This is a genomic window from Priestia sp. P1_B12_1 (assembly GCF_056406695.1).
The window spans coordinates 972,397-1,030,067 of the sequence record NZ_JBFTZR010000001.1 but is presented as its reverse complement, the minus strand read 5'-3'; the positions used below and the strand labels follow the sequence as shown (position 1 = coordinate 1,030,067).

The following is a 57,671-nucleotide window of genomic DNA, read 5'->3' as shown; positions in this document are numbered from 1 at the left end:
GAGATGTGATCACAGCTCAGCACTGGCTAGATGGTCGAGAATTAAAACCAAAAGATATGAATTCGAGTCGAGTGACAGAATTGCTTAGTAAAATTCATCATTCAAACGAGTTATTAGATATGTTGAAAAGGTTGGGGAAAACACCGCTTCTTCCCGAAGACGTGCTAGCCGATATTGTAGAGAATGTGGACGAGCGACTTCAAAAAGAAAGTATTGTAGAGCAGGGAATCAGTTATTTACAAGCAGAGCTTCCGTCCGTTCAGACAGATAAATATGTTGTGTGTCACTGTGATGTGAACCACAATAACTGGATGCTTGGAGAGAATACGCAGCTATATTTAATCGACTGGGACGGAGCGATGATTGCAGATCCTGCTATTGATTTAGGTTTACTGCTTTATTGGTACATCAATCCATCTCAGTGGGAAGAATGGCTTGAGCATTATGGGGTTGAACTAACCGAGAACTTGAAAAAGAGAATGAAGTGGTATGTGATAAGTCAAACCATTTTATTCATTGAATGGCATCGTTCGAAAAATGAACATTCTGAAATGAATTACTGGCTTGAATATCTTCGGATGTTGCTCGTCAACGACATTCAAGCACAGTAGCAAAGATTATGACAAGGTAGATAGTTCTTGGACCCATTGTGATAAATTTTGTTGATTGGTTTGAATATGTTCGTCTAAATGAGCAGCACTTTTTGCATCTTGCGTGTATTTATACACGTTTTGTAGTGTTGCTTGTACGTCTGTGCTAGCGTATCCTTTTGCTAACATTGATTGAATTAAACGTTCAACCTGTTCACATTCCGCAACCGTTCCGCAGCAATCACTTTGATGATTAGATAAAATATCTTTTAATATATTCATTTGGTGTTCGGCATTTAAAGGCATTAAGCATCATCCTTTCTCGTATGATGCTCTTATTTTTTTCTATCTAAACACAATTATGCATGAGAATGTCGGTTGTTTCGAATAACCGACATTTTCAATGCGTCAAAATACATTAAAGAGGTGCAACATGAGATTACGAAACAAACCTTGGGCAAAAGATAAAATTGCTGAAAATCCCCAATACGTGGTCCCAAACCCAGCAGAGCATAAAGGGAACTGGAAAGAGGTTTTTGGAAACGGAAATCCTCTTCATATTGAAGTAGGAACAGGAAAAGGCCAATTTTTAGTAGGGATGGCTAAACAAAATCCGCATATCAACTATATTGGAATTGAAATGTATGAAAGTGTCATCTTAAGTGCTCTAGAACGATTGATTGAAGAAGAGCTTCCAAATTTAAAACTGTTGAATGTAGATGCTAACCATCTTAGTGAGTTTTTTGCAAAAAATGACGTGGATCGCGTTTATCTCAATTTCTCTGATCCATGGCCAAAAAAGAGACATGCCAAACGCCGTTTAACATACAAAACGTTCTTAAACATGTATGAAAACCTGCTGGTTGATGGTGGAGAAATTCACTTTAAAACAGATAATCAAGGGCTATTTGAATATTCATTGACAAGCTTTTCAGAATATGGGCTTCTTCTCAAATATATTAGCTTAGATTTGCATAAAAGCGATTTTGAAGGCAATGTTATGACGGAATATGAAGAGAAATTTTCACAAAAAGGCAGCCGCATTTACCGCTGTGAAGTAAAATACCTGAACGAAAAAGACTGAGTTCCTCAGTCTTTTTTTGTTCAAAAAGAGAAAGAGATAGTGATAAAATAAAAAGGAATATAATGGAGGTGTAAAATGGAAACGTTAACAATAGGCGAATTAAAAGTGACATGGCTTCGTGGAGGGAATAATCATTTAGACGGAGGAGCAATGTTTGGTGTTGTTCCAAAAGAGCTTTGGACAAAAAAGTATCCTATCTCAGAAGGAAATCGAATCCCAATGAGGACTGATCCTTTGCTCGTTCAAACTGAAAAACACCTCATGTTAATCGATGCAGGCATAGGGAATGGTATGTTGGATGAGAAAAAAAAGCGTCATTTTGGTGTAACAGAAGAATCATTTATTGCTGAAGATTTACAAAAGTTAGGGTTCACGTGCGAAGATATTACTCATGTCATTATGACGCATCTTCACTTTGATCATGTGTCAGGCTTAACAAAATGCAGCAACGGACATTTTTCCTCTGCTTTTCCAAATGCAAGAATTTTTGTTAGTGAAATCGAGTGGAATGAAATGAGAAATCCTAATATACGTTCTAAAAATACGTATTGGAAACAAAATTGGGAATTTATTCAGCATCAAGTAATCACATTTAGCGACAAAGATGAAATTGTGCCTGGAGTAACGATTCATCATACCGGCGGTCACAGCGATGGTCATGCTGTAGTTGTATTAAAAGGAAACAATGACATCTTAGTGCATATGGGCGATCTTTTGCCAACACATGCACATCAAAATGTCTTATGGGTAATGGCCTATGATGATTATCCAATGACTTCGATTGAACAAAAGCAGCAGTGGCTAGCTTATGCCTATGAGAATCAAGCTTGGCTAAGTTTTTATCATGATGCTTTTTATCGAGCTGTAAAATGGGATAATAAAGGAGAAATAGTTGACGAAATTAAACGGATGGATTCAGCGTCAATTCAATAATAGAACCGCTTTTTTTATCAATGAAAAACTCGTAATGTTCCTGTTTTGCATCACGTGTTCTGATAATTCCACCCGTATAACCATAAAAAGAGAGACCATGTTTTTGAATGACTTTAGTCGTTGTTTCAATCCATGAGCCGTCAATTGCCCCATTTTGTTTAAAAGCGCTTTTAACAATCGTAAGGGCTTCCGATGAGGAAATTGACGACTTTCTTTTTTGAATAATATAAGCGCTTGCAAATCCGACTGCAGCTCCTGCTATTAGTTGAGTCCATTTCACGTTATTCACCTGCTTTTTAAGGATATGTTTTCATCATTATATCAAATTGTCGAATGCTTTGTTAAGTTGAGTCATAGAAGAGAAGGACTTAACTAGCAACTATTTCCGGTTTTCGATACAATAAAGAAAATGATACATAAAGGAGAGTATATATGAACAATGAAACGCTATCTCTATTTAAAACATTAACGGAGTTACCAGGTGCCGCTGGAAACGAACATCAAGTACGTTCATTTATGCGCTCGCAAATTGAACCCCTTGTAGATGAAGTCATTCAAGATGGGTTAGGAAGTTTATTTGGCGTTCGCTATAATGAAGAAAAAGGTCCTAAAGTAATGGTAGCAGGACATATGGACGAAGTAGGACTTATGGTTACGTCTGTAACAGATAAAGGAATGCTTCGTTTTCAAACTTTAGGAGGATGGTGGAGTCAAGTACTGCTAGCTCAACGCGTCCATGTTGTTACAAAAAAAGGTCCTATCACCGGCGTAATTGCTTCTATTCCTCCCCATTTATTAGACGAATCACAGCGCAACAAGCCAATGGCTATTAAAAATATGATGATTGATGTGGGCGCAGATAGCAAGCAGGAAGTAGCAGAAATGGGCATTCGTCCTGGCGATCAAATTGTACCGATTTGTCCGTTTACGCCAATGGCAAATGAAAAGAAAATACTGGCGAAAGCATGGGATAATCGCTATGGGTGCGGACTTGCGATTGAATTATTAAAAGAAGTAAAAAATGAAAAATTGCCAAATATTTTATATTCTGGAGCTACTGTTCAAGAAGAAGTAGGACTTCGCGGTGCTCAATCAGCTGCGAATATGATTAAACCGGATTTGTTTTATGCACTAGATGCTAGTCCTGCTAACGATACATCAGGCGATAAAAATGCATTTGGACAATTAGGAAAAGGCGTATTACTTCGTATCTTTGACCGTACGATGGTCACACATAGGGGAATGAGAGAATTTATTTTAGATACAGCTGAGACAAACAGCATCCCTTATCAATACTTTGTTTCTCCGGGAGGTACGGATGCAGGGCGCGTTCATACTTCTAATAATGGAGTTCCTTCTGCGGTCATCGGCGTATGTTCACGTTATATTCATACTCATGCGTCTATGATTCATGTAGATGACTATGCAGCCGCAAAAGAATTACTGATCAAACTTGTACGTTCTACAGACCAAACAACGCTCGATACGATTAAGCAAAACGGATAAAAAAGAACAAAGCAGCTGCTTTTGCGGTTGCTTTGTTTCATAATGACAGGAGAAAAAAATGAAAATTGCGATCGGAACGAAAAATCCAACGAAAGTAAATGCAGTAAAAAAAGTATTTGGAGATACTTTTACATATGTAGAGGTAGCCGTGCAGTCCGGCGTGTCGCCACAGCCTTTTTCTGATGAAGAAACCATTCAAGGAGCGATTAACCGCGCGCGTGCTGCTGTCAAAGAGACAGGTGCTGATATTGGCATTGGGCTTGAAGGAGGGGTGCAGGAAATGCCTCATGGCTTATTCCTTTGCAATTGGGGAAGTCTTGTTACCTCTAAGGACCTTGAACCGATTTTAGGTGGAGGGGCTCGTATTCGGCTTCCTGAAGCGGTAGCCGGTATACTTCGTCATGATAAAAAAGAATTAGCCGAAGCTATGGAAGTGTATACAAACCAAAAGAATATTCGAAAAAAAGAAGGAGCAATCGGTATTTTCACCAACGGAAATTTAGATCGGACCGCTATGTTTTATCAGGTTGTTTTAATGCTAAAAGGACAGCTGGATTTTAGGACAAATCAAGCTGTTCAATAGGAATTTTCTTTGTAACCCTTTATAATAGAAAAGCATCAGTGTATGATAGTTGCAACAACTCATATACTATGTTTTGATGTAGAAGGATTAAATAATGTATAGGGCTTTAGCCGTTTAAATACGAAAGTAAAAGAAAAAGTGGAGGAAAGAAAAATGGAAAAAATGCAAACAATTGAACAATACAAAGAAATCATTAAAGAAGGAAAACATATCATGATGTTTTCAGCAGACTGGTGCCCGGATTGCCGAGTAATCGAGCCAGTGCTTCCAGAAATTGAGGCCAATCATAGCGAGTATACATTTCACTATGTCGACCGCGACGACTTTATCGACCTTTGTGCAGAATTAAGCATCTTTGGAATTCCAAGCTTTGTTGGTTACAGCAACGGAGAAGAAACAGGGCGTTTTGTCAGCAAAGACCGTAAAACAAAAGAAGAAATTGAAGAGTTTATTAACGGCTTAAATGCATAAATCAAGTGAAGACTGATAGCGATCTACAGCTATCAGTCTTCATACATAAAAATGAGAAAAGGAGGCGTAAATATGGCGAAAATGAATAGTCAAAAGATGAGAAAACTACTAGAAGAGCGATTAACGGGTGCGGATTGGTCATTTTTATTTGATCGTGAAAAAGATACGCTGCGCGTTGAACATCAGGAAACGAAAAAAGGTGTAACCATTTCTTTACCTGGGCTAATTGCAAAATGGGAAGAAAAAAAGGAAGCGGCTCTAGATGAAATGGTATATTATATAAAAGAAGCTCTTCGTGTTATGAACGATGAACAGCAGGTAACGGGAAAAGAAAAGCGCATTTATCCAGTTATTCGCTCAACGTCTTTTCCAGATAAATCGAATGAAGACGTGCCGTTGATTTATGATGAACATACAGCTGAAACACGCATTTATTATGCGCTTGATTTAGGCAATACATATCGTCTATTAGATGAGAAACTAATTCGCAAGGAAAATTTAGATCTATCCGCAGTGCGGGAAATGGCTAAATTTAATCTTCGCTCTTTGCCGATTTCACATAAAAAAGATACGGTAGCAGGCAATGACTTTTATTTTGTCAATCAGAACGATGGATACGATGCAAGCCGAATTCTTAACGAGGCATTTTTGCAAGATTTTGCTTCTAGTGTTTCGGGCACAATGGCTGTAGCAGTACCTCATCAAGATGTGCTGATTCTAGCTGATATCCAAAACGAAACGGGTTATGATATTCTTGCGCAAATGACCATGAGCTTTTTTGCAAGTGGACGTGTACCCATCACAGCTCTTTCATTTTTATACGAAAACGGTGAGCTAGAACCTATTTTTATTCTAGGAAAAAATCGCAGTAAAGGACGGGACTAATTATGAATCTTTTTTATAATAAAGAAGGTATCGGCGATACGTTAATCGTCAAGCTAGAAGATATCGCAATTGAAAATCGCACGTTTGAAACAAAAGGTGACGTTGTGCGTATCTTTGATCAAAAATCAAATACAACAGCTGGCTATAACATCTTTCATGCTTCTTCTAAGTTAAAAGTAGAGGGAAATGGTTCTCTTGAATTAACAGAAGAAATGGTAGAAGAAGTAAATCGTGTACTTAGCGAAAGCGGTTTTGAAGGTAAACTCGAAGTGGATTTATCTCCTAAATTTGTAGTGGGATATGTTCAAGAAAAAGAAAAGCATCCAAATGCAGATAAGCTGAACATCTGTAAAGTAGATGTTGGCACAGAAACACTTCAAATTGTGTGTGGAGCACCAAATGTAGACGCAGGCCAAAAAGTCGTGGTAGCAAAAGTAGGAGCGGTTATGCCAAGCGGTATGATCATTAAAGATGCAGAGCTGCGCGGTGTACCTTCTTCAGGTATGATTTGCTCTGCTAAAGAGCTGGCGCTTCCGAACGCTCCTCAAGAAAAAGGGATTTTAGTACTTGAAGACAAATATGAAGTAGGTCAACCTTTTCAAGCATAAAAGCAGAGTGCCATACTGATTTATAGGGCAAAAGCAGGATGTTTTTTTACACGTATATTTCAAAGCGTTACAGTTGCTGAAAAGCAATTGTCAATTCTTAAAAAGGTTTGATAAAATTAAAAGCCACTAGTATATACTAGTGGCTTTTTTCGTGTTTAATTATGAGTGCTAACTAGACGCGAAAAAATATTTTTGTAAAGAGGAATTTTACTGTATAAATAAGGGAAGCAAAATAGTAGATTTTATAGTAAGAGTTCAAGCATACGTGATAGAATGATAAATGAAAAGATAGTATATATATCCATCTCAGAGAATACTTTGAGGCCAAAGGTAAATAAAGGATACATGGATAGCTTTTTGTAGATATCGCAGCACTGCGGTATAAGAGGCTAAACGAAGTAAGATAGTCTGATAGAAAGAGTGATAAAAATGGGTTTTGTACGAAAAGTAATGGATTATTTACTAGGATACGAAGTGAAAGAAATCGTTGTAGACGAACATGGAAATACAACGGAAGAATACCCTTTAAATAGAGAAAAAACAATTCCTAAAAAGAAGGCTCCTAAGCCGAAACAAATGCAGTCAGTTCATCAAAAGCCAGTGATGAAAGCAGCGCCAAAACCTTCTGTTCCACACTCAGCCAGAACGCAAAAGCGGAGTTACAGTGAAGAGCAGCAAGATGTTCATACAAAAGTAGCTTATCAATATCCAAAAGGGACATTTCGTTTTCCTTTAATTGATGATACGGGAGAAGCAAAAAAGGCAGCAGCTCCTAAAAATGAACCAAGGCCTGTAGCAAAAAAGGCACCGGCTCCGTTTTATCAAGAGCCTGTTCGCAAGTCGGCGCTAACGCAGCCTAAGTCAGTATCTCAGCCGTTAAAAACGGTATCTGAAAAGAAAGAAGCGGTTCCGCAAGTAAGAAAACGTCCGTTTCGTCCGACTGAAATTCCTTCACCTGTTTATGGGTTTAATAAGCGGCCTTCTAATGTTGTACAAAAAGGAAGTGAGGAAGTAGTAGAATATGAGCTTCCGAGTACACAGTTATCAAAAGCTGCGTTTGAAGATGAAATTTACCGACGAGCGATGAATACAGCTGTTGTAGAGCCGTTAAGAAAACCACTTTCTAAGCCTATAGCCGAAGAAGCACCGATTCAAGAAACAGAAGAAATGATGCAACTATCTTCTCAGCGTTTTGCTCAGTGGAAGCAATATGAGGAAAATCAAAAAGAAAAGCTATCATTTCCTGAAGAAAAGCCAAGTTCTTCAGCAGCTGTAAAAGAACAGGAAGAGGTGCCAGCTTTTGAAGAATCACACACGGTCGAACCGTTAGTGGGACAAGAGAGAACTCTTGACTGGGATTTAGCGAAAGGTATGACAGCGGCTGAAGAAGTTACAATTTCAGAGGAACCGCGCCCGTCTGAATCATCAGTTTCTCTCCAACAAGAGATAGGAAATGAGACTGAAGAAGTAGAAGCAGAAACGTTGATGGACGGAAGCGCAGTGTTTTTACAAGCAGCAGAAGAAGTAGAAGCACTAAAGCCTAGAAAGAAAGAAGAAACTCCAGCTGCTGAGAAAGAAAGTGACGTCATTCTAGAAGAGCCAGCAAACAATGTTCATATGGAAGCAGAACGTGAGCTGAATTCTGAAAGTTTAAATTCATCGCAGCCCGCAGCTGACGAATGGCAACCAGAAGCGGCATCAGCTGTTGTTTACCAAGATCTTGAAAATTTGGTGATAAAAGAGGAAGAGAGCAGTATGCAGGAAAGTCAAGAGTTACAAGAACAAGTACAGCAAGAGTCAGCTGTAGAACCTCTTGTACCTGCAGAACAGCCAGGAAATGCTGAACGAGCTCGCGGTAAGCGATTAGTGCCTTTTAACGTGATGATGCTGAAAAAAGACCGTACAAAGATGAATAACAGCGCTCGAGAAAAAAGTCAGCCGTCTCAAGGTTCATACCAAAGGCAGGAGGCAGAAGCTCTGCAAAAAAAAACGGAAGTAAGTAGGCAAGAAGAAGTTCACGGTGAAAAAACCAAAGAAGCGGTTCCCCAGGCTTCGTTAAAAGCTGAAGAACCTGTAAATGTAAAGGCTTCTTCTCCTTATGCATTTCCTGGAATGAACTTGCTTAACATTCCTCCAGCTGCTATTGAAGAAGATAATCAATGGGCGGATGAGCAGCGTGAGCTTTTGGATATGACATTAAAAAACTTTAACGTTCGAGCTAAGGTAGTAAACGTCACGCAAGGTCCTACCGTGACCAGATTTGAAGTACATCCTGAACCCGGTGTGAAAGTGAACAAAATTACGAATTTAACAGATGATATTAAACTGAGCCTAGCCGCGCGTGATATCCGAATTGAAGCACCAATTCCAGGGAAAAATACGATTGGAATTGAAGTGCCAAATCGTCAAAGTAAGCCGGTGTTAATTCGTGAAATTTTGAGGCATCCTTCTTTTAGAAAAGATAACTCTCCTTTAACGGTGGCGTTAGGGTTAGACATTTCAGGAACGCCGGTTGTGACTGACTTGAATAAAATGCCTCATGGTTTGATTGCCGGAGCGACAGGGTCTGGTAAAAGCGTGTGTATTAATACTATTATCGTCAGCTTGCTTTATAAAGCTGCGCCGCACGAAGTCAAGCTTATGTTAATTGACCCTAAAATGGTTGAGTTAGCTCCTTACAACGGGATTCCGCATTTAGTCAGCCCGGTTATCACGGATGCTAAAGCAGCTACTACAGCTTTAAAATGGGCAGTAGAGGAAATGGAGCGCCGTTATGAATTGTTTGCACATGCAGGCGTACGTGATATTACAAAATACAACGAACGTGTAAAAGAACATAATGAAAAAAGCGGGGAGCTCCCATATCTAGTTATTATTATTGATGAACTTGCCGACTTAATGATGGTATCTCCTGGGGAAGTAGAGGAAGCTATTTGCCGTATTGCACAAAAGGCAAGAGCATGTGGCATTCACTTATTGCTTGCAACGCAGCGTCCTTCCGTAGATGTGATTACAGGCTTAATTAAAGCGAATGTGCCAACGCGTATTGCATTTTCTGTTTCTTCGCAAGTTGATTCACGTACAATTATCGACACAGGGGGAGCAGAGAAGCTACTAGGTAAAGGTGATATGCTGCTTCTTGAAAACGGCTCTTCTAAAAGCGTTCGAATTCAAGGGAACTTTGTTTCAGATGAAGAAATTGACCGCGTTGTAGATCATGTCAAAAAACAAATGAAGCCAACATACCTATTTGATCAAGAAGATTTGTTGAAAAAGCAGCAAAGCTTTGCTTCAAATGAAGAAGATGAGCTTTTCTATGAAGCATGCGAGTTTGTGCTAGACCAAGGCGGCGCTTCTACTTCCAGTCTGCAAAGACGCTTCAGAATGGGATACAATCGCGCTGCGCGCCTCATTGACATGATGGAGCAGCAAGGCATTATTTCAGAAGCAAGAGGAAGCAAGCCAAGAGATGTGCTCATTACTGAAAATGAGCTTCAGGAAATGGAAAGTCAAACAGCCACTTCTACATTTTAAGCTGTTTTTCTACATGTAGGTTAAAAAAGAGGCTATGCAAAATCAGCAGAATACAGAATGGTGTGAGCTAACGCTCTGTCACTGTATCCGTCGCCTCTTTTTTCCTGCTTTAAGTTCGTTTATACAGAATTTGAGTAGAGATTTTGGGAGAAATCCATCAAGAAAAAAAGGAAAAGGTTTGTCAGAACTAGTAAAATGATTTACTATATGTAAGGATAATGTGTATGTTGCTTTTTTAGCATGTGATAGTTTGCTATCATTTCTCACCGGCAGAAACATATGAGCTGAAGGCGTATAAAGAGGACAAACTAAAATAATTAGAGTACGAGTGAAGAGTAATGACAGAAGAAAATCATGAACTGATTAACTTTAATGAAATTCGTGAACAAAAGCAGCTTCAGTCTGATAATGCTATTTGCGACTTTTACAATCAATATTTCTTTTTTGTGAACCGCTATACGAATATACGAGAAAAAGTGCGGGCTTCACATTTATTTAAAGAGTTAGCAAACTTGCCTCATGAGGCGCCTCTGTCTGATTCCCATGAACAATTATTTTTTCAGTGGTTTGCATTTGAATATGTAACCATTCAGGGGAAAACCCTGCTGCAGCTTTTTTTAGCTGATCAGGCGAAGCAGAAAACAGAGTCGTTTTTGATTCAAGGAGCCTTTTTTTTGACGAGTGTACTAGAGCCAATTATTGTGTCTAAAGTACCTAATTCGTTTTTCTTAAAAGGATATACCCCATTGACAAATGAGCAGGTTATCATCAAAGATGTAAGAGGAAGATTTGCAAATTTAGAGGAACAACAAGTAATTTGGATTCGAAAAATAAAATCAATCGGATATGACGTGTTAATTGACTCTTTCTTTTTAGGACATAAACAACGCATTGAACAGTTAGTAACGCAATATAATGACAAAAAAAATGCAATGACATGGCGCTCGTTTTTAAAACAGCAGGCTATATACTATGTGATGAAGCCAAAATAAAAGGCCGTTTCGCAAGGGAAGAGAGTAGAAATGGAGTCATGGAGTTATGTTATAAGAAGTGATATAATGTACGGATGTTATCGTGAAATCAGCAATCAAACGACATTTATATACGTTTGTAAGAGCAATTCTAGATAACCGTCATATACTGTCTTACAGATAGACGAATGTTGGAGGTTCTTTATATGACAGTTTACCATTTTGTAGGTATTAAAGGAACAGGAATGAGTGCGCTTGCGCAAATCCTAAACGATATGGGCTTTCAAGTTCAAGGATCGGATATTGAAAAAGAAATTTTTACGCAAAAAGCACTAGAGCAGCAGGGAATTCCTGTTTTACCATTTGATAAAAATAATATTAAAGACGGCATGACTGTAATCGCAGGAAATGCTTTTCCTGATACGCATGAAGAAATTGCAGAAGCAGCTTCAAAAGAAGGAGTCAAGCTTGTACGCTATCACCGTTTCTTAGGTGACTTTATGAAACAGTATACGAGTGTAGCCGTAACAGGAGCACACGGGAAAACATCCACAACGGGTATGTTAGCGCATGTGATTCAAGGAGCTGAACCTACTTCATATTTAATTGGAGACGGTACGGGTAAAGGTGTAAAAGACAGCAAGTATTTTGCGTTTGAGGCATGTGAGTATCGCCGCCATTTCTTATCTTATACGCCAGACTATGCAATTATGACGAATATTGATTTTGATCACCCTGATTATTTTGCCAATATCGATGATGTATTCAGCGCGTTCCAAGAGATGGCACTTCAAGTCAAAAAAGGAATTATTGCCTGTGGTGACGATGAACATCTGCAGCAAATTCAAGCGAAGGTACCTGTTCTTTATTACGGATTAGGCGAAGAAAATGATTTCCAAGCACGTAATATCGTAAAAAGCACAACAGGCACAACATTTGATGTGTTCGTTCGTAATACATTCCACGCATCATTTGAAATTCCAGGGTATGGCGACCATAACATCTTAAATGCACTTTCTGTTATTGCACTTTGTCATTATGAAGAAATTGATGTTGCTGTGCTGCAAGAGCGTTTTAAAACATATCAAGGTGTAAAGCGTCGTTTCAGTGAAAAGAACGTTGGCAAACAAGTGCTAATCGATGATTATGCACACCATCCAACGGAAATTAATGCAACGATTTCAGCTGCTCGTCAAAAATATCCAAACCGTGAAGTTGTGGCTGTTTTCCAACCGCATACTTTTACGCGTACACAAACGTTCTTAGAGGACTTTGCAGCAAGCTTACAGCACGCTGATAAAGTATATCTATGTGACATTTTTGGATCAGCTCGTGAGCATCAAGGTAAATTATCAATTGAAGATTTACGAAGCAAAATCAGCGGAGCTGAATTAATTAATGAAGAAACAATTGAATCGTTAAAAGACCATAATGAAGCTGTATTAGTATTTATGGGTGCTGGAGACATTCAAAAGTTTGAAAAACTATATCAGCAAACTGTATCATAAAAAAAGGCACTCAGGAGAGTGCCTTTTTTATTTCAAAGCTCATTTTAAATTTTCAGGATTTAACGCTTTTAATTCCTCAATGACAAATAGCCCGTCTTTACGAATTAACACGTCATCGAAATAAATCTCACCGCCGCCGTATTCTGGACGCTGAATCATCACCATATCCCAGTGAATATTTGACTTGTTTCCATTATACGCATCTTCGTAGCACTCGCCAGGAGTGAAGTGGAAGCTTCCGTCAATTTTTTCATCAAATAAAATGTCTTGCATTGGATGTTGAATATATGGATTTACGCCAATCGCAAATTCGCCAACAAAACGTGCGCCTTCATCCGTATCAAAAATGCCGTTGATGCGTTCTGTATCATTAGCGGTTGCTTCAACAATCTTACCGTTTTTAAATGTTAAAGATACATTTTCAAACGTAAAGCCTTGATAGTTAGAAGGAGTGTTGTAAGAAATTGTTCCGTTTACAGAATCACGTACAGGAGCGGTGTATACTTCACCGTCCGGAATGTTCATTTCCCCCGCACACTTCACTGCAGGAATATCTTTAATAGAGAACGTTAAGTCTGTATTCTCACCTGTTAAACGCACTTTGTCCGTACGGTTCATGAGCTCAACTAAAGCATCCATCGCTTTGCTCATTTTGCCATAGTCTAAGTTACATACATCAAAATAAAAATCTTCAAATGCTTCTGTACTCATTTTAGCAAGCTGCGCCATTGAATCGTTTGGATAGCGAAGAACAACCCATTTTGTTTTTGGAACGCGAATTTCTCTATGTACTTTTTTACCGATCGTATTCCCTTGGATTTTCATTTTATCTGCGGGAACATCTGATTGTTCAAAAATGTTTGAACCGGAACGCAAGCCAATATAAGCATTCATTTCTTTCATCACATTTGCTTCAAAGTCTGCCATCATATTGAACTGCTCTTCTTGTGCACCGTTTAAAAGAGCTCGGTCTACCGAATGATCTTTTAGCAGTACAAATGGATAACCACCCGCCTTGTACGCTTCATCTACAAGTGCTGTCACAAGTTCGCGCTGAAGTCCAAAGTTTTCGATTAATACTTTTTCTCCTTTTTGAAGGCGAACAGAATAATTAATTAAATTTTTAGCTAATGTCGCAATTCTAGGGTCTTTCATAAATAGTGCCTCCTTAAAATAACAATGATTGGTGATTCACTTTCTATTGTACCCCACTGAGCTTATTTTGTTTGTTTTTATGCTTTAAAATCCTTTTTTTCTTTGGGAAGGGAAATAACTCATATATCGCGAAATAATGTAGCAATCTTCCCTTTTTCTGAATAAAAGCAGAGAGAATATGGTAAAGTTAAAGAGTCTATAGGGAATAGAAGGTTTAATTGTTTATAAAATTGGGAAAGTAGTTATAACAAGAGAGAAGAAAATAGGAGGTGCCTTGCACAGATGGTTATTATTCTTTATTTAAGCGCTGCTATTGTTGCCATTGCGATTTTTTACCTGGTGGTTTCCGTGTCCAAAACATTGAAATCCGTTCAGCACACATTAAATTCAGTGGCAGGTACTTTAGACGGTGTAGAAAAGCAAATGACAGGAATCACAGCCGAAACAACTGCACTTTTACATAAGACTAATCTGTTAGCTGAAGATATTCAGCGTAAATCCGAAGCGCTGAACACAGTGGTGGATTCTGTTAAAGGCGTAGGTGACTCAATCCAAGACCTAAATAAGTCTATTAAAAGCGTATCATCAAGCGTTTCAGAGAAAGTAGAAGAAAATAAAGAAACTGTTGCTCAAGTCGTTCAATGGAGCAATGTTGCATTAGACGTATGGGAGCGTATAAAATTAAGAAAACAGAAAAAAGTTGAAGCAGAGCCTGTACCTGTTGAAGTAAAAGAAAAAGCGGTTCAACGCTCACGCTCATTTTCATAAGGATGAACTTTAAAGGAGGAGACGCATATGTCAAACAAACCAAATAAACCAAACAACACTTCAAATAAAGGCTTTTTAGTAGGAACAGTGATTGGAGGAGTTGTAGGAGCTGCAACGGCATTACTACTTGCTCCAAAATCAGGTAAAGAGTTCCGTTCTGATTTAAATGAGCAGGCAGCTTACGTTCGTTTAAAAACGGAGCAAGCGAAAAACAGCGCTGTTGAAAAAGGACAAGGGTTTGCTCAAACGGCTAAGGAAAAAACGGCTGGTTTATCACAAACACTGTCTGAGCAATCTTCACAAGTAGTGGACAAGGTGAAAAACTTCCGTAAAGTAGATCCTGAACACGAAGCATTACCGCCAACAAGCTTAGAAGTGCTTGCTGATGAAGTTGAGTCTCAAAGCAACGAAGACGTTCAGCAGAAGCTAACAGAAGCTCAAAAAGCACTAGATGAAGTGGAAAGCACAGTGCCACGACCATAATAAAGAATCAAGAGCGTTTACCCTATAGGGTGAACGCTTTTTTTGTATGTAATGTAGGTGGGATAACAGCAAGTAAATAATTTTTTCATTGCAGAAAAAAACTCCACCTTATAAATGAATTTATGAGTATCATACATAAAGCTGAGCACTCTTTTTGTATGGAAACGGTCAAACCATGTAAACTTAAGAGTAAGTACAGAAAGGGTGAAAAATATGAAAAAAATTTCAACAGTTGAAGAGTTCGAACAAGTTGTAAAGGAAAACAATCGCTTTTTATTTTTAAAACACAGCACAACGTGTCCAATTAGTGCAGCTGGTCATGAGGCATTTTCAGCGTTTGCTTCTAGTCATGAAGACATTCCTTCTTATTATCTTCATGTTCAAGATTCACGTGATGTATCTAACTATATCGCTGAGACGTATGAAGTGAAGCATGAATCACCTCAAGCGCTTCTGTTTGAAGATGGAAAAGTGAAGTGGCATGCTTCTCACTGGAACATTAACGAAGACGAATTAGCGAAAAACGTAGCTCACTAATCAAAAAAGTATTTTAGTGAAAGAAAAATCCGAACATTAATCGTTCGGATTTTTTCATTGGCATGGTGAACGTAGGTTTACTGTATGACAAGCAATCCATAATAGATTGTTTATCCCATTTGTTCGCCTTTAGATTGGAGCGATTTAGCTATGACTCAACCTCTTTTTTTTATAAGCTGATTGCGGTTTCATCCGCTTTTTCGTACAATAGATGTAGTTTAGCACATAAAAGCAGAGAAGCCCCTTACATATATCCTCCATCATCTATCATCTTATGTAGTAACCCTGCTAAACGGATTTTTTAAAATCAGTGAAAGGGTGGACGTACATGACGAATTCAGATCTTCAGCGTTTGCGATCTCAAATTGACGAAGTAAATATGAAATTGTTAAAGCTTATTAATGAGCGAGGCGAGCTTGTTCAAGAAATAGGAAAGTTAAAAGGAATGCAGTCAACCAAACGGTTTGATCCCGTTCGTGAACGAGCAATGCTTGATGCGATTTTAAGCAAAAATGAAGGACCGTTTCAAACGTCTACGCTTCAACATATTTTCAAAGAGATTTTCAAAGCTCATTTAGAGCTTCAAGAAGATGATCATCGTAAAGCACTTCTTGTATCCCGTAAAAAGAAGGCGGAAAATACAATTGTTACGGTAAAAGGAGAAACAATTGGTGACGGACTTCAGCGTTTTGTAGCAGGACCTTGTTCCGTTGAAAGCTATGAGCAAGTAGCAGCCGTAGCAAAAGTGGTGAAGCAGCAGGGCGTGCGGATGCTTAGAGGCGGAGCTTACAAGCCAAGAACATCTCCTTATGATTTTCAAGGCCTTGGCTTAGAAGGACTGCAAATTTTAAAAAGAGTAGCTGACGAATACGATTTAGCTGTTATTAGTGAAATTGTCGACCCCGCTGATATTGAAACAGCTGTAGAATACGTAGATGTGATTCAAATTGGTGCTCGTAATATGCAAAATTTTGAGCTGTTAAAAGAAGCGGGTGCGGTGAAGAAGCCTGTCTTATTAAAGCGAGGCTTAGCCGCTACGATTGATGAGTTTATTAATGCTGCTGAATACATTGTTTCAAAAGGAAATGATCAGCTGATTTTGTGTGAACGAGGAATTCGTACGTATGAGCGAGCAACGCGAAATACGTTGGATATTTCAGCTGTTCCCATTTTAAAACAAGAAACTCATTTACCTGTTTTAGTCGACGTCACGCATTCAACGGGAAGACGAGATTTACTTGTTCCAACGGCTAAAGCGGCTCTTGCCATTGGAGCAGATGGAATTATGGCGGAGGTTCATCCAGATCCTGCGGTAGCACTTTCAGACTCAGCTCAGCAAATGGATATCCCGCAATTTACAGAATTTATGAAGCAGCTAAAACCTATATGTAACTTAAATTTATAAAAAAACGTAAAAATGAAAAATTCGTATACTTTTATGACAAGTTTGAAGCACTTAATGGTTTCAAGCTTGTTTGCCTTTCGTTATAATAAAGATAAGCGAAATTATCCCGTATTTTGAAAACAGTCGATAACTTTTGTCAAAATAGGAAAGAATAAGTGCAAATCCAAAAAACAAAAATTTATGAAATTCTCGTGAAACTTGTCGGAAAAAGGCGGTAAATACGTTGCGATGAAGCACATAGTATCGTATAGTAGTTACAGATATTCGCTATCATTCTGTGAGTGCATATGATATAAATTCGCGATTCACTTTTTTTATTTACTTAATATACACCGTCTTTTACATTGTTACATATAAACTGGTAAAATTGTCTTTGCCACGTAATAATAAGGGCATAACAGGAATGATTTAGATGCATACAGGGTATCTAGGCTGTATGTAAGAGTGAAGGAGCTAGAAATAGCCATTCTATAAAGGAAGATGGATTTATATACGTAAATACAAGAAATGAAATAAGGATAAAATAAACGAAATGTTTTTCGATAAGGAGTGTTTGTTGTGAACGTAACAATTTATGATGTAGCAAGGGAAGCAAGCGTGTCGATGGCAACGGTTTCTCGTGTGGTAAACGGAAATCCAAATGTAAAACCATCAACTAGAAAAAAAGTATTAGAAACAATTGAAAGACTAGGCTATCGTCCGAACGCAGTAGCGCGTGGATTAGCAAGTAAAAAAACAACGACAGTAGGAGTTATCATTCCTGATATCTCAAATATTTTCTATGCAGAATTAGCGCGTGGAATCGAAGATATTGCAACGATGTACAAATATAATATCATCTTAAGTAACTCCGACCAAAATCAAGATAAAGAACTTCACCTTTTAAATAACATGCTTGGCAAACAAGTAGACGGAATCATCTTCATGAGTGGGAACGTAACGGAAGAACACGTAGAAGAGCTAAAAAAATCACCGGTTCCAGTTGTACTTGCAGCATCAATCGAATCAACTAACCAAATCCCATCTGTAACTATTGACTATGAACAAGCAGCTTTTGATGCAGTGCAATCACTAATTGACAGCGGTCATAAAAATATTGCATTCGTTTCAGGTACGCTAGAAGAACCAATCAATCATGCGAAAAAAGTAAAAGGGTACAAGCGTGCTCTTACTGAAAGCGGATTGCCTGTACGTGATTCTTATATTGTAGAAGGAGACTACACGTACGATTCAGGTATTGAAGCGGTTGAAAAACTATTAGAAGAAGCTGAAAAGCCAACTGCTATTTTCGTTGGAACGGATGAAATGGCATTAGGCGTTATTCACGGGGCACAAGATCGCGGGTTGAATGTACCAAACGATCTAGAAGTTATCGGTTTTGATAACACAAGACTTTCAACAATGGTTCGTCCTCAGTTAACATCTGTTGTACAGCCAATGTATGATATTGGTGCAGTAGCGATGCGTCTCTTAACGAAATACATGAACAAAGAAACGGTAGACAGCAGCATTGTACAGCTTCCTCACCGCATCGAGTTCAGACAATCAACAAAATAATACCTGTGAATGAATAAGAACGAATCCAAAGTTCAGACACGGGGAGATAGAATATGAAAAAAGTTGATATGCTCACACCTATAGGGATACTAATTGGTATCTCTATGGTTGTGTTTGGGGTTATTTCAAGTGGAGGAATGAGCGGTTTTTTAGCTTTTATTGATGTACCATCGATTTTAATTGTACTGGGAGGCGTTTTTGGTACGCTTTGCGTGAGCTTTCCTTTAAAACAATTAAAAAATATGGGAAGAGTAGGGAAACAAGCGTTTCAATCTAAAGAAATAAACGTAGAAGAAATTGTAGGAACATTTGTACATTTATCGGAAAAAGCGCGTCGAGAAGGACTTCTATCGTTAGAAGCAGAGCTTGAACAAATCGATGATTCATTTGTGAAAAAAGGTATTTTGCTAGCCATTGATGGAGTAGAACCGGAAATGATTCGAGAGCTGCTTGAAGCTGAAGTAGCTGCAGTGGAAGAAAGACATGCGAGAGGTCGAAGTATGTTTGAAAAAGCAGGCGATTATGCCCCCGCTTGGGGAATGATTGGGACGCTCGTTGGGCTAGTGCTAATGCTTAAAAGCCTTAACACTCCTTCATCACTTGGGCCTAACATGGCAATTGCTCTTTTAACGACTTTCTACGGGGCGCTGCTTTCAAACTTGTTTTTTCAGCCAATCGCAGCTAAATTAGCTGGTAAAACGGAACATGAGCTTTTTGTTAAAGAAGTAATTATTGAAGGTGTTATCGGCTTGCAGGCGGGTCAAAATTCTCGCTTTGTGCAAGCAAAGCTAAAAGTATTTGCCCCTGTTGAAAAACGAAAGCTGGAAGAAAAGAGAGAACACGTTCGTGAAGCGTAGAAGAAAAAGGTATTCGGCACAGTCGCCAAAATGGATGGTAACATTTGCTGATTTGGTGACGTTAATATTAGTTTTTTTTATTTTACTATTTTCAATGTCTAGCGTTGATAATCAAAAGTTTCAGACCGTTGTCAATTCGCTTACAAACGGTGGCTCATTAGCTTCTGTAGAAAAGAGCCAGCAGTCTCAAAAGCTGGATAACATTTTAGCAAAAGTGCAGGATTACCTGAAGGAAAATAAGCTTCAGAATGTCATTACCGCTAAGCGAGATGAACGCGGAGTTGTGCTTATTTTACAAGAACAGGTGCTGTTTGAGACAGGACAAGCGGACATTTTGAAAAAAGGCACCCCTTTTCTGGATGAATTAGGAAGGTTATTCAGTACTATTCCAAATGATATTAAAGTAGAAGGTCATACCGACAATCGACCCATTCACACCTATCGCTATCCATCTAATTGGGAACTATCGGCAGCGCGTGCTAGCGGCGTCATACGTTATTTAACGAACCATTTTTCTCTTTCTGCTAACCGCTTTGAAGCACTTGGATACGGAGATACGAAGCCGCTTGTTCCGAACACGTCTAATGGAAATCTACAAAAAAATAGACGCGTCGAAATTATTATTTCAGATCCCGAAGCACAGTGAAAAAGGCCATACGCTTGTATAGCCTTTTTTAAGAATGAGATGTATGAGAACGAATAGGATAAAGAGCGCGCTCAAGAGTTTGAGCGTTTTTTTCTGTTATTTCGGGTTTTCTTGGAATTGGCTGATAGATATTAGGTTCATCATCCCACTGCGTGCAAACGGGGTGAGGCGATATTTTTGTCCATTTTTCAAGCCATGACAGAGGAAGCATGCCTTCTGCCTTTCGTTCAATCATTTCAAGCCAAATGAATGACCAAGCCCGAGGAACAACCCGCCAAATATCATAACCTCCTCCGCCAACCGCAATCCATCTTCCCTGACAGTATTCATGGGCAATTTCATGAGCAATTTTAGGAATCTCACGGTATATTTTCGTGGTGCCGCATAAATGAGTGAGCGGATCGTAATAATGAGAATCGGCTCCATTTTGTGTCAAGATAACATCTGGTTTAAAAAAAGCAGCTACTTCTTTTAAAGAGGTCTTATAAACGTCGAGCCAAGACTCATCTTCCGTATAAGCATCAACAGGCACATTAAATGAATAACCATAGCCTTCACTGTGCCCGCGTTCGTTAACGTTTCCCGTGCCTGGAAACAAGTAGCGTCCCGTTTCATGAATGGAAAGAGTACAAACGGAAGGGTCGTCATAAAATGTCCATTGCACACCGTCACCATGGTGAGCATCTGTATCGACATAGAGAACACGCGCGTTGTACTTTTGCTGCATATATTTGATGGCTACCGCGCTATCGTTATAAATACAGAAGCCGGAAGCTTTTCCTCGAAAGCCGTGGTGCAATCCTCCTCCTAAATTTAGAGCATGCTTAGCTTTTCCAGTCATCACATAATCTACAGCAGTAAGCGTACCCCCAACTAAAAAAGCACTGGCTTCATGCATGTTTGGAAACATAGGTGTATCTTCTGTTCCAAGACCAAAATCTGCTGCTTTTTCAATAGAAAGCTCGCCGCTTCCTGCTAATTTTACCGCTTGAATATAGCTAGTATCATGGACAAGCTGAAGTTCTTCATCAGATGCCATCCGCGGTAATACAATATCTTGATTGCCTAAAGCGCCAAATTCCCGTAACAGTTCATATGTTAGTTGAACACGAAGCTGGTTAAACGGATGATTATTGCTGAATTTGTACGAAAGAATATCATCTGAATAAATAAATACAGCATTACTAGTCATTACGTCATCTCCGGTAATTTAGGCCACAACACCTCATAGCCGTTTTCTTTTAATGTATTTATACTAATCAATGGATTAATAGCTTGAATGCGAAGCACAAGGATTTTATATCGTTCATCTACATCAGGGTAGACAAGTACGCTTAAGATGTTTGTTCTCGTTGAAGCAAAGAGAGACGTAACTTCAGCGAGAACACCAGCCTTATTTTCTACTTTTATTTCAATTTGTGAACCTGGCTTATTAGTGCCGGTAAGCTGAATAAACGTATGTAATAGATCTCTTTCGGTAACAACGCCTACTAACCGCTTGTTTTTGGTGACGGGAATACAACCGATTTGATGTTCATAAAAAATACTTGCAATTTCTTCAACAAAATCAAGAGGGTGAGCTGTAATGACTTCTGTTTGCATAATCATCCGCACGGGTTCAGATAGAAGAGCAGATGTATAAGTATTATCTAAAATAGATGGACTTGCATCTCTTACGTCTCGATCAGAAATGATGCCAACTACGTGATGAAGGTCATTAACGATAGGGATATGTCTAATCTTATGTGTATCTAAAAGTTTCATAGCTTCAGCAATCGTATGGTCGGGGGTTAAGGTAACGAGATCAGTTTTCATCATCTCTTCAACAATCATCAGACACAGCTCCTTTTCTTAAAGGTCAGCTTAATACATAAAGCGATTTCGAAAGCGCAGGCTATCAAATTCTTGTATGCTTTTTTGAGGTACTCTGCTCCCGATTCTTACCATCAAACAATTAGCAGGGTGGGAGCTAATCTCCGGATCATCTGTGGCAAACCACGTCAGTCCGCCTTTATTCATCATTTTTTCCATAATTTTGCGGTAGTCCCACACATTTAGCCCTGTTCCTTTTAAATCCCAATGCCAATAGTATTCTGTCGTAATGACAATATAATCTTCCATTGCATCATCCATCATAGATACGATAAGCAGGTTTTTACCAACAGCGTAGCTGCGAAATGGAGCGGCTACCTCTATAGCTCCTAATTCGATTAAATTCTCCATATTTCCTTCCGACCATCGTTCTAGAGGATCGGGATATAAAAAGGTTACATAACCAATGATTGTATGATGATGGCGAGCAATAATGATTCTACCTTCAGGCAAGTTGGCAATCTCGATCAATGCTTCTTTTTGCTGTTCAGGTGGACGAAAGGCCGTTAGTTGCTCATGAAAATCAAGTTGTTGCAAGGTCTTGGAGGAGACAGGTCCTTCAATAACAATTGCTCCAACAGCTGTTTTTAGTTCTTTCATATTGTATGTTTGGGAATGTTTCACATGAATCACCACCTTCAAGCAGTCTTATCTGTATTATAATACAAAAAAAACTCTATATTAAAGCGTTTTCAAAAAATTAAATAAAAGAAAAGGAGTTTTTTAAAAAACATAGAATAGGAAATTAAAAGAGATTCTTGTTAATTCGACACTTCTATAACAAAGGTTGTCATATAACAAGGGAGACTATTATCCCAATTCCGACAAATAATTTTTATAAAATTGTGAAAAGTCTATTTTTGTTATATAATAGGTTTGTAAATTTTATACATAAGGGGGAGTTTGTGATGAAGGTGGAAGCGCTTCCTGTAATTGAAGGGGTATACAACTTACAGGACTATGATAAAACGTATCAAACCTTTGACTGGTCACAAGTGGAGAAGGAATTTTCATGGCATGAAACAGGTAAATTAAATGCAGCTTATGAAGCAATTGATAAGCACGCAAACTCTACGCGTAAAAATAAAGTTGCGCTTTACTATCGAGATGCACAGCGCAATGAAAAATATACATTCAAAGAAATGAAAGAATGGTCAAACAAAGCCGCGAACGTGCTAAAACAAGCAGACGTAGAGAAGGGAGATCGCGTGTTTATCTTTATGCCTCGCTCTCCGGAACTTTATTTTGCATTGTTAGGCGCGGTGAAGCTTGGCGCTATTGTGGGGCCTTTATTTGAAGCGTTCATGGAAGGTGCAGTAAAAGATCGTTTGCAAGACAGTGATGCAAAAGTGTTAATTACGACGCCTGAATTGCTGAGCCGCGTTCCGGTGAAAGATTTGCCAGCTTTGAAACACATTCTCCTGGTAGGGGAAAATGTAGGAGAAGAAGGCATTCAACTAGATTTTCTGAAGCGATTAGAAGCGGCGAATAAAGAGGTGGAAATTGAGTGGGTAGATAGAACAGATGGTATGCTGCTTCATTATACATCAGGTTCAACTGGCAAACCAAAAGGGGTGCTTCACGTTCATAATGCAATGCTTCAGCATTATCAAACCGCTAAGTGGGTGCTCGACTTAAAAGATGACGATGTGTATTGGTGTACAGCAGATCCCGGTTGGGTAACGGGGACTTCCTATGGGATTTTTGGTCCTTGGCTTGCTGGAGCAACCAATGTGATTGTGGGAGGACGATTTAGTCCAGATGCATGGTATCAAGCACTTGAAGATTTTGGCGTAACGGTTTGGTACAGTGCACCTACAGCTTTTCGTATGCTAATGGGTGCTGGTGATGACTTAGTTAAACGCTATGATTTAAGTAATCTCAGACATGTATTAAGTGTGGGAGAACCGTTAAATCCTGAAGTGGTACGCTGGGGAATGAAGGTGTTCCAAAAACGTATTCATGATACGTGGTGGATGACTGAAACTGGCGGTCAGACGATTTGTAATTATCCGTCTATGAAAATTAAGCCAGGGTCTATGGGGAAACCAATTCCAGGTGTACAAGCAGCAATCGTTGACGATCAAGGACAAGAGCTTCCACCTTATCGAATGGGTAACTTAGCAATTAAAAAAGGCTGGCCATCTATGATGCATGCGATTTGGAACAACAAAGAAAAGTATGAGTCATATTTTATGCCAGGTGATTGGTACGTATCAGGTGATTCGGCGTATATGGATGAAGACGGTTATTTTTGGTTCCAAGGCCGAATCGATGATGTTATTATGACGGCAGGAGAACGCGTGGGGCCATTTGAAGTAGAAAGTAAGCTTGTTGAACACCCTGCTGTAGCAGAAGCGGGTGTTATTGGTAAGCCTGACCCTGTGCGTGGGGAAATTATTAAAGCATTTATCGCACTTAGAGATGGGTATGAATCTTCAGATGAACTGATTGAAGATATTCGTCAATTTGTGAAAAAAGGGTTAGCTGCTCATGCAGCCCCGCGTGAAATCGAGTTTAAAGATAAGCTACCTAAAACACGAAGCGGTAAAATTATGCGTCGCGTTTTAAAAGCTTGGGAATTAGATTTGCCAACGGGCGATTTGTCAACGATGGAAGACTAAGGAGTAAATGTTTCAATCTTTGTAGGGAAAATAAGTGATTTCTATAAAGTTCAAACAGCCAGCTGTTTGAACTTTTTTTTGGACTTGAATTTTAAAATGAAATCATTCATAATTGTGGGGTGTAAACTTTTAAATAAAATAAACTGCAGTGATAGGAAGAAGTAATACTTGTCTCCCTGTTTAAGAGAGCTGATGGTTGCTGAAAATCAGTACATAGACAAATATGAAATACGTCCTTGAGCATCTTTTGTGAACTTACAGTAGCAAAAGACGGGTAGACCGTTACATCATTTAAGTGGGAAATAATTTATTTCCAAATAGGGTGGTACCGCGATATTTTCGTCCCTTCTTTTTTAAGAAGGGGCGTTTTTTATGTTGTTCAACAACTTGTAACGAGCAATTAGATAAAGGAGAGAATATATAACATGGATATTTTACAAGATCTTGAGTTTCGAGGGCTCATTAACCAACAAACGGATGAAAAAGGTTTAAGTGAACTTTTGAGTAAAGAGTCTGTTCGTTTGTACTGTGGATTCGATCCGACAGCCGACAGCCTTCACATCGGCCACATGCTTCCTGTTTTAATTTTACGTCGCTTTCAACAAGCTGGACATCAACCAATTGCATTAGTTGGTGGAGGTACGGGTCTTATTGGAGATCCAAGCGGTAAAAAAGCAGAGCGTACGTTAAATGAAAAAGAAACGGTTGCCATGTTTAGTGAGCGTATTAAAGGTCAGCTTTCACGCTTCTTAGATTTCGAAGAAGGTGAAAATGCAGCAGTTATTGCAAATAACTATGACTGGATTGGCTCATTAGATGTTATTACATTCCTACGAGATATCGGTAAAAACTTTGGTATTAACTATATGATGGCAAAGGATTCTGTTCAATCTCGTATCGAATCAGGCATTTCATTTACGGAATTTAGCTACATGATTTTACAGTCATACGATTTCTTGAATTTATACCAAACATATAACTGTAAGCTTCAAATTGGCGGCAGCGACCAATGGGGAAATATTACGGCTGGCTTAGAATTAATTCGTAAATCAGAAGAAGATGCAAAAGCATTTGGATTAACAGTTCCGCTTGTAACAAAAGCTGACGGAACGAAGTTCGGTAAAACAGAAGGCGGAGCAATTTGGTTAGACGCTGAAAAAACAAGTCCGTATGAATTCTACCAATTCTGGATTAATACAGATGATCGTGATGTTATAAAATATTTAAAATACTTTACATTCTTATCACACGAAGAAATTAATGAATTAGCAGCTTCTGCAAAAGAAGCTCCTGAAAAACGCGAAGCACAAAAAGCACTAGGGGCAGCGATGACTACGCTTGTACACGGTGAAGAAGCTCTTGAGCAAGCAATTCGTATTTCGCAAGCTTTATTTAGCGGAAGTATTTCAGAGTTAACAGCAGAAGAAATTAAGCAAGGATTCAAGGATGTTCCTTCTTACACGCATACAGGTGAAGATATTGGTTTAATTGATTTACTTGTAGAAAGTAAAATTTCTCCTTCTAAACGTCAAGCACGTGAAGATATTTCAAACGGTGCGATTTACTTAAATGGTGAGCGCGAGCAAGATTTACAAAAAACAGTAGGTGCAGAAGACCGTATTGAAGGTCAATTCACAGTGATTCGTCGAGGCAAGAAAAAATATACGCTTATTCAATACGCATAAAAAAAGGCCGAAAGGCCTTTTTTTCTATATATAGACAGTAAAAAAGCCGCTCCATAAGGAACGGCTTTTTACTATTAACGAGAGTAGAACTCTACGATTAGTGCTTCGTTGATTTCAGCAGATAATTCAGAACGCTCTGGTAAGCGAGTGAATGTACCTTCTAATTTCTCAGCGTCTACTGTTAAGTAGTCTGGTACGAAGTTGTTAACTTCAAGCGCTTCTTTCACGATTGAAAGGTTGCGAGATTTTTCGCGAACACCGATCACTTGACCAGGTTGTACACGGTAAGATGGGATGTCAACGCGTTTACCGTCAACTAAAACGTGACCGTGGTTAACTAATTGACGAGCTTGACGACGAGTGCGTGCAAGACCCATACGGTATACTAAGTTATCAAGACGAGCTTCTAAAAGAATCATGAAGTTCTCACCGTGCTTACCAGTTAATTTACCAGCAGCAACGAATAAGTTACGGAATTGACGCTCAGTTACACCATACATGTGGCGTAATTTTTGCTTTTCTTGTAATTGTAAACCGTACTCAGAAATTTTCTTACGTTGACCTGGGCCGTGTGGACCTGGAGCGTAAGGGCGTTTTTCTAATTCTTTACCTGTACCACTTAGAGAAAGACCTAAGCGACGAGAGATTTTCCAACTTGGACCTGTATAACGAGCCATGATGACTCCTCCTTGTTTGTGTTTTTATTTTATGCAAAACAAAAACAGACACATTCTAGCGATATGCTCATTTTGTTTTCATGTACCATCGCTCTAGCAGCAGAGAGTTACACGATACACCATCTTGTTAAAAGAATTGCTACTTCTGTAAAACAATCTTTTAATGAGGAACAAAATGAAAAAACATAAAGAAGATTGTATAAGCTGCAATATTTCACACAACGAGTATTATAGGTGTTTCCTCGTATAAAGTCAAGGAAGATTGAAGATTAAAAGAATGTAAAAGAAAGGATATATTCTTTTGAAGGATGCAAGGAGAAGAAAGAACATAAGAAAACGGTGGTGATGGGCTAATCAAACGTTTGTTTAATAAGCAAAAACCGCTGATATGCAGCGGTTTTTTTGCTTATTCATATTCAAAGAAAAGAAGTGAGTTCTTTGACGAATTCTTCAAGATACTGTTGATCGATTTCATCAAAGCGTTTCTTGATTGGACTGTCAATATCAAGAACACCTAAAAGTTTACCGTCTTTTACCATTGGCACAACGATTTCAGATTGAGAAGCAGCATCACATGCAATGTGGCCAGGGAATGCATGAACATCTTCGATTCGCTCTGTTCTTTGATTTTGAGCTGCTGTACCGCATACGCCTTTTCCAAGTGGAATGCGAACACAAGCCGGCAGCCCCTGGAAAGGACCGAGTACTAACTCGTCGTCTTCCATTAAATAAAAACCTACCCAGTTTACTTCATTTAAAAATTGATTTAGTAAAGCTGAAGCATTTGCTAGATTAGCAATTGTATTGCTTTCTCCTTCTAATAAGGCGCGTAATTGCTTAATTACTAATTCATAATCCTTTTGTTTTGAGCCGCTGTAGTTTTCGACATTAAACAATGTATTCTCCTCCATTCAACATAAGATTTAATGAATTTTTATCAGGAAACGTCAGTTTTAACGCTACTTTGTCGATAAAAGATTACAGGAACTAAAAAGCCTATCACGAATTATGTAGAGAGGCTACTAAAATCCTTTTTAAATACTGTAACGATTTCTACACAATTTTGCAATCATATGTGTTTTGTAAAAATAAATCGAAATGAGGTGTAGATAGATGGCTGTACAGTCAAAAACGAAAGAGAAAATTATTGATGCGGCTGTTTCTCTTTTTAACGTAAAAGGTTTTGATGGTACGTCGGTGCGCGAGATTGCAGGGAAAGCGAAAGTGAACGTAGCGAATATTTCATATTATTTTCATAGCAAAGAAGGATTGCTTGAAAGTTTAGTGATTTCTTATTTTGAAGGTTATATTGGGGTACTGGAGCAAGCATTCCAAGAAATGAAAAAGCTGTCTTCAACAGAAAGTATGATCGTGATGATTCGAGCTATCTTACATTACCAGCACGAAAACAGGCATATTGCCCGGCTTGTATATAGAGAAATCTCTCTTGACACGATTTTAATTCGAGAAGTTATGACTACGTATTTAACTAAGGAAAAATACTACTTAAAAACAATCCTTGAAAGAGGGATGAAAGAAAAGGAGTTTCGAAAGCTGCACGTTTCCTTTACAATCATTGAGCTTAAGGGAATGCTATCTATGCCTTATCTTCATCCTCAGTACCTAAGTGAAGTTCTTCATATATTGCCCCACGAACCGTATTTTGTTCAGCAATATGCGATTGAGCTTGAGCAATGGGTGCACACAACGGTATGTTTGCCATATGAACGGACAAACAAACTGCGCGTTCAATTATCCTAAATGGAGCTCTCCATAGCCTTGGCCTAAATCCTTCGCACAGTGGGCGTCTGACCCATATACGAGAGGGATTTTTTTCTGTTGGGCTGCTTTTACGACAAAGGGAGCTGGATACGCTTCCTTGCACAAAGGCTTAAACAACCCTGCACCATTATAGTCCAAAGCCAGATCTTTCATTTTTATTTCATCGAGTATTGATAAAATAATAGGGGAAAGCGTGTCTTCATATGGAAATTGAGTTTGAAATTTATGTACGAGTGTCATATGCCCAATGCGCTTAGGCTTATAAACGCCTAAATTGGCCTGTACAGAGCGTAATACCGTGTTGTAATACTTATCATATACTTTGCTTACGCTGCCAAATTTCTGTACAATATGTGCAAATACGTCAGAGCTAAAATCTAGGCAGTCATATCCTTCTTCATGCTTTAAGAAGTGGACAGAAAGGATGCTGTCATCGAGATAAGGACCATACTCGTTTAAGAAATCTGTTGTTTCGTGTTCAAATCCTTCAATAAAATCAACTTCCAATCCGATATTAATGCGAATATCGCGCTCAAATTCTTTTTTAACTTGCTGTACGTTTTGAATGTAGCGATCAAGTTTGTCAGGATCCATTCCGCTGTCGCGATCAGGTGTCGGATCACTGAAGCTTTTTGGTAATGGAGCATGCTCTGTAAACGAAATCTCGTCAAAGTTCAGGGAAATCGCCTGTTCAACATATTGGTGCAATGAATCAGGTGAACCGTGTGGGCAAAATGGAGTATGAATATGTTTGTCAACTTTCATAAAAAATGCCTCCTTTTTTCTTCTTTTTCCATTGTAACGACACAAAGTAACTCCATGCCAATATTTTGTATAAAAAAATTTAATTTTTTGCTCAAAAGTTGGACTTTACATGGTATCATAAAAACATTGACGCAAAAAAATTTAAAGGATTAAATTCACCCTTTTTATAAATAAGAAACTTGTCATGTAGAACGCACTGTAAGGGGGCTTAGTATGGAATTCATTATAGCACTAATCATACTTATTATCGGATTAGTTGTGTACGGAATGTTTTCACGTAAAAAGATTTATCAAGAAATTGATCGCCTGGAAACGATCAAAGTCGAATTAGCAAATACGCCAGTTGCAGAGGAAATTTCAAAAGTAAAAGAATTGAACATGACAGGTCAAACTGAAGAGCTATTTGAACGTTGGCGTGAGCAGTGGGATGAAATTATATCAACTAATCTCCCGAAAATTGATAAAGAACTGTTTGAAACGGAAGAAGCAGCAGATAAATACCGATTTAAAAAAGCGAAGCAGTTGTCTATACATATTGATCAAGCCTTAGAACAAACCAAGATAGATATTGAAAACATACTTACTGAACTTCAAAATTTAATTGGTAGCGAACAAGATAATCGATATGATATTGAGGAATTAAATCAGCTTCACCGCCATGTGAAGAAAAAATTGCTCGCACATCGGTATTCCTATGGAAATGCTGAAAAAACGTTAGAATACGCAATTAATACATCTAAAGAGCAGTTTAAAAAATACGAAGAAGAGACGATTAACGGAAACTATCTTCAAGCACGTGAGATTGTTCTTCAATTAAAAACTGATTTAACAGCTATTGATTCGTATTTAGAACAAATTCCTAAAGTGTTAGTTGAGTGTCAGACCACTCTTCCTGTTCAGTTCAATGAACTGCTTGACGGGTTTCGCGAAATGAGTGAGCAGGGATATGTGTTAGATCATCTGCAAGTAGAAGAAACGGTAGAGCTTTTAAAACAAGAAACTGCTGAAATTATTGCAGATATTGAAGAATTATATGTGGAAGAAGCGATTACAAAACTAGATGATGTGAATGAACGCTTAGAGCAATTATATGACTCACTTGAGCATGAGGTTTTCTCCTATCATAAAATGAACCGTGAATCTCATACGGTATCTAACTTCCTTCGTATGCTTCAAGAACGAAACCGTGAACTTCGTGAAGAAACGCTATTTGTACAGCAAAGCTATCATTTTAAAGAGCGCGATTTAGACGTATATTATAAAATGGACCGCGAACTAAAACGATTGACTAACTTGTACTATAATATTTCGGACAAGGTGGCGGAGCACAATTTAGCCTACAGTGTAATCCAAGAAGAACTCGAAGACGTTTCCAAACAGCTTAACCAATTAAAAGAATCTCAGGAATCCTATAGCGATATGCTACAAGCTCTTCGCAAAGATGAGCTCTCAGCTAAGGACAAAATAGAAGAACTGAAATCTCAGTTGATTGAAGCACGACGCCTTATTCAAAAAAGCAACCTTCCTGGTGTTCCTGAAGAATATAAAGTGCAGCTTGAAAAAACGGTTCATATCTTAAATGAAGTAACCGCTAAGCTGAAAGAAAAACCGCTTAATATTCAAGCTGTTCAATCTTTACTTGAAGATGCTGTTGGTTTTGTTCAGGATACATTTGATGAAACAGAGGCAATGTTAGAAGAAGCGCGACTCGTTGAAAGAGTGATTCAATATGGTAACCGTTATAGAAGTACTCATCATTCGATTGCACAGTCTTTAGAAGAAGCAGAAGAAGCATTTCGTCATTACGAATACAAAGAAGCATTAAAACAGGCATCTGCAGCTATTGAGCAAGTAGATCCTGGTGCGCTGGATCGTATACAGCGTATTGTATCTTCACAGAGTTAAAAAGCTCGTGTCCAAAGGACACGAGCTTTTTTATGACGCTTTTCTTTGTATACGATCTGTGTGATGTGTACCTCTTGCAATACTAATAATATAGCCTATGAAGGCGGCAATGACTGTTGGAATGAGCCATCCAAGGCCTTGGTTATAAAGCGGCAAATAGTTTTTGAAAAAGTCGTCTATGCCTGTTAGGATAATTCCTGCTGCTTTTAACCCATCAAAAATGCTAAGAATCGAGCTAATGATTACGGCTGTCACATATACTTCTCGACCAAACGAAATGGCTCTTTCAATTAACGATAAAGCAATTAGCGTAATGGCAATAGGGTATACAAAGGTCAAAATAGGTATGGAAATAGAAATTAATTGAGTAAGCCCTACATTTGAAATAACAGCACTAAACAGCATTAAAATGACAACAAATGTTTTATATGACATGCTCGGCACCAGCTGCGTGAAAAATCGTGCGCAAGCAGAAGTTAATCCGATGGCTGTCGTTAAACAAGCAAATGTAATAGCAAGTCCTAAAATAATGGTTCCAAACGAACCGAATAATGTTGTAGCTACAGCTGTTAAAATAGCTCCTCCATTTTCTTTCATACCAATTGCTTCTACGCTTGAAGCACCGATGTAAGCGAGAGAGAGATAAACGAGAGCTAACCCAGCAGCAGCAATCAATCCGGCTTTTATACATATCGAAGCAAGTGTTCGTTCGTCTGTGACGCCTTTTTCCTTAATACTGTTGATAACAACGATGCCAAATACGAGAGCTGCGATTGTATCCATTGTCAAATATCCATCAATAAAGCCACCCGTAAATGGAGAGGCTATATATTTGGCGTGAGGTTCTTGAAAAGAACCCATAGGGGTCATTAAACTTTTGATAGCTAAAAGAGCTAATACTGCCAGCAGCAAAGGAGTTAGGATTTTTCCTATGCGATCAACAATTTTAGTTGGATTCAATGATAAATAAAGTGTTAGGCCAAAGAAAATAACGGTATAGACAAGTAAAGGAATCTTGCTTGCAGCCGCATTTTCTGATAAAAATGGTGTTACGCCGATTTCAAACGCTACCGTATCTGTTCTTGGTATACCAAAAAAAGGACCGATTGCTAAGTAAAGCAATATAGTAAATGAAATTCCGAAAATAGGGTGAACTTTTTTAGCTACTTCGGTAAAGTTTCCGTTACTTTTAGAAACAGCAATTATACCCATAAGCGGAAGTCCTACACCTGTAATGAGAAAACCAATGATGGAGCTCCAAGTGTGTGTTCCTGCTTGCTGTCCGAGTAAAGGAGGAAAAATCATATTTCCTGCTCCAAAAAAGAGAGCGAACAGCATAAGGCCGATGGCAAATATTTCTTTATTAGTAAGTGCTTTGGTTTTCATAATGCCTCCTAGTGTATCTTATGATGATAATTAAATTTTCTGACTTTTTAAAAACTAAAAGTACGTGATACATACTATCATATTTATGAAATCATATATAGGTTTTTTTGAAAAAATCTAAATAGTTTATCAATAATATAAGTAACGTTCAATTTAAAAAAGTATCAAGGTATGTTATGATAATACGTTGTTCCGAAAAAATGAAGAAGGGAGCGCGCATCCTTGATTTATTTAGATAATAGCGCTACAACAAAACCCTATAATGAAGTCATACAATCTTTTACTAAAGTAGCTACAACTTATTATGGCAATCCATCCTCCCTCCATCAATTTGGCGTACAGGCGGAGAATTTGTTGAGCCGTTCGCGTGAGCAAGTAGCAGAATTGCTGCATGTAACGTCAAATGAAATTATTTTTACATCTGGAGGAACGGAAGGGAATAATTTGGCTATTAAAGGCGTAGCGATGCAATATAAAAGCCGAGGTCAGCATATCATTACGACAAATATTGAACATGATTCTGTTCATGAACCATTCAAGCAGTTAGAAGCCCTAGGATTTAACGTTACGTATGTTCCGGTAGATTCCAGTGGATTTGTATCACCAGCGGCTATTGAATCAGCTATTACGGATGAAACCATTTTAGTATCTGTTATGCATGTAAATAATGAAATTGGCACCATTCAGCCAATTGAAGAAATTGGACAGATGCTGACGAACTATTCGAAGGTGCTTTTTCATGTCGATGATGTGCAGGGGATTGGAAAAGTTCCGCTTTCTTTAGCGGATCATAAAATTGATTTATGCACATTATCAGGACACAAAATTCACGGCTTAAAAGGGACGGGAATTTTATATAAACGAAATGGAGTTCAGCTTCATTCGTTGCTTAGCGGAGGCTCTCAGGAAATGCAGCATCGATCAGGCACGGAAAATGTGCCGGGAATCGTAGCATTTGCTAAAGCACTTCGTTTAACACTTGAACATGCTGCTCAAAATCAGCAAAAAATGCGGAAAATAAAAGCAGAACTGATGGACAAACTTTCTGCTCACGAAAGAATCACGATGAATACGCCGAATGAGCATTCGGCACCTCATATTATAAATTTTACAGCACAAGGTATTAAAGGTGAGGTTTTTGTTCACGCTCTTGAAGAAAAAGGAGTGTTTGTATCCACTACATCTGCTTGCTCATCAAAGCGAAAAAAGCCAAGCAAAACGCTTTTAGCTATCGGTAAAAATTACGAAGAAGCCGATCAGTCCATTCGATTGAGCTTGTCAGGATTAAATGATTATAATGAAGTAACGCCCATTGTAAATGCTATTTTCACAGTAATTGAAGATCTAAAGAAAGTAATGAGGTAAAAGATTATGATATATAACCATATTTTAATTCGGTACGGAGAAATCTCAACCAAAGGACAAAATAGAAAAAAATTTGTTGCTCAGCTAAGAAAAAATATTGTAACGGCTCTTAGTGCATTCCAAAATATTCACGTAAAATACACAAGAGACCGCATGTATATTCACTTAAACGGTGAAAATCACGAGCCTATCATCGAACGTCTTCAGCAAATCTTTGGTATTCAAAGCTTTAGTTTAGCATTAAAAGTTGAAAATGAGCTTGAAGCGATTCAAGAAGCAGCGTTAGAAGCAATGAAAGAATTTGATATAGAAGGAAAAACATTCAAAGTATCTACTCGAAGAGCGTATAAACAATTTCCTCTTGATACAAACGAATTAAATTATGCAGTAGGAAGTCATATTCTACGAAATACAGAGCATCTACAGGTAAACGTAAAAGAACCAAGCGTAAATGTACGAGTAGAAGTGAGAAGTGAAGCAACGTATATTACATGTTTTGATTATCGCGGAGCAGGAGGTCTTCCAGTTGGTACGAGTGGAAAAGCGATGCTGATGCTTTCTGGAGGAATTGACAGCCCGGTTGCAGGATACTTAGCTATGAAGCGCGGTTTAGAAATAGAGGCGGTTCATTTTTACAGTCCGCCTTTTACAAGTGAACGTTCTAAGCAAAAAGTCATCGATTTAACGCAAAAATTAACGGCTTATCACGAAAAAGTAAAGCTTCACATTGTACCGTTTACAGCTGTACAGCAAGCGATTCAAAAGCAAATTCCAGAGAATTATACCATGACCTCTACACGTCGTATGATGCTTCGAATTACGGACCTTATTCGTGAAAAAAATGAATCATTAGCTATCGTAACTGGCGACAGCTTAGGACAAGTAGCTAGTCAAACGGTTGAGAGCATGTATGCGATTAATGAAGTGACTAATACGCCAATTTTGCGTCCGCTTGTAACAATGGACAAAACAGAGATTGTTGAAATTGCCCGCAAAATTGATACACATGAAATTTCGAATCGACCGTATGAAGACTGCTGTACAATCTTTACGCCAAGCTCACCAAAAACGAAGCCAAAGCGTGAAAAAATAAATCGATACGAACAATTTTATGATTTTGAAACATTAATTCAAGAAGCGGTAAATAATGTAGAAACGCTTGAGATGACAGCTTCTTCGGCTACAAATACCGCAGACAGCGTAGAAGATTTGTTTTAAAAGTTAAATTTCATAAAATTACCAAAAAAATAATGTATGATGCCATGTGTTTTGACACAATCTATATTCAACAAGGAGGTGAAAACACATGGCAAACACAAACAAATTAGTAGCTCCTGGTTCAGCAGCTGCTATCGACCAAATGAAATACGAAATCGCTTCTGAATTCGGTGTAAATCTTGGACCAGAAGCAACAGCTCGCGCTAACGGATCTGTTGGTGGAGAAATCACTAAACGCTTAGTTCAAATGGCTGAGCAACAACTTGGTGGTAAATAAGTCATATTAATTAAATAATGATGGCTAAAAAGAGTGGGGGAAACCTCACTCTTTTGTCTTGTTTGTTTTGTCACGTATAATAGAGACAAGATCAAGCTTTATAAAGTAAAGGAGATGTTGGCGATGGGGACTTTATTTTACGGCGGCAAAATATATACGATGCTAAAAGAGGGTGAACATGTAGAAAGCGTATATGTAGAAAAAGGATTCATTAAAGATATAGGCGCAGAAAAAGATCTAAGAATCAAATGGGGTGCTGAGATTAACAAAGAAGTACACCTCAAAGGATATCCAATGTATCCGGGCTTTGTAGATAGCCATCTTCATTTAATTGGTCACGGTGAAAAGCTACTTAGGCTTGATTTGTCTCAAGCTACTTCTAGGGAAGACGTGCTGATGCGCGTTCGACAAAAAGTAGAGAGTACACCAAAAGGAGAATGGGTAATTGGAGAAGGGTGGGATGAAAATCAGTGGGAAGATTCCTCTTTGATTCAGTATCAAGATCTTGATCAACTTTCAACTGAACATCCGATTATGTTGAAGCGAGTCTGTCGTCACGGATTAGTAGTAAACGGGACTGCTCTTAAAATAGCCGGGATTACAGCTGAAACACGTGACCCGGAAGGAGGTATTATCCAGAGGGATGAAGCAGGAAATCCTACCGGTTTTTTGGCTGATCAAGCGCAAGAATTAGTAACGGGTCATATTCCTCAAGTATCAGAAGCATACATTCGACAAGCTCTTTCAGTAGCCATTAAAGATTGTGTTCAGCACGGATTGACGGGTGGACATACGGAAGATTTAAATTATTATGGAGGCTTTTTGCGTGCATATCAAGCATTTCAAGACGTTATTCATAAAGAAAAGCAGCTGTTTCGTGCTCATTTACTTGTTCATCATGAAGCAGTAGATGATATGTATACATACCTTGAAAAAAAGAAAGACACATCCGCTTTTATTGAAATAGGGCCAATGAAAATTTTTGCTGATGGTTCTCTCGGCAGTCAATCTGCTCTTTTAAGCTTTCCATACAAAAGCGACCCATCTACAAGAGGTATAGCTATTCAATCACTAGATGAATTAAAACAGCTAGTGAGAAAAGCAAGAGAATTGGGCATGACGGTTGCAATTCATGCGATTGGTGATTTAGCGTTTCAATATGTAGTAGAAAGCATCGAACAATATCCTCCTCAAACAGGGCAAAGAGATCGTATTATTCATGCGCAAATTCTACGAAAAGATTTAGTTGAGCGTGTAAAAAAGCTCCCGGTTGTATTGGATATTCAGCCTCGGTTTTTAGCCAGTGATTTTCCATGGGTCATTGAAAAAATTGGAGAAGAGCATTTGGACTATTGCTATGCGTGGAAAACGTTATTGGACGAGGGCGTTATGTGTGCAGGCGGATCGGATGCGCCTATTGAACCTATCAATCCCATGTTAACAATTCATGCAGCAGTTTCTAGAAAAACTTCTCCAAATAGCTCGGTCGTTTACATACCGTCTGAGCGACTTACAGTATTTGAAGCTGTTCAGCTGTTTACTTTAGGAAGCGCGCAGGCCATTTATCAAGAGGACAAAAAAGGATATGTTCAAAAAGGCTATGTAGCTGATTTTACCGTATTAGAAAGAGATCTGTTTAAGATACATGTAGATGATATCCCATCGGTACAGGTGCAGATGACTGCTATTAATGGAGAAATTGTATATCAAAAATAAAAAGCGCCCTTGGGCGCTTTTTATTATAGAAATGTACGCTTAACTCGTTGCCAGAAAGAGTTATCTTTCAGTTTAACCGTTTTAATTTGACGGTCACTTAAACGAATTTGAACTTGATCAACTTGGCGTGCATTTAATGCTTCGTTATCTATTCCAATAATTGGACTGTGGTTGTTGTCATTGGATAGCTTTAAAGTGAGCGTATGCTCAGCGCTTAGGATGAATGAAGATCCTAATGTACGATAGTTATTATTATTTAACGATGCCAATTCGCTGACTTGCATACAAGGAATTAACGGATCAACTACGGCTCCACTTACCGATTTAGTATAAGCCGTACTGCCTGTTGGTGTTGAAATAATCATCCCATCCCCACGGAATGTTTCAAAGTGATTTTCATTAATAAAAACATCTAGACTGAGTGTTTTTATCACACCTGATCGAATCGAACATTCATTTAAGCAATAAAAAGAAGTTCCTTGATCAATTTGAGTTTGTAAAACGGGAAATCGACGTACTTCTATATTTTCTGTCGTAATAGCTTCAATCATTTTATCCGTTTCATCGATATGAAAATCGCAGTAAAAACTTAGTTGATCTGAAGTTGTGACACCAGCATATAAGCAGTCATCTCGAAAGCCAGATTGACGGACAGCCTGTAAGAAAGCGCCGTCACCGCCAATACTTACAATGATGTTAGCGCTGTCGAAATGATCTACTACTTGAAAGTCATATTGTTTTGCAAGTTCAATAAGTGGACTTACAAGCGCCTTTGTTTCCTGGTTTTTTGGATGAAAGAAATAAACGTTGCGACGATTTGGCATAGATAGTTCCCCCTTGTTTGTCTGATATGTAAAATATTAGCGATAAAGTAAACTTTTTAAAAAAAGTTTGTTACAATAATTATAGCATTATTGCTTTAAGAATTAAAAGAATAATCTTTTAATTCTGACACCTAAAAAGGAGGATTTTCATGAACAAAAAAAGGTGGATTGCTCTTTTAATTGCGGCCTGCTTATTCATTTTTTCTGCGATTGTTAATATTGGTTTTTCAGTCAAAGAAGAAAAAGATGACGGTCTGGCAGGCATCTTTGGAGGAGACGACAGTGAACTATCAGAAACAGTTATCGAAAAAGGGAATGCAGCTAAGAAAATTGCAGTGCTAGAGGTCAATGGAACGATTCAAGATACAGGAAGTGGTTCCTCTCCGCTTATGTCCCAAAATGGTTATAACCATCAAGCATTTTTAAAGCAGCTAGAGGCTGCAAAAAATGATAAGGCAGTTAAAGGAGTCATTATTAAGGTGAATTCACCGGGCGGCGGCGTCGTTGAAAGTGCTGAAATACATAAAAAAATTGAAGAGCTGAAGAAAGAAACGAAAAAGCCAGTGTATATTTCAATGGGATCAATGGCTGCTTCAGGAGGCTATTACATTTCAACAGCTGCTAATAAAATCTATGCAATCCCGGATACTTTAACAGGTTCACTAGGGGTAATTATGCAAAGCGTTAACTACGGCAAGCTGGCTGATAAACTAGGAGTAGAATCTGTCGTGATTAAAAGTGGGGCTCATAAAGATATTATGTCTCCAACAAGAGAAATGACCGGAGAAGAAAAAGAAATTATGCAAACACTTGTAGACAACTCGTACGATGGTTTCGTCAATGTTATCTCTGAGGGACGTCACTTGTCTAAAGAAAAAGTGCGTTCTATCGCAGATGGACGAGTGTACGATGGACGTCAGGCTAAAGAGCTGAAGCTGGTCGATCAACTAGGGTATTTTGAAGATGCGGTAACAGGAATGGAGAAAGATTATAAGTTAAAAGGTGCACAAGTAATTCAATACAATCAAGGATTCGGACTGCCTTCTTGGCTTTCAATGAGCATGCAAAAAGTAATAGGTGGAGATGAACAAGTCACTGCAATGTTAAAAACATTTGCGCAGCCAAGCTCTCCGCGCCTGATGTATTTATATGCAGAATAGAGGTGGGAACATGGAAAATCAGTCTCATTCAACCGAATCAAACGACAATATAAAACATGAGCCAGCGGTAAGTACTCCAATAGGTAGTGAATTCCATTATGCAGGATTTTGGATGCGCTTTTGGGCATACCTTTTAGATCTAGCCGTGGTAGCTAGCTTGAACTCTCTGCTGATCAAGCCCATTTTCCATTTAGCAGGTATTTCTCGAGGAGATGGATTTTTTTCTCCCTATACGATTGTAACGGTTATTATCTTTTATGGTTATTTTGTTTTAATGACCAAGTATTTTGGCCAAACGCTTGGAAAAATGGTGTTTGGGCTTAAAGTAGTATCGCTGAAAGACTCCACTTTAACTTGGCCTGTTGTGCTGTTTCGTGAAGGAGTTGGACGTTATATTTCTAAAACGGTTTTTTTGCTTGGCTATTTATTAGTTGCGTTTTTACCTAAGAAGCAAGGAGCTCATGATTACTACGCAGATACAACTGTTATACATGAAGGTACAATCAGCAGATAATAAAAAGAGGCTGGAACAAAAGGATTTTAGACGAAGTGAATAACGAACCACTGATCAAGACTTTTGATTAGTGGTTCTTTTTTTTTGGTTATGGTAAACGCAGGTTTCATTTGTTTAGATTCTTCTAGAAGTTGATTGGATTCATTTCGTTATGTCTCAACCTCTTTTTATTGTTTCCATAAGGTTTAATATTCTGTGTTTTGGAGATAATGTGAAGCTAAGAAGGAGTGAAGGATGTGCTATGGCTTTTATGGATATTGCTAGCACTTTTAATTGTTATTGTACTTATTGTATGGACAAAAATCACGCTATTTGTAGATCTTCACCATGTCCGAGATAACGATTATTACAGAGTGAGACTCAGGGCTTGGTTTGGTCTTATTCGCTATACATATGAAATTCCGGTAGTGAAAGTGAAAAAAGATTCTCCTCGTTTGCTTGTTGAAAAGAAGAAAGGAATGGGTGATCAAGGAAAAGAAGACGAGAATTCATGGAGTGATTATTCTGTAGAAGACGGGCTAAGCATGTTAGAAAATGCGAAGCAATTCCTTGAACAGGTAGTCGGTTTTCATAAAATTTTTCGTCGTTTCTTACAGAAAGTGACGGTAAGTGATATTAGATGGCACAGCCGTTTCGGTTTAGGTGATGCTGCGTTAACAGGCGTACTTACCGGCGCTGTATGGTCTGCAAAGGGGGGCATAGTTGGTATAATCAGCCGTTATATGAAATTAAAAGATATGCCTGTCATGAGCGTTACTCCTGTATTTCAACATCTTTGGTCAGAAACGGTATTTGAGTGCATAATTTCTTTTCGAGTTGGTCAAGCTATTCTAGTAGGTTTACGGACCTTGAGATATTGGCGGCATACGTCCAAAAAGCGTCGCAAAAGATGGAAGTCGTCAAATAAGAACAAGACACACTCTGTGAAAACATAAGGAGGTTATCTTAATGGCAGAACATCCAATTAAAAGTTTAATGTCGACAGCTATGGAAAATTTAAAGGAAATGATTGATGTCAATACAATCATTGGTGATCCTGTAGAAACACCTGATGGCAGTGTTATTTTAACTGTCTCAAAAGTCGGTTTTGGTTTTGCAGCGGGCGGAAGCGAGTTTGGAGTAGAAGGACATGCACCATCTTCTCCAGGACAGCACCAGCAAGAATCAGCTCATCCGTTTGGCGGAGGTAGCGGTGGCGGTGTATCGATTACGCCAATCGCCTTTTTAATTGTGAGTGGAAGCGGAATTAAAATGCTTCACCTTAACGAAAGTACACATTTATATGAAAAGATTCTAGATACAGCACCTCAAGCGATTGAACGCGTGCAGCAAATGTTCAAGCGCAACAATCATCAGCAGGATCAGCACAATCAACAAAGTCAGCATCATGACAGTTCAAATGATTTTAATTTGTAGAAATAATATAAAGCTTTGCTTGCTTCTTTAAACGGTAAAAGAAGCAGGCGAAGTCTTTTTTTTTTGCGCTTATTTTTTAGGATACAGCTCCATGTTTTGTATGTCATTTAATTGCAATATAGAGACAGACAAGCTAATATGAACAGTGTACATACTTATTTAAAGGAGGAATTATTCGTGACTAAATTTAAAGGTAACGATGTAACATTATTAGGAAATCAAGTAAAGGTTGGAGACAAGGCGCCAAACTTTACGGTTTTAGCAAATGATTTATCAGAAGTAACGCTTGACAGCACAAAGGGTTCTGTTCGCCTAATTAGTGTAGTTCCTTCTATTGATACTGGAGTTTGTGATGCGCAAACTCGTCGCTTCAACGAAGAAGCAGCTAAATTAGATAACGTAAAAGTATTAACAGTAAGCGTAGATTTACCGTTTGCTCAAAAGCGCTGGTGTGGTGCTAATGGCATTGATAATGTTCAAACTTTATCTGACCACCGCGACTTATCATTCGGAGAGGCATATGGTGTAGCTATTCAAGAATTACGCTTATTAGCTCGTTCAATCTTTGTAGTAGACTCAAATGACAACGTAACGTATGTTGAGTACTTACCAGAAGTAACTGAGCATCCGAACTACGAAGCAGCAATCGAAGCAGCTAAAACAGCTAAGTAAGATTGTCAGTGGCGTTCGGCAGAAGGCGGAAAACAATGTTTTTCGCCTTCTTTGTGTTTTAAGAAGTTTTTATGATAAAATATGATGTTCCAAATAGGACGTTTACTCATTTATATAGATATTATTTCATTACACAGGAGGCAGAATATGAGTCAGTTAGCTAGTATGGAAAAGCTATTTGGTGTAATTGATCAAACAGCTATTATTTTAAGAAAAGAACTAAACTGCGTATATTTAGAAGCAGTAGCTGAAACGGGAGAAAATTTGTTTCAAGGAACTATTTTACAAGAAGAGCTAGATGAGGTAACTAAAAAACGTTTAAAAAAAGAATACGATTCAATCACGCTTGATCATTTTGAAAAAGAAACGATTCGAAAAGCGTATCAGCTGGCTATTTTAAAAGGCATGAAAGAAGCAGTTCAGCCTAACCATCAAATGACGCCTGATGCTGTAGGACTATTTGTCAGCTATCTAGTTGGGAAGTTCATGTCAGGAAAAGATAAATATACGCTTTTAGATCCCGCAGTAGGAGCAGGGAATTTATTAACAACCATTTTAAACACACACGCTGCGTCAATTGAACACGTATACGGTGTAGACGTGGATGATTTATTACTTCAATTAACATATGTAAATGCAAATTTACAGAAGCACGGCGTTCAATTATTCAATCAAGACAGCTTACAGCCGCTTTTTATTGATCCTGTGGATTTAGTTGTCTGTGACCTGCCGGTTGGTTATTATCCAAACGACGAAGGGGCAAAAGAGTATAAGGTAAGAGCTGAAGAAGGTCACACTTATGCTCATCACTTATTTATTGAACAAAGCTTGCGCCATGTAAAAGACGGAGGATACGTAGTGGCTCTTATTCCAAATAACTTGTTTGAATCTGAACAGTCTCATTTATTACAGCCGCTCTTAAAAGAGGAAGCAATCGTGCAAGGGATTATTCAGCTGCCGCTTTCAATGTTCAAACAAGAGCAGGCTGCTAAAAGTATTATGGTTCTTCAAAAACAGGGAGAAGGAGTAACAGCACCTGAAAACGCGCTGCTTGTGAATTTGCCGAAGTTCAGCAATCGAGAAGCAATGAGTGATATTATGGCTCAAATGGACCAATGGTTCCGAGTGAATAAAAAGTAAGTCTTTTTCGAAAATAATGAATATTTATCGGTAGCGTTTTCATGATGTATAGCTCTTGAAATCTATTGTCGTGAATGATTAAATGAATAAGGATAGAAATCGTGTCGAAATGCATAGAATATTGTAGAGATTACACTTTTATGTTCTGTTCGTTATGTTTATGATGCACGTATAATAAAGAAGGAGCTGTTTTTTTATGTCAAAAATCATGGCAATCAACGCCGGCAGTTCTTCACTTAAGTTTCAATTATTTGAAATGCCAAGTGAGACGGTATTAACAAAAGGTTTAGTAGAACGAATTGGTTTAGATAACGCTGTTTTCACGATCTCGGTAAATGGTGAAAAACAAACGGATATTACAGAAATCCCTGACCATGCTGTTGCAGTTAAAATTTTAGTTGAAAAGTTACTTTCTCAAAACATCATTCAATCATACGATGAAATCACTGGTGTAGGTCACCGTGTAGTACACGGCGGAGAGAAATTTGCTGATTCTGTTTTAATCACAGATGAAACACTAGCGGAAATTGAAGCTTTATCTGATTTAGCACCGCTTCACAACCCAGCAAACATTGTGGGAATTAAAGCGTTCCAAGATATTCTTCCAAATGTTCCAGCTGTAGCAGTCTTCGATACAGCATTCCATCAAACAATGCCAGAAAAATCATTCTTGTACAGCTTACCGTACGAGTACTATGAAAAGTATGGCGTTCGTAAATACGGTTTCCACGGCACATCTCATAAATATGTTTCTGAGCGTGCAGCTGAGCTTCTTGGCCGTCCAATCGAACAATTGCGCTTAATTTCTTGTCACTTAGGTAACGGTGCAAGTATCGCTGCAATTGAAGGCGGCAAGTCAATTGATACATCAATGGGCTTCACACCATTAGCTGGTGTAGCAATGGGAACTCGTTCAGGTAACATTGACCCTGCATTAATTCCATTTATTATGGAGAAAACAGGAAAAACTGCTGACGAAGTATTAAATGTATTAAATAAAGAAAGTGGTCTTTTAGGTGTATCTGGTATTTCTAGTGACCTACGCGATCTAATCAAAGCAAGCGCTGAAGGCAATGAACGCGCTGAAACAGCACTTGAAGTATTTGCTAGCCGTATTCATAAATATATCGGTTCTTATGCTGCTCGTATGTCTGGTGTAGATGCAATCATCTTCACAGCAGGTATTGGAGAAAACAGTGATGTTGTACGTGCTCGCGTTCTTCGCGGTTTAGAGTTCATGGGCGTTTATTGGGATCCAGCTTTAAATAGTGTACAAGGAGAAGAAGCATTTATTAGCTACCCTCATTCTCCAGTTAAAGTTATGGTTATTCCTACGGACGAAGAAGTTATGATTGCACGTGACGTTACTCGTTTAGCGAATATTTAAGTTCATAAAGTGCCTCTTCAATGCATGAATTCTCATAAATTGTCAGGCAAACTAACGAAAAGCTGATTTCCTTGTTAGGAAATCAGCTTTTTTATATAGCGTCAGTAGCTGACGGTTAAAAGAAGGTTTACAACGTATAGAAGAAAGAAATAATATAGGAAGCAAAATGTAACGGATGTATTATTTGTTATAATAAAAATAAAACTACTTATTTCTTGAAAGGGTGACATGATGATACTAACGAATCGCGAAGAACAGCTTTTAGAAGAAATCTATAAATGGGAAGAGAGCTTACAGAGTGTAGAAGCAACTGAGATGGAGTTATTATACGAAGAGTGGTTAGAAAAAGGGCTTAACTTAATTCCAACTTCTGTTCGCGAGACCTATTTACATAAAATTGATGAGGGACTCTTTCAGTTAACTGCATTAATTCAAGGTACGGAAATGCAAACTCAAGCGACAAAACGAATTATTGAAACTGCTCGTGTATTCAAAGAGGATATCACAGATCTGTCAGAAATGAATTCCCTTCAAGTAGATCAGCTTTCTTATATATGCGAACAGCAAATGGCCAAGCTTCGATTGTATGCGCTGAGTCAAGGAGCACTTTCAGGAACCGGACAATCGCTGCTGGTCGGTATTGATATACCTGCTGTTTTATGCATGAATATTCAAGCGGTGCAACAGGCAGCAATGAGCTATGGCTATCATATCCAGACTCCTTCAGAGCTGATGCTAACGCTAAAAGTTTTCCATGCAGCAACGCTACCTAGACACCTTCAGGCTGAGGGGTGGCATCAATTAAAGAGTGAGTTAAGCCAAGAATTTGACCCGTATTTTTATGAAGGTGTTGATCAAATTGTAGATAAAACGTGGCTGCAAAAAATCGTTGTGCAAATCGGGAAAACGCTAGCTATATTGGCTGCAAAAAGAAAAGTTTACAATCGTTTGCCAGTGGTGAGTATGATGGTTGGCGGAGGTATGAATTACCGAATGGCCAAGCAAGTGACAGATTATGCAAAGCGCTTTTATCAATACCGCTATTTGCTGGATAAGAAAAACGAGTCTCATTAATTTTTCATGAGACTCGTTTTTTTTGTCTATCCGTGAACATTTTTTGATATTTCCTCATTTGTTCGATACCAAATCCACAAATCATTAATAATAGAAGCAAGCTCTCCTATCTCGCTATTTAATTCACAGGAGCGGATAAAATTAGTCTCATCTTCTAACGCCGCTTGTTTTTGATTAATACTCGTTTCTAAAGATTGAATTTTGTCTGGAATCTGCCCCCGAATGGATTCCCATGTTAGGAGAATATCCTGCTGAACTTTTTCAGAATAGAATGTCCATTCTCTTTCAAGAGCAGGAATTTTTATACCGAGTCTGTTGTCATAAGTAAAAAAGCGCTCCATTTTTTCACCTCTTCCCTTCCATTTTATACAATGACAAAAGCCAGAGCTACTGTAAGTGAAAAATAAATCATTTATACTTGGTTTATGCATATAAATATACACAGTATGTAAGAAAGGAATATTCATTCACGTTTATTTTTACAGTATTTTAAGAGATTTCACCCTGTTAAATTAAAATAAATGTGAATTTATATACTTTTTTTTGAATAACTATTGAAAATAGATTAAAAAGTTGTTAAAGTAATAGTAGATTAAATGAATAAAAATTAAAACGGTTGTATTAATATATATATAATTTGTAGGAGGAATAGATAATGAGTAATCCAAAAGTTGTTTTAGCATATTCCGGAGGTTTAGATACGTCAGTTGCAATTAAATGGTTACAGGAAAAAGGGTACGATGTGGTAGCCTGCTGTTTAGATGTAGGCGAAGGAAAAGATTTAAAATTCGTTAAAGAAAAGGCCTTAACAGTTGGAGCGGTATCATCATATGTGATTGATGCAAAAGAAGAATATGCCAATACATTTGCGTTAGCAGCACTTCAAGCACACACATTATATGAAGGAAAATATCCATTAGTATCTGCACTATCTAGACCGCTAATCGCTAAAAAGCTTGTAGAAGTAGCGGAACAAGAAAATGCAGTAGCTGTCGCACATGGATGTACGGGAAAAGGAAATGACCAAGTGCGTTTCGAAGTATCAATTAAAGCATTAAATCCACATTTAGAAGTTTTAGCTCCTGTTCGTGACTGGAAATGGTCTCGTGAAGAAGAAATCGAGTATGCAAAAGAAAAGAATATTCCAATTCCAATTAACTTAGACAGCCCATTTTCAATTGACCAAAACTTATGGGGAAGAAGTAATGAGTGTGGCGTTCTTGAAGATCCTTGGGCAGCTCCACCTGAAGAAGCATATGACCTAACGGCTTCTCTTGAAAACACTCCGGACACAGCGGATGTAGTGGAAATTGAATTCGTTGAAGGTGTTCCCGTATCATTAAACGGTCAATCTTACACGCTAGCTCAGTTAATTCTAGAATTGAACGAAATTGCAGGTAAGCACGGAGTCGGACGTATTGACCATGTAGAAAACCGTCTTGTGGGAATTAAATCACGTGAAGTATATGAGTGTCCAGCTGCTATGACATTAATTAAAGCGCACAAAGAGCTTGAAGATTTAACATTAGTGAAAGAAGTAGCGCACTTCAAACCAGTAATTGAGAAAAAATTAACAGAAGTTATCTATGAAGGTTTATGGTTCTCTCCATTAACAAATTCACTGCTTGCATTCTTAAAAGATACGCAGCAATATGTGAACGGAACAGTGAGAGTAAAACTATTTAAAGGGCATGCTATCGTAGAGGGACGTAAATCTCCTAATTCTTTATACAATGAAAAACTTGCAACATATACAAAAGAAGATGAATTTGATCACAATGCAGCAGTTGGTTTCATCTCATTATGGGGACTTCCAACACAAGTGAGCAGCATGGTAAATCAAAAGAAGGTGACAACGGTATGACCAAACTTTGGGGAGGGCGTTTTACGAAACGCCCTGAACAATGGATTGACGAGTTCGGTGCGTCGATTTCATTTGATCAGCATCTTGTAGAAGAAGATATTGAAGGCAGTTTAGCACATGTAACAATGCTTGAGAAATGCAGTATTCTTTCTGGAGATGAAGCGTCACAAATTAAAAAAGGCCTTCAAACACTGCTTGAAAAAGCTAAGAAGAAAGAATTAACATTTTCTGCTCAATATGAAGATATTCATTTGAATTTAGAAAAGTTATTAATTGATGAAATTGGTCCGGTTGGAGGAAAGCTTCATACGGGTCGAAGCCGTAATGATCAAGTTGCTACAGATATGCACTTATATTTAAAAAAGCATGTTCAGCAAATTGTAGGGCTGATTGAAAATCTAGAAGATGTACTGCTTACAAAAGCAGATCAGCATGTTGAAACCATTTTTCCAGGCTACACACATTTACAGCGCGCGCAGCCGGTTTCTTTTGCTCATCATTTAATGGCTTATGTTTCAATGTTCAAGCGCGATGCTGAACGTTATGCGGAATCACTGAAGCGTATTGATTTATCTCCTTTAGGAGCAGGAGCTTTAGCTGGTACGACATTCCCAATTGATCGTCACTATAGCGCGGAGCTTCTAGGCTTTAATGGGATTTATCAGAACAGTATGGATGCTGTGAGCGATCGTGACTTTATTTTAGAGTTTTTAAGCAACAGTTCTATTTTAATGATGCATTTATCTCGTTTTTGTGAAGAGTTAATTTTATGGTCTAGTCAAGAATTTCAATTTATTGAAATGGATGATACGTACGCAACGGGCAGCAGTATTATGCCTCAAAAGAAAAATCCTGATATGGCGGAGTTAATTCGTGGTAAAACAGGACGAGTATATGGTCATTTATTTAGCTTATTGACTGTGTTAAAAGGCACGCCTTTAACATACAACAAAGACTTGCAAGAAGATAAAGAAGGCATGTTCGATACGGTTACAACGATTGAAGGATGTTTGACCATTTTTGCTGGCATGATCGAAACAATGACAGTAAAAACAAATGTTATGGAAAAAGCTACGAAACAAGATTTTTCAAATGCAACGGAATTAGCTGACTATCTTGCTTCAAAAGGTATGCCGTTTCGTGAAGCACATGAAGTGGTTGGGAAACTGGTTCTCGTTTGTATTCAGAAAAATATCTACCTAATGGATTTGCCTCTTGAGCAATATAAGGAAGCGTCAGATTTATTCGAGGAAGACATCTATCATGTATTAAGTCCAAAAACAGCTGTTAATCGCCGCAATAGCGCGGGAGGAACAGGATTTGAACAAGTAAAAAAAGCAATTCAGCTAGCTAAAGATGAATTGCATGAAAAAACATCGATATAAAAAAGTTATCAAAACGTCCGCAGAAAAATCTGCGGGCGTTTTTTGATGTGAGATAAATGGTATAACTAGAGCATTTAAGAAGAAAATAGAAAAGATCATGTAAGGGATTATGAAGTAAAGTTCACACTCGTAAAGAAAATAAAGTGAAAAAGGAGAAGTGACATATGAAAGACAAAAAACATCCGCAGCATGTATATGAATATGATTTCGAAGGAGAAAAAGAGACATCAAGACAGCTAATGGATTCTTATTCAAGCGGCGTCATTGGCGATGCTATGGCTTCTGTAGTCGAAAATCCAGAAGCACAGAGTGATAACGAACTATATGAATAACTAGATGCATATACTGTATATAGACTAAGAAAAGCAGGATTATGCTGAGCTCTATCGAAAGGTAACGTCATAGTAAATCCGGTTTTCTAAAGGATTTGGTGTGGCGTTCTTTTTTCAGTTAATCACTGATATAAGAAAAGAGGGATAAAGGTGAAAATTGGAGTGCCGAAAGAAGTAAAAAACAATGAAAATCGCGTGGCTATTACTCCAGCTGGTGTTACAGCTTTAGTTAACGGTGGGCATGATGTATATATTGAAACACAGGCAGGAGAAGGCTCTGGATTCCATGATGAAGATTACACAAATGCAGGAGCTTCTATTGTAAATACTGCAAAAGAAGCGTGGGATGCTGAAATGGTTATGAAAGTAAAAGAACCGATTTCAGAAGAATACGGATATTTTCGTGAAGGACTTATTTTGTTTACCTATTTACATTTGGCAGCTGAAGAAGCATTAACGAAAGCATTGATTGATAAAAAGGTGGTAGGCATCGCTTATGAAACTGTACAGCTTCCAAACAAAAGCTTGCCTCTGTTAACTCCGATGAGCGAAGTTGCAGGAAGAATGTCTTCTCAGATTGGAGCTCAATTTTTGGAGAAAACCAAAGGTGGCAAAGGGATTTTATTAAGTGGAGTTCCAGGCGTGCAAAGAGGAAAAGTAACAATTATTGGAGGAGGAGTAGCAGGAACTAATGCTGCTAAAATTGCGGTCGGATTAGGGGCTGATGTTACAATAATTGATTTAAACGCTGATCGCCTTCGCCAGCTTGATGATTTATTTGGTAAAGAAGTGACGACATTAATGTCAAATCACTACAATATCGCACAATCTGTAAAAGAGTCAGATTTAGTGATAGGAGCGGTTCTCATACCGGGAGCTAAAGCGCCAAAGCTTGTCACAGAGGAAATGGTTCAAACGATGTCAAAGGGGTCCGTTGTAGTTGATATTGCTATTGATCAAGGGGGGATTTTTGAAACAACTGATCGCATTACCACTCACGATAACCCGACTTATTCGAAGCATGAGGTCTTGCATTATGCTGTTGCTAATATGCCAGGAGCTGTTCCACGCACGTCGACCTTGGCACTGACCAACGTAACGGTGCCTTATGCTCTGCAAATAGCAAGTCAGGGATATAAAAAAGCGTGCTTAAAAAACCTTTCCCTTCTTCAAGGCATCAACACCCTAAATGGGTTTGTCACTTACGCGGCTGTAGCAGATGCACACGGTCTCACTTACGCTGATGCAACAACTTTATTAGAGCAAGCATAATAAGGCATGTTTTTGCGCAGTTTGTGATATGATAGCCGCGTATTCACTTGTTTTGTAACTAAAACGGACGGGTAGAATATAGAAAAGGTTAGTGTAAAAGGAGAGAATAACTGATGCACGTTTCTTATCATGGACATTCTGTTGTTAAAATTGAAACAAAAGGAAAAACAATTTTAATTGACCCGTTTATCACTGGAAATGAATTAACAGATTTAAATGCTGAAGATGTAAAAGCAGATGTGATTTTACTGACTCATGGCCATAATGATCATGTAGGCGACACGGTGGAAATTGCTAAGCGCAGCGGTGCACTTGTTGTGGCAGTAGCAGAATTAGCTACATATCTTAGCTGGCAAGGCTTAAACGTACATCCAATGAGCATAGGCGGAGCCTATACATTTGATTTTGGCACGGTGAAATTGACCCAAGCTTTCCACGGTTCAAGTTATACAGAAAATAATGAGAAAATTATTTACACAGGAATGCCGGCTGGTTTGCTTTTAACGATTGAAGGAAAGACAATTTATCATGCTGGAGATACGGCTTTATTTTCTGATTTGAAGTTAATTGGTCGCCATGAGCCTGACGTAGCATTTCTTCCAATTGGAGATAACTTTACAATGGGACCTGAAGATGCAACTATCGCAGCGGAGTGGGTGCAGGCAAAACTTGTTGTGCCAATTCACTACAATACATTTCCTGTAATCAAGCAAGATCCTCATCAATTTGTTGAGTCTTTATCTGATATTGAAGGAAAAGTATTAAAAGTTGGAGAAGGATTGGATCTTTAATCATAAATAGAGGCTGAGACAAAACGATTTCAGTTAAAGTTAAAAAAGAACGAGTAATCGATATTATCGATCACTCGTTCTTTTTTTATTGTTAAGGTGAACGTAGGTTTCATATATGTAGCGGCTTCTAGCTGTTGATTGGAGGGCAAGACGAAGACTCCCGCGGAAAGCGAAGTCTTGCACGCAAATCAACTGCGGTGTCACAAGCGGTTCAGCTCATGTCTCACATTTGTTCGTCTTTAGATTGAATCGATGCAGTTATGTCCTAATCTCTTTTTATTTGCAAAGAAACGTTCTGCTTTTTTTACTTCCCTGCATACGATAGTAATAATAAGGAGGGAGAGCTATGGAAAAAAATCGAGTTATTTTATCGCTTTTACTATGCGGAGTGATGCTTTACTATGCAATGCCGCACTTAGTGTTAACAACTTCGAGTTTGCAAGGGATTTTTAGTATAAGCTGGCTTACCTTTGCTCTTTTTGTAGCCGGAGGCAATTTGTCATCACTGCTTTATGCACCGCGCCGCAAGAAGGCAAGTATTCAAAAAAATAGTGCGAGAAAGCCTTTGCGTCAAAGAGGTTAGATTGAATCCATTTCACTTCCCCCGTATAATAAAAGAAAAGACATATGAAACGTAAAAACGTTTTAGAAGGGTGAAGTACACGTGGCGACAAAACATGAGCAAATTTTACAGTATATCGATTCGCTTCCAATTGGTGAAAAAATTTCAGTGCGCCAAATTGCCAAAGAACTGAATGTCAGTGAAGGCACGGCGTACCGAGCAATAAAAGACGCGGAAAATAAAGGATATGTTTCAACGATTGAACGAGTTGGGACCATTCGAATTGAACGAAAGAAAAAAGAAAACATTGAAAAGCTCACGTTTGCTGAAGTAGTAAACATCGTGGATGGACAAGTGCTGGGCGGACGTGAAGGCTTGCATAAAACGTTAAACAAGTTTGTTATTGGAGCGATGAAGCTTGATGCTATGATGAGATATACCGAGGCCGGAAACCTTCTTATCGTAGGGAATCGAGTAAACGCTCATGAATTAGCTCTTGAAGCAGGAGCAGCCGTGTTAATTACGGGCGGCTTTGATACGGAAGAATGGGTTAAGAAGCTTGCGGATGATCTTAAGCTTCCTATTATTTCAACGAGCTATGACACGTTTACAGTTGCAACGATGATTAACCGTGCTATTTATGATCAGCTGATAAAAAAAGAAATTGTGCTTGTAGAGGATATTTTAACACCTATCTCTGAAGCGGTTAGCTTGCAGTTAACCGATACGATTGAAAAATGGCATGAATGTAACGATAAGACTCACCACAGTCGTTTTCCTGTAGTGGATCAGCATATGAAAGTTCACGGTATGGTCACTTCAAAAGATGTTATTGGATATGACCTTTCTACTTCAATTGAAAAAGTAATGACGAAAAATCCGATGACGGTTCACGGGAAAACATCGGTCGCTTCTTCTGCGCATATGATGGTATGGGAAGGGATTGAAGTGCTGCCTGTAGTGGATGATTACCACCGGCTAGAGGGCATTATCAGCCGTCAAGATGTTTTAAAGGCGCTGCAAATGATTCAGCGTCAACCGCAGGTAGGAGAAACCATTGACGACATTGTAACCAATCAATTTATGGATGTACAAGAGACAAAAGAAGCACCTGTGTATCGCTGTGAAGTAACGCCGCAAATGACGAATTATATGGGGACTATTTCATACGGAGTTTTCACTACTATTGTAACGGAAGCCGCCAATCGTGTTCTTCGCTTATATAAAAAAGGTGATTTGGTTATTGAAAACATCACCGTTTATTTTATTAAGCCAGTTCAAATTGAAAGCGTAATTGAAATTCGTCCTAAGCTATTAGAACTTGGTCGGAAGTTTGCTAAATTAGATGTAGAAGTCTACAATGCCGGGGTTGTAGTAGGGAAAGCGATGATGATGGCTCAGTTATTGGAAAGAGTATAAAAAAAGAAGCTGCTCTGCAGCTTCTTTTACATTTGATCAGCTTCTTTTATTACATAAGGCTGATAGTACTTGTAAGCTTTGATACCTGCTAATATGCTGCCTGAACCGAATAATACAAATAGTATGCCGATAATAAGCGAAAGGCTTGTTTCGTAAATAAACCATTGATTGATTCCAAAAAATAATACAAAAGAGCCAAGACAAATACTCGACTTAGCGGAAATCCATTTTCGTTCCATTGGGCGTTTCGAACGTACGTATTTTACTTTTAAATACATGTAGAAAACAAAGGACACAACGATTAAAATCATAAAAAATGGCACAGACGCCCCTCCAGTCCGGTGTATTTCTATCCGTAATGTTTCTAGATGCTAGTAATCAGTAGTGTTGAAAGTGTTTACAGTAGTATCTATTATTTTACAGGCTGATGACAGAAAATTCTACTATTGATTGATTCTTCTTTTAAAAAAGAGAAGAGATATGATTTAATAAATAATATGGATACAGCGCTGTGGAAATGTAAGTGCACGTGGTGCGTACATAAAACAAGAACAGTATTGACAGGAGAGAGAAAATGAAAGCACAAATATTAGAAGCTATTAAGCAGTTTGACACCATCATTATTCACCGGCATATTCGTCCAGATCCAGATGCATACGGATCTCAGTGCGGATTAGCGGAATTGTTAAAAACATCTTTTCCGGAGAAGAAGGTATACGTAACGGGAGAAGAAGCGGAGTCATTAAAATTTTTATACCGGATGGATGATATCGCTGATGAGACCTATGAGGGTGCGCTTGTCATTGTTTGTGATACGGCTAATGAAGCACGAGTATCAGATCAGCGCTACGTAAATGGAAAAATGGTCATTAAAATTGATCACCATCCAAACCAAACTCCTTACGGTGATTTGCTTTGGGTTGAGACGTCTGCTTCTTCAACAAGCGAAATGATTTATGAATTTTACTTAGAAGGAAAAGAAAAGGGTTTATCTCTGAATGATGAAGGAGCAAAGCTGATCTTCAGCGGTATCGTCGGAGATACGGGTCGATTTTTATTTCCAAATACAAAGCCGAAAACGTTTTGCTATGCAAGTGAATTGATTCAATATGGTTTCAATTTTAAAGATGTATATGATCAGTTATACAAAACAAAAGAAAACGTCGCTCACTTACACGGATATGTGCTGCAAAACTTTACGATGTCTCCAGCAGGAGTTGCTCATATGAAAATTCCAAATGAAATTCTTCGAAAATATGATGTGACACCAGCTGATGCTTCTCAGCTAGTCGGTTCGTTAGGGCAAATTGATGGAGTAAAAACGTGGGTGTTTTTTGTGGAGGAAGAAAATCAAATTCGTGTTCGCCTTCGTTCAAAAGAGCTTGTCATTAATACAATTGCTAGAAAATACAACGGAGGAGGCCATCCTCTTGCGTCCGGCGCTTCCATTTATTCATGGGAAGAAGTAGAGCCTTTACTACTTGATTTAGAAGAGCTCTGCAGTCAGCAGTAATCTGTAAAATAAGCCGTTGATTTTAAATCAGCGGCTTTTTATAGTACTTTTTCCATCTTTTTAATTCGAACTTCAATCGAAAGCGTTGTATAAAAATAAATTTGATGAACTTCAACTTCATAAATCGTTTTATCGAATTCGTATTTTTTATTTTCAATTGCTTTTTTTAAGATATCCCTGCTTCGATACGCACTTTCAATATCTTGGGCAATTAAGTGCTGTGCTTCTTTGTCCACACTTTTTTGAATATTGTATTCAACCACAGAGTTTACTTTATAACGATTGCCGTTTACTAATTTTACTTTCACATTCTGAATAATTAAATGCTGCTTCATTTCCTTGTTTAATGCTTTTACATCTTCTTGCCATGCGCTAATTTGCAAATTTGCTTTTTCTAGCTTATCATTAGCAATTCGAACTTCTTCTAGCTCTCTATCTCTTGAAACGCCATAAATCGTTAAAAACACACCCCAGCTAACAATTGCTCCAATGACTATACCGGCAAAAAAACGCTGCCAGTCGGAGCGCTTGAACATTCGCTCGCTGGGTACCCTCATACAAAATGCTCCTGAGTTAACCACTTGATGATAAGAGCCCCGGTCTGAGCTCCTCCCATAGCGGATAGAATTAAAAGGATTTGTTTGAATACATCTTTTGTGGCTCCTTCAAAGAGTCCTCGCTCAAAGCTGTAAAACGTATCAAATGTTCCTCCAATTGCTCCGACAATTGCCCAGATTTTCAAACTATTGCTGAGGGTATGCATGACGTATAAAGGAGATTTTCCAATTAAAAACCCCGCAAATGCTCCAATTAATGAACCGCCTAAAATAATACCTAATGAAGTGAAGTAACTCCAAATGAAAAGAGACATAAAAGGCTCTTTTGTCATGACGTGTCCTCCTTTACTAGTTTATCAATGAATCACGCTTCCTACATATATATGGACAAACGCTCAGAGTTATGTAATTTGTCTACGCCGGCAACAAAATTTATAATAAGAATAAAGAATTAAAGAAAGGTGGGAAGTCCTGTGCCTTTTGTTCACTTGCAGCTTCAAAGTTCTTATAGCTTATTAAGCAGTTCCGTTCGTATTCATGAGCTTGTAGAAACAGCTAAGAAAATGAACTATGAAGCGATTGCTTTGACTGATGAAAACGTGATGTACGGAGTCATTCCTTTTTATAAAGCCTGCATGAAAGCGGGGATCAAGCCAATTATTGGGCTCACATTATCAATCCTAGAACATGAAGAAAGCGAGCGAGCGTACCCTTTAGTTTTGTTAGCGGAAAATGATAAGGGATATGAAAATCTATTAAAACTAAGCAGTTTAGTTCAAACCAAGGAAAAACACGGTGTAAATAAAAAATGGCTCCATCATTACAGCGGCGGGTTGATTGCTATTACACCCGGTGTAACTGGAGAAGTTGAAACTCTGCTAGCAGAAAACAAACTTCAAGATGCTAAGCGAGTGCTTCAATTCTTTAAAAAAGTATATTCGCAGTCTTTGTATATATCGATACAGCGCCACGGACAGGATGAAGCTTTTATAAATCAGCAGTTAACGGAACTTGCTGCTGAAGAAAATATCCCGCTTGTTGCGACGAATCAAGTGAAATATTTAAAAAAAGAAGATCGGGATGCGTATGAGTGTTTAGCAGCTATTCGAGACGGAGAGAAATTACATAGCGATGAAGAGGTAAAAAGTAAGAGCAGCGAGTACTATTTCAAATCACCTGATGAAATGGAAGATCTCTTTCATGACCAGCATTTTTTAATAGAAGAAAGTATAAAAATCGCAAGACGATGCGAGCTCGAAATTTCTCTAGGCGTAATGTCCATTCCAAAATATCCTGTTCCCCCGTCTGTTACATCATCAGCCTACTTGCGCACTCTCTGCGAAAAAGGATTGCAAGAAAGAGTTCAAGTGATCACGGAACAATATGAGGAACGCTTGGATTATGAGCTGAACATTATTGAAAATATGCGCTTTAGTGATTACTTTCTTATCGTATGGGATTTTATGAATTATGCTCATGAACACGGTATTTTAACGGGCCCAGGCCGTGGTTCAGCGGCAGGCTCACTGGTCTCATACGCCTTGCGAATTACAAATGTTGATCCAATTCAGCATCAGCTTTTATTTGAGCGCTTTTTAAACCCTGAACGTATTTCGATGCCTGATATTGATATTGATTTTCCTGATAACAAACGAGATCAAGTCATTCAGTATGTGGCTCAAAAATATGGAGCGCTGCATGTAGCTCAAATCATTACATTTGGAACATTAGCAGCTAAAGCAGCCGTACGTGATGTAGGGAGAGTGATGGGATTTGATCAAGAAGCGCTAAACAAAATGTCCAAAGCGATTCCAACCAAACCAGGTACAACGTTGAAAAGCGCTCTTCGTGATTCAAGAGTTCTTCAAGACTATTTATCTGAAAATGAAGCCAGAAAACAATGGTACAACATTGCCATGAAGATAGAAGGACTGCCAAGGCATACTTCTACGCATGCAGCAGGCGTTGTGATTAGTGAGAAGCCGCTGACGCAATCTGTAGCTGTACAAGAAGGACATGATGATGTATATCTGACGCAATATCCAATGGAAGCTCTGCAAGACGTTGGGCTTTTGAAAATGGACTTTTTAGGTTTGCGCAACTTAACCATTTTAGATCATATTTTAAAGAAAATTGAGCGGGACATGAATCGAAAGCTGGCACTGTCTCATATACCGTTTAACGACCAGAAAACTTTTGAACTGCTGAGTAAAGGGGATACGACCGGTATTTTTCAGTTAGAGTCAGATGGAATGAGAAGAGTGCTTCAGCAATTAAAACCTACAGAGCTAGAAGATATTGTGGCAGTTAACGCGCTGTATAGACCTGGTCCGATGGAAAATATTCCAACCTATATTAAGCGCAAGCATGGAGTGGAAAAGGTAATATATGATCATCCTACGCTTAAAGACATTTTACAATCCACGCACGGCGTTA

58 protein-coding genes and 1 other annotated feature (2 of these 59 only partly in view) are annotated in these 57,671 nt (G+C 38.4%); of the genes, 43 read left to right on the top strand and 15 right to left on the bottom strand.

Going from position 1 to position 57,671, the window contains the following annotated elements; translation table 11 throughout:
• A protein-coding gene (locus tag AC1D0Y_RS05335) for a phosphotransferase family protein (protein ID WP_028410490.1) crosses the window boundary here: on the top strand, positions 1-611 show its 3' portion. The gene continues 184 nt to the left of window position 1, outside the view; 611 of the gene's 795 nt are visible here — the last part of the coding sequence; the start codon falls outside the window, past its left edge; it ends in the stop codon at positions 609-611.
• A 6-nt stretch (positions 612-617) separates the two neighbouring features.
• Here the strand turns inward: AC1D0Y_RS05335 and AC1D0Y_RS05330 are convergent, their stop codons facing one another.
• Positions 618-896, bottom strand: coding sequence for a YtzH-like family protein (locus tag AC1D0Y_RS05330; RefSeq protein ID WP_013059510.1), 279 nt, complete (start codon positions 894-896; stop codon positions 618-620).
• 127 nt (positions 897-1,023) lie between these two features.
• On the opposite strand from AC1D0Y_RS05330, the gene trmB reads away from it, so the two are divergent.
• Together trmB and AC1D0Y_RS05320 are read left to right on the top strand one after the other, a co-directional pair.
• Positions 1,024-1,674 carry a tRNA (guanosine(46)-N7)-methyltransferase TrmB gene (gene trmB, locus AC1D0Y_RS05325; protein WP_098331530.1) on the top strand — a complete coding sequence of 217 codons (651 nt, stop codon included), beginning with the start codon at positions 1,024-1,026 and terminating at the stop codon, positions 1,672-1,674.
• A gap of 75 nt (positions 1,675-1,749) precedes the next feature.
• On the top strand, positions 1,750-2,607 hold the full coding sequence (locus tag AC1D0Y_RS05320; protein ID WP_028410491.1) for a YtnP family quorum-quenching lactonase: 858 nt from the start codon (positions 1,750-1,752) through the stop codon (positions 2,605-2,607).
• On the opposite strand, the gene AC1D0Y_RS05315 is transcribed toward AC1D0Y_RS05320, so the two are convergent.
• On the bottom strand, positions 2,576-2,887 hold the full coding sequence (locus AC1D0Y_RS05315) for a PepSY domain-containing protein (RefSeq protein ID WP_028410492.1): 312 nt from the start codon (positions 2,885-2,887) through the stop codon (positions 2,576-2,578). The genes AC1D0Y_RS05320 and AC1D0Y_RS05315 overlap by 32 nt on opposite strands.
• A 152-nt stretch (positions 2,888-3,039) precedes the next feature.
• Here AC1D0Y_RS05315 and AC1D0Y_RS05310 point away from each other — a divergent pair, with 152 nt between their 5' ends.
• From AC1D0Y_RS05310 to murC, 8 genes are all read left to right on the top strand, one after another.
• Positions 3,040-4,113, top strand: coding sequence for a M42 family metallopeptidase (locus AC1D0Y_RS05310; RefSeq protein WP_477707363.1), 1,074 nt, complete (start codon positions 3,040-3,042; stop codon positions 4,111-4,113).
• A gap of 58 nt (positions 4,114-4,171) precedes the next feature.
• Positions 4,172-4,696, top strand: a complete 525-nt coding sequence (locus AC1D0Y_RS05305; RefSeq protein ID WP_334038332.1) for a DUF84 family protein — start codon at positions 4,172-4,174, stop codon at positions 4,694-4,696.
• 153 nt (positions 4,697-4,849) lie between these two features.
• Positions 4,850-5,167 (top strand): thioredoxin family protein, encoded by a 318-nt coding sequence (locus AC1D0Y_RS05300; protein WP_013059504.1) that lies wholly within the window; start codon positions 4,850-4,852, stop codon positions 5,165-5,167.
• Positions 5,168-5,239: 72 nt separating this feature from the next.
• On the top strand, positions 5,240-6,052 hold the full coding sequence (locus AC1D0Y_RS05295) for a DUF1444 domain-containing protein (RefSeq protein WP_014457994.1): 813 nt from the start codon (positions 5,240-5,242) through the stop codon (positions 6,050-6,052).
• Between the two features lie 2 nt (positions 6,053-6,054).
• The gene (gene ytpR / locus AC1D0Y_RS05290; RefSeq protein WP_013085234.1) at positions 6,055-6,660 is read left to right on the top strand and encodes a YtpR family tRNA-binding protein; all 606 of its coding nucleotides are present in this window, start codon (positions 6,055-6,057) and stop codon (positions 6,658-6,660) included.
• Between the two features lie 429 nt (positions 6,661-7,089).
• Entirely contained in the window at positions 7,090-10,194 is a 3,105-nt protein-coding gene (locus AC1D0Y_RS05285; RefSeq protein ID WP_336090803.1) for a DNA translocase FtsK, read from the top strand.
• A 338-nt stretch (positions 10,195-10,532) separates the two neighbouring features.
• Complete coding sequence (locus AC1D0Y_RS05280; RefSeq protein ID WP_477707362.1) at positions 10,533-11,186, top strand: nicotinate phosphoribosyltransferase; 654 nt, start codon at positions 10,533-10,535, stop codon at positions 11,184-11,186.
• Between the two features lie 185 nt (positions 11,187-11,371).
• Positions 11,372-12,673: a UDP-N-acetylmuramate--L-alanine ligase gene (gene murC / locus AC1D0Y_RS05275; protein ID WP_013059499.1), complete on the top strand. Its 1,302-nt coding sequence runs from the start codon at positions 11,372-11,374 to the stop codon at positions 12,671-12,673.
• Positions 12,674-12,712: 39 nt separating this feature from the next.
• Here the strand turns inward: murC and AC1D0Y_RS05270 are convergent, their stop codons facing one another.
• The gene (locus AC1D0Y_RS05270) at positions 12,713-13,828 is read right to left on the bottom strand and encodes an aminopeptidase (protein ID WP_013085232.1); all 1,116 of its coding nucleotides are present in this window, start codon (positions 13,826-13,828) and stop codon (positions 12,713-12,715) included.
• 282 nt (positions 13,829-14,110) lie between these two features.
• Between AC1D0Y_RS05270 and AC1D0Y_RS05265 the strand changes: the two genes are divergently transcribed.
• The 7 genes from AC1D0Y_RS05265 to motS all read left to right on the top strand — a co-directional run bounded on the left by AC1D0Y_RS05265 (position 14,111) and on the right by motS (position 20,081).
• Positions 14,111-14,596 carry a DUF948 domain-containing protein gene (locus tag AC1D0Y_RS05265; protein WP_013085231.1) on the top strand — a complete coding sequence of 162 codons (486 nt, stop codon included), beginning with the start codon at positions 14,111-14,113 and terminating at the stop codon, positions 14,594-14,596.
• A 27-nt stretch (positions 14,597-14,623) separates the two neighbouring features.
• Positions 14,624-15,079: a YtxH domain-containing protein gene (locus AC1D0Y_RS05260; protein WP_013059496.1), complete on the top strand. Its 456-nt coding sequence runs from the start codon at positions 14,624-14,626 to the stop codon at positions 15,077-15,079.
• Between the two features lie 213 nt (positions 15,080-15,292).
• On the top strand, positions 15,293-15,616 hold the full coding sequence (gene ytxJ / locus AC1D0Y_RS05255; protein ID WP_013059495.1) for a bacillithiol system redox-active protein YtxJ: 324 nt from the start codon (positions 15,293-15,295) through the stop codon (positions 15,614-15,616).
• Positions 15,617-15,944: 328 nt separating this feature from the next.
• Positions 15,945-17,021, top strand: a complete 1,077-nt coding sequence (locus AC1D0Y_RS05250) for a bifunctional 3-deoxy-7-phosphoheptulonate synthase/chorismate mutase (protein ID WP_028410497.1) — start codon at positions 15,945-15,947, stop codon at positions 17,019-17,021.
• A 558-nt stretch (positions 17,022-17,579) separates the two neighbouring features.
• Positions 17,580-18,578, top strand: coding sequence for a catabolite control protein A (gene ccpA / locus AC1D0Y_RS05245; RefSeq protein ID WP_025750682.1), 999 nt, complete (start codon positions 17,580-17,582; stop codon positions 18,576-18,578).
• 53 nt (positions 18,579-18,631) lie between these two features.
• Entirely contained in the window at positions 18,632-19,435 is an 804-nt protein-coding gene (gene motP / locus AC1D0Y_RS05240; protein ID WP_028410498.1) for a flagellar motor protein MotP, read from the top strand.
• Positions 19,425-20,081 (top strand): flagellar motor protein MotS, encoded by a 657-nt coding sequence (gene motS, locus AC1D0Y_RS05235; RefSeq protein WP_098249344.1) that lies wholly within the window; start codon positions 19,425-19,427, stop codon positions 20,079-20,081. Before motP ends, motS begins: the two co-directional genes overlap by 11 nt.
• Positions 20,082-20,109: 28 nt before the next feature.
• Here the strand turns inward: motS and AC1D0Y_RS05230 are convergent, their stop codons facing one another.
• The 3 genes from AC1D0Y_RS05230 to AC1D0Y_RS05220 are packed head-to-tail and all read right to left on the bottom strand — an operon-like array spanning position 20,110 to position 22,577.
• Positions 20,110-21,273 carry an acetoin utilization protein AcuC gene (locus AC1D0Y_RS05230; protein WP_028410500.1) on the bottom strand — a complete coding sequence of 388 codons (1,164 nt, stop codon included), beginning with the start codon at positions 21,271-21,273 and terminating at the stop codon, positions 20,110-20,112.
• On the bottom strand, positions 21,273-21,914 hold the full coding sequence (locus AC1D0Y_RS05225; protein ID WP_028410501.1) for an acetoin utilization AcuB family protein: 642 nt from the start codon (positions 21,912-21,914) through the stop codon (positions 21,273-21,275). The genes AC1D0Y_RS05230 and AC1D0Y_RS05225 overlap by 1 nt, the downstream gene beginning before the upstream one ends.
• Before the next feature lie 30 nt (positions 21,915-21,944).
• On the bottom strand, positions 21,945-22,577 hold the full coding sequence (locus AC1D0Y_RS05220; protein ID WP_028410502.1) for a hypothetical protein: 633 nt from the start codon (positions 22,575-22,577) through the stop codon (positions 21,945-21,947).
• Between the two features lie 284 nt (positions 22,578-22,861).
• Between AC1D0Y_RS05220 and acsA the strand changes: the two genes are divergently transcribed.
• A complete protein-coding gene (gene acsA / locus AC1D0Y_RS05215) occupies positions 22,862-24,577 on the top strand; it encodes an acetate--CoA ligase (protein WP_102813603.1) in 1,716 nt (571 codons plus the stop codon).
• 139 nt (positions 24,578-24,716) lie between these two features.
• Positions 24,717-24,927: a binding site (T-box leader), on the top strand.
• A 75-nt stretch (positions 24,928-25,002) separates the two neighbouring features.
• Complete coding sequence (gene tyrS, locus AC1D0Y_RS05210; RefSeq protein WP_028410504.1) at positions 25,003-26,262, top strand: tyrosine--tRNA ligase; 1,260 nt, start codon at positions 25,003-25,005, stop codon at positions 26,260-26,262.
• A 74-nt stretch (positions 26,263-26,336) separates the two neighbouring features.
• Here the strand turns inward: tyrS and rpsD are convergent, their stop codons facing one another.
• Together rpsD and AC1D0Y_RS05200 are read right to left on the bottom strand one after the other, a co-directional pair.
• Positions 26,337-26,939 carry a 30S ribosomal protein S4 gene (gene rpsD / locus AC1D0Y_RS05205; protein ID WP_013059485.1) on the bottom strand — a complete coding sequence of 201 codons (603 nt, stop codon included), beginning with the start codon at positions 26,937-26,939 and terminating at the stop codon, positions 26,337-26,339.
• A gap of 416 nt (positions 26,940-27,355) precedes the next feature.
• Positions 27,356-27,835: a GAF domain-containing protein gene (locus AC1D0Y_RS05200; RefSeq protein WP_028410505.1), complete on the bottom strand. Its 480-nt coding sequence runs from the start codon at positions 27,833-27,835 to the stop codon at positions 27,356-27,358.
• A 217-nt stretch (positions 27,836-28,052) separates the two neighbouring features.
• Between AC1D0Y_RS05200 and refZ the strand changes: the two genes are divergently transcribed.
• Positions 28,053-28,700, top strand: coding sequence for a forespore capture DNA-binding protein RefZ (gene refZ, locus AC1D0Y_RS05195; RefSeq protein ID WP_013059482.1), 648 nt, complete (start codon positions 28,053-28,055; stop codon positions 28,698-28,700).
• On the opposite strand, the gene hisJ is transcribed toward refZ, so the two are convergent.
• Entirely contained in the window at positions 28,692-29,486 is a 795-nt protein-coding gene (gene hisJ, locus AC1D0Y_RS05190) for a histidinol-phosphatase HisJ (RefSeq protein WP_028410507.1), read from the bottom strand. The two genes, refZ and hisJ, sit on opposite strands and share 9 nt — an antisense overlap.
• A gap of 213 nt (positions 29,487-29,699) precedes the next feature.
• Here hisJ and ezrA point away from each other — a divergent pair, with 213 nt between their 5' ends.
• Positions 29,700-31,391 carry a septation ring formation regulator EzrA gene (gene ezrA / locus AC1D0Y_RS05185; RefSeq protein WP_013059480.1) on the top strand — a complete coding sequence of 564 codons (1,692 nt, stop codon included), beginning with the start codon at positions 29,700-29,702 and terminating at the stop codon, positions 31,389-31,391.
• Between the two features lie 30 nt (positions 31,392-31,421).
• Here ezrA and brnQ read toward each other — a convergent pair whose 3' ends face one another.
• Positions 31,422-32,777 (bottom strand): branched-chain amino acid transport system II carrier protein, encoded by a 1,356-nt coding sequence (gene brnQ / locus AC1D0Y_RS05180; RefSeq protein ID WP_028410508.1) that lies wholly within the window; start codon positions 32,775-32,777, stop codon positions 31,422-31,424.
• A 222-nt stretch (positions 32,778-32,999) separates the two neighbouring features.
• Between brnQ and AC1D0Y_RS05175 the strand changes: the two genes are divergently transcribed.
• From AC1D0Y_RS05175 to AC1D0Y_RS05160, 4 genes are all read left to right on the top strand, one after another.
• Positions 33,000-34,142 carry a cysteine desulfurase family protein gene (locus AC1D0Y_RS05175; protein ID WP_253351905.1) on the top strand — a complete coding sequence of 381 codons (1,143 nt, stop codon included), beginning with the start codon at positions 33,000-33,002 and terminating at the stop codon, positions 34,140-34,142.
• A 6-nt stretch (positions 34,143-34,148) separates the two neighbouring features.
• Positions 34,149-35,360, top strand: coding sequence for a tRNA uracil 4-sulfurtransferase ThiI (gene thiI / locus AC1D0Y_RS05170; protein WP_014458016.1), 1,212 nt, complete (start codon positions 34,149-34,151; stop codon positions 35,358-35,360).
• 88 nt (positions 35,361-35,448) lie between these two features.
• A complete protein-coding gene (locus AC1D0Y_RS05165; protein ID WP_013059477.1) occupies positions 35,449-35,637 on the top strand; it encodes an alpha/beta-type small acid-soluble spore protein in 189 nt (62 codons plus the stop codon).
• Positions 35,638-35,760: 123 nt separating this feature from the next.
• Positions 35,761-37,353, top strand: a complete 1,593-nt coding sequence (locus AC1D0Y_RS05160) for an amidohydrolase (RefSeq protein ID WP_217598436.1) — start codon at positions 35,761-35,763, stop codon at positions 37,351-37,353.
• Between the two features lie 23 nt (positions 37,354-37,376).
• Here AC1D0Y_RS05160 and AC1D0Y_RS05155 read toward each other — a convergent pair whose 3' ends face one another.
• The gene (locus tag AC1D0Y_RS05155; RefSeq protein ID WP_028410511.1) at positions 37,377-38,177 is read right to left on the bottom strand and encodes an NAD kinase; all 801 of its coding nucleotides are present in this window, start codon (positions 38,175-38,177) and stop codon (positions 37,377-37,379) included.
• Positions 38,178-38,326: 149 nt separating this feature from the next.
• Here AC1D0Y_RS05155 and sppA point away from each other — a divergent pair, with 149 nt between their 5' ends.
• The 8 genes from sppA (at position 38,327) to AC1D0Y_RS05115 (ending at position 45,540) form a co-directional block, all read left to right on the top strand.
• Positions 38,327-39,337 carry a signal peptide peptidase SppA gene (gene sppA, locus AC1D0Y_RS05150; RefSeq protein WP_013059474.1) on the top strand — a complete coding sequence of 337 codons (1,011 nt, stop codon included), beginning with the start codon at positions 38,327-38,329 and terminating at the stop codon, positions 39,335-39,337.
• A gap of 10 nt (positions 39,338-39,347) precedes the next feature.
• Complete coding sequence (locus tag AC1D0Y_RS05145) at positions 39,348-39,851, top strand: RDD family protein (protein ID WP_013059473.1); 504 nt, start codon at positions 39,348-39,350, stop codon at positions 39,849-39,851.
• Positions 39,852-40,087: 236 nt separating this feature from the next.
• Positions 40,088-40,786, top strand: coding sequence for a DUF2953 domain-containing protein (locus AC1D0Y_RS05140; RefSeq protein WP_013059472.1), 699 nt, complete (start codon positions 40,088-40,090; stop codon positions 40,784-40,786).
• 13 nt (positions 40,787-40,799) lie between these two features.
• Complete coding sequence (gene ytfJ / locus AC1D0Y_RS05135) at positions 40,800-41,267, top strand: GerW family sporulation protein (RefSeq protein ID WP_028410512.1); 468 nt, start codon at positions 40,800-40,802, stop codon at positions 41,265-41,267.
• Between the two features lie 177 nt (positions 41,268-41,444).
• Complete coding sequence (gene tpx, locus AC1D0Y_RS05130; protein ID WP_013059470.1) at positions 41,445-41,939, top strand: thiol peroxidase; 495 nt, start codon at positions 41,445-41,447, stop codon at positions 41,937-41,939.
• A 147-nt stretch (positions 41,940-42,086) separates the two neighbouring features.
• Positions 42,087-43,079: a class I SAM-dependent methyltransferase gene (locus AC1D0Y_RS05125; RefSeq protein ID WP_060745484.1), complete on the top strand. Its 993-nt coding sequence runs from the start codon at positions 42,087-42,089 to the stop codon at positions 43,077-43,079.
• A gap of 196 nt (positions 43,080-43,275) precedes the next feature.
• Positions 43,276-44,466, top strand: coding sequence for an acetate kinase (locus AC1D0Y_RS05120; RefSeq protein ID WP_013059468.1), 1,191 nt, complete (start codon positions 43,276-43,278; stop codon positions 44,464-44,466).
• Between the two features lie 228 nt (positions 44,467-44,694).
• Entirely contained in the window at positions 44,695-45,540 is an 846-nt protein-coding gene (locus AC1D0Y_RS05115) for an EcsC family protein (RefSeq protein WP_240717346.1), read from the top strand.
• 26 nt (positions 45,541-45,566) lie between these two features.
• Here the strand turns inward: AC1D0Y_RS05115 and AC1D0Y_RS05110 are convergent, their stop codons facing one another.
• Entirely contained in the window at positions 45,567-45,881 is a 315-nt protein-coding gene (locus AC1D0Y_RS05110; protein WP_098965594.1) for a hypothetical protein, read from the bottom strand.
• A 314-nt stretch (positions 45,882-46,195) separates the two neighbouring features.
• Between AC1D0Y_RS05110 and AC1D0Y_RS05105 the strand changes: the two genes are divergently transcribed.
• The 7 genes from AC1D0Y_RS05105 to AC1D0Y_RS05075 all read left to right on the top strand — a co-directional run bounded on the left by AC1D0Y_RS05105 (position 46,196) and on the right by AC1D0Y_RS05075 (position 53,165).
• Positions 46,196-47,404: an argininosuccinate synthase gene (locus tag AC1D0Y_RS05105; RefSeq protein WP_013059465.1), complete on the top strand. Its 1,209-nt coding sequence runs from the start codon at positions 46,196-46,198 to the stop codon at positions 47,402-47,404.
• A complete protein-coding gene (gene argH / locus AC1D0Y_RS05100; RefSeq protein ID WP_013059464.1) occupies positions 47,401-48,789 on the top strand; it encodes an argininosuccinate lyase in 1,389 nt (462 codons plus the stop codon). Before AC1D0Y_RS05105 ends, argH begins: the two co-directional genes overlap by 4 nt.
• 164 nt (positions 48,790-48,953) lie before the next feature.
• Entirely contained in the window at positions 48,954-49,121 is a 168-nt protein-coding gene (locus tag AC1D0Y_RS05095; protein WP_013059463.1) for a hypothetical protein, read from the top strand.
• Positions 49,122-49,271: 150 nt separating this feature from the next.
• On the top strand, positions 49,272-50,393 hold the full coding sequence (gene ald / locus AC1D0Y_RS05090) for an alanine dehydrogenase (protein WP_053487774.1): 1,122 nt from the start codon (positions 49,272-49,274) through the stop codon (positions 50,391-50,393).
• Positions 50,394-50,506: 113 nt separating this feature from the next.
• A complete protein-coding gene (locus tag AC1D0Y_RS05085) occupies positions 50,507-51,184 on the top strand; it encodes a metal-dependent hydrolase (protein WP_098333410.1) in 678 nt (225 codons plus the stop codon).
• A gap of 346 nt (positions 51,185-51,530) precedes the next feature.
• Positions 51,531-51,767, top strand: a complete 237-nt coding sequence (locus AC1D0Y_RS05080; RefSeq protein WP_050688614.1) for a hypothetical protein — start codon at positions 51,531-51,533, stop codon at positions 51,765-51,767.
• A gap of 81 nt (positions 51,768-51,848) precedes the next feature.
• Positions 51,849-53,165, top strand: coding sequence for a CBS domain-containing protein (locus AC1D0Y_RS05075; protein ID WP_013059459.1), 1,317 nt, complete (start codon positions 51,849-51,851; stop codon positions 53,163-53,165).
• A gap of 26 nt (positions 53,166-53,191) precedes the next feature.
• On the opposite strand, the gene AC1D0Y_RS05070 is transcribed toward AC1D0Y_RS05075, so the two are convergent.
• The gene (locus AC1D0Y_RS05070) at positions 53,192-53,488 is read right to left on the bottom strand and encodes a YtpI family protein (protein ID WP_060745481.1); all 297 of its coding nucleotides are present in this window, start codon (positions 53,486-53,488) and stop codon (positions 53,192-53,194) included.
• A 251-nt stretch (positions 53,489-53,739) separates the two neighbouring features.
• On the opposite strand from AC1D0Y_RS05070, the gene AC1D0Y_RS05065 reads away from it, so the two are divergent.
• Positions 53,740-54,678, top strand: a complete 939-nt coding sequence (locus tag AC1D0Y_RS05065) for a DHH family phosphoesterase (RefSeq protein ID WP_028410518.1) — start codon at positions 53,740-53,742, stop codon at positions 54,676-54,678.
• A gap of 38 nt (positions 54,679-54,716) precedes the next feature.
• Here the strand turns inward: AC1D0Y_RS05065 and ytrI are convergent, their stop codons facing one another.
• Complete coding sequence (gene ytrI, locus AC1D0Y_RS05060; RefSeq protein ID WP_028410519.1) at positions 54,717-55,235, bottom strand: sporulation membrane protein YtrI; 519 nt, start codon at positions 55,233-55,235, stop codon at positions 54,717-54,719.
• Positions 55,232-55,567: a sporulation membrane protein YtrH gene (gene ytrH, locus AC1D0Y_RS05055; protein WP_013059455.1), complete on the bottom strand. Its 336-nt coding sequence runs from the start codon at positions 55,565-55,567 to the stop codon at positions 55,232-55,234. Before ytrH ends, ytrI begins: the two co-directional genes overlap by 4 nt.
• 141 nt (positions 55,568-55,708) lie before the next feature.
• On the opposite strand from ytrH, the gene dnaE reads away from it, so the two are divergent.
• Positions 55,709-57,671, top strand: partial view of a DNA polymerase III subunit alpha gene (dnaE, locus tag AC1D0Y_RS05050; protein WP_477707361.1) — the 5' portion only. Its footprint extends 1,388 nt past the window's final position; the window shows 1,963 of its 3,351 coding nt (coding positions 1-1,963); its start codon is at positions 55,709-55,711; its stop codon lies beyond the right edge, outside the window.

Coding starts and splice junctions, on each gene's coding strand:
- AC1D0Y_RS05330 (WP_013059510.1), bottom strand. CDS start 896: ATGCCTTTAAATGCCGAACACCAAATGAATATATTAAAAGATATTTTA.
- trmB (WP_098331530.1), top strand. CDS start 1,024: ATGAGATTACGAAACAAACCTTGGGCAAAAGATAAAATTGCTGAAAAT.
- AC1D0Y_RS05320 (WP_028410491.1), top strand. CDS start 1,750: ATGGAAACGTTAACAATAGGCGAATTAAAAGTGACATGGCTTCGTGGA.
- AC1D0Y_RS05310 (WP_477707363.1), top strand. CDS start 3,040: ATGAACAATGAAACGCTATCTCTATTTAAAACATTAACGGAGTTACCA.
- AC1D0Y_RS05305 (WP_334038332.1), top strand. CDS start 4,172: ATGAAAATTGCGATCGGAACGAAAAATCCAACGAAAGTAAATGCAGTA.
- AC1D0Y_RS05300 (WP_013059504.1), top strand. CDS start 4,850: ATGGAAAAAATGCAAACAATTGAACAATACAAAGAAATCATTAAAGAA.
- AC1D0Y_RS05295 (WP_014457994.1), top strand. CDS start 5,240: ATGGCGAAAATGAATAGTCAAAAGATGAGAAAACTACTAGAAGAGCGA.
- ytpR (WP_013085234.1), top strand. CDS start 6,055: ATGAATCTTTTTTATAATAAAGAAGGTATCGGCGATACGTTAATCGTC.
- AC1D0Y_RS05285 (WP_336090803.1), top strand. CDS start 7,090: ATGGGTTTTGTACGAAAAGTAATGGATTATTTACTAGGATACGAAGTG.
- AC1D0Y_RS05280 (WP_477707362.1), top strand. CDS start 10,533: ATGACAGAAGAAAATCATGAACTGATTAACTTTAATGAAATTCGTGAA.
- murC (WP_013059499.1), top strand. CDS start 11,372: ATGACAGTTTACCATTTTGTAGGTATTAAAGGAACAGGAATGAGTGCG.
- AC1D0Y_RS05270 (WP_013085232.1), bottom strand. CDS start 13,828: ATGAAAGACCCTAGAATTGCGACATTAGCTAAAAATTTAATTAATTAT.
- AC1D0Y_RS05265 (WP_013085231.1), top strand. CDS start 14,111: ATGGTTATTATTCTTTATTTAAGCGCTGCTATTGTTGCCATTGCGATT.
- AC1D0Y_RS05260 (WP_013059496.1), top strand. CDS start 14,624: ATGTCAAACAAACCAAATAAACCAAACAACACTTCAAATAAAGGCTTT.
- ytxJ (WP_013059495.1), top strand. CDS start 15,293: ATGAAAAAAATTTCAACAGTTGAAGAGTTCGAACAAGTTGTAAAGGAA.
- AC1D0Y_RS05250 (WP_028410497.1), top strand. CDS start 15,945: ATGACGAATTCAGATCTTCAGCGTTTGCGATCTCAAATTGACGAAGTA.
- motP (WP_028410498.1), top strand. CDS start 18,632: ATGAAAAAAGTTGATATGCTCACACCTATAGGGATACTAATTGGTATC.
- AC1D0Y_RS05230 (WP_028410500.1), bottom strand. CDS start 21,273: ATGACTAGTAATGCTGTATTTATTTATTCAGATGATATTCTTTCGTAC.
- AC1D0Y_RS05225 (WP_028410501.1), bottom strand. CDS start 21,914: ATGATTGTTGAAGAGATGATGAAAACTGATCTCGTTACCTTAACCCCC.
- acsA (WP_102813603.1), top strand. CDS start 22,862: ATGAAGGTGGAAGCGCTTCCTGTAATTGAAGGGGTATACAACTTACAG.
- tyrS (WP_028410504.1), top strand. CDS start 25,003: ATGGATATTTTACAAGATCTTGAGTTTCGAGGGCTCATTAACCAACAA.
- rpsD (WP_013059485.1), bottom strand. CDS start 26,939: ATGGCTCGTTATACAGGTCCAAGTTGGAAAATCTCTCGTCGCTTAGGT.
- refZ (WP_013059482.1), top strand. CDS start 28,053: ATGGCTGTACAGTCAAAAACGAAAGAGAAAATTATTGATGCGGCTGTT.
- hisJ (WP_028410507.1), bottom strand. CDS start 29,486: ATGAAAGTTGACAAACATATTCATACTCCATTTTGCCCACACGGTTCA.
- ezrA (WP_013059480.1), top strand. CDS start 29,700: ATGGAATTCATTATAGCACTAATCATACTTATTATCGGATTAGTTGTG.
- brnQ (WP_028410508.1), bottom strand. CDS start 32,777: ATGAAAACCAAAGCACTTACTAATAAAGAAATATTTGCCATCGGCCTT.
- thiI (WP_014458016.1), top strand. CDS start 34,149: ATGATATATAACCATATTTTAATTCGGTACGGAGAAATCTCAACCAAA.
- AC1D0Y_RS05165 (WP_013059477.1), top strand. CDS start 35,449: ATGGCAAACACAAACAAATTAGTAGCTCCTGGTTCAGCAGCTGCTATC.
- AC1D0Y_RS05160 (WP_217598436.1), top strand. CDS start 35,761: ATGGGGACTTTATTTTACGGCGGCAAAATATATACGATGCTAAAAGAG.
- AC1D0Y_RS05155 (WP_028410511.1), bottom strand. CDS start 38,177: ATGCCAAATCGTCGCAACGTTTATTTCTTTCATCCAAAAAACCAGGAA.
- sppA (WP_013059474.1), top strand. CDS start 38,327: ATGAACAAAAAAAGGTGGATTGCTCTTTTAATTGCGGCCTGCTTATTC.
- AC1D0Y_RS05145 (WP_013059473.1), top strand. CDS start 39,348: ATGGAAAATCAGTCTCATTCAACCGAATCAAACGACAATATAAAACAT.
- ytfJ (WP_028410512.1), top strand. CDS start 40,800: ATGGCAGAACATCCAATTAAAAGTTTAATGTCGACAGCTATGGAAAAT.
- AC1D0Y_RS05125 (WP_060745484.1), top strand. CDS start 42,087: ATGAGTCAGTTAGCTAGTATGGAAAAGCTATTTGGTGTAATTGATCAA.
- AC1D0Y_RS05120 (WP_013059468.1), top strand. CDS start 43,276: ATGTCAAAAATCATGGCAATCAACGCCGGCAGTTCTTCACTTAAGTTT.
- AC1D0Y_RS05115 (WP_240717346.1), top strand. CDS start 44,695: ATGATGATACTAACGAATCGCGAAGAACAGCTTTTAGAAGAAATCTAT.
- AC1D0Y_RS05110 (WP_098965594.1), bottom strand. CDS start 45,881: ATGGAGCGCTTTTTTACTTATGACAACAGACTCGGTATAAAAATTCCT.
- AC1D0Y_RS05105 (WP_013059465.1), top strand. CDS start 46,196: ATGAGTAATCCAAAAGTTGTTTTAGCATATTCCGGAGGTTTAGATACG.
- argH (WP_013059464.1), top strand. CDS start 47,401: ATGACCAAACTTTGGGGAGGGCGTTTTACGAAACGCCCTGAACAATGG.
- AC1D0Y_RS05095 (WP_013059463.1), top strand. CDS start 48,954: ATGAAAGACAAAAAACATCCGCAGCATGTATATGAATATGATTTCGAA.
- AC1D0Y_RS05085 (WP_098333410.1), top strand. CDS start 50,507: ATGCACGTTTCTTATCATGGACATTCTGTTGTTAAAATTGAAACAAAA.
- AC1D0Y_RS05080 (WP_050688614.1), top strand. CDS start 51,531: ATGGAAAAAAATCGAGTTATTTTATCGCTTTTACTATGCGGAGTGATG.
- AC1D0Y_RS05065 (WP_028410518.1), top strand. CDS start 53,740: ATGAAAGCACAAATATTAGAAGCTATTAAGCAGTTTGACACCATCATT.
- ytrI (WP_028410519.1), bottom strand. CDS start 55,235: ATGAGGGTACCCAGCGAGCGAATGTTCAAGCGCTCCGACTGGCAGCGT.
- ytrH (WP_013059455.1), bottom strand. CDS start 55,567: ATGACAAAAGAGCCTTTTATGTCTCTTTTCATTTGGAGTTACTTCACT.